At 62.5% G+C, this 45,719-nt stretch carries 41 protein-coding genes and 1 pseudogene; 14 read left to right on the top strand and 28 right to left on the bottom strand.

Annotation, left to right across the window (positions count from 1 at the left end; all coding sequences use genetic code 11):
- Positions 1 to 83, top strand: a pseudogene (locus H0W47_RS08025) (IS1595 family transposase); the annotation flags it as partial.
- A gap of 89 nt (positions 84 to 172) precedes the next feature.
- On the opposite strand, the gene queF reads toward H0W47_RS08025, so the two are convergent.
- The 4 genes from queF to yaaA all read right to left on the bottom strand — a co-directional run bounded on the left by queF (position 173) and on the right by yaaA (position 3,697).
- The gene (queF, locus tag H0W47_RS08020) at positions 173 to 1,000 is read right to left on the bottom strand and encodes an NADPH-dependent 7-cyano-7-deazaguanine reductase QueF (RefSeq protein WP_296922832.1); all 828 of its coding nucleotides are present in this window, start codon (positions 998 to 1,000) and stop codon (positions 173 to 175) included.
- Positions 997 to 1,896: an alpha/beta fold hydrolase gene (locus tag H0W47_RS08015; protein ID WP_296922828.1), complete on the bottom strand. Its 900-nt coding sequence runs from the start codon at positions 1,894 to 1,896 to the stop codon at positions 997 to 999. The genes queF and H0W47_RS08015 overlap by 4 nt, the downstream gene beginning before the upstream one ends.
- 166 nt (positions 1,897 to 2,062) lie before the next feature.
- Positions 2,063 to 2,896 (bottom strand): 2OG-Fe(II) oxygenase, encoded by an 834-nt coding sequence (locus tag H0W47_RS08010; protein ID WP_296922825.1) that lies wholly within the window; start codon positions 2,894 to 2,896, stop codon positions 2,063 to 2,065.
- 24 nt (positions 2,897 to 2,920) lie between these two features.
- A complete protein-coding gene (gene yaaA, locus H0W47_RS08005; protein ID WP_296922822.1) occupies positions 2,921 to 3,697 on the bottom strand; it encodes a peroxide stress protein YaaA in 777 nt (258 codons plus the stop codon).
- Between the two features lie 195 nt (positions 3,698 to 3,892).
- Between yaaA and H0W47_RS08000 the strand changes: the two genes are divergently transcribed.
- From H0W47_RS08000 to H0W47_RS07985, 4 genes are all read left to right on the top strand, one after another.
- Positions 3,893 to 4,537: a VOC family protein gene (locus H0W47_RS08000; protein ID WP_296922819.1), complete on the top strand. Its 645-nt coding sequence runs from the start codon at positions 3,893 to 3,895 to the stop codon at positions 4,535 to 4,537.
- Positions 4,538 to 4,634: 97 nt separating this feature from the next.
- Positions 4,635 to 6,401 (top strand): FAD-dependent oxidoreductase, encoded by a 1,767-nt coding sequence (locus H0W47_RS07995; RefSeq protein ID WP_296922815.1) that lies wholly within the window; start codon positions 4,635 to 4,637, stop codon positions 6,399 to 6,401.
- Complete coding sequence (locus H0W47_RS07990; protein ID WP_296922811.1) at positions 6,398 to 6,589, top strand: DUF2783 domain-containing protein; 192 nt, start codon at positions 6,398 to 6,400, stop codon at positions 6,587 to 6,589. The genes H0W47_RS07995 and H0W47_RS07990 overlap by 4 nt, the downstream gene beginning before the upstream one ends.
- Before the next feature lie 59 nt (positions 6,590 to 6,648).
- The gene (locus H0W47_RS07985; protein ID WP_296922808.1) at positions 6,649 to 9,555 is read left to right on the top strand and encodes a valine--tRNA ligase; all 2,907 of its coding nucleotides are present in this window, start codon (positions 6,649 to 6,651) and stop codon (positions 9,553 to 9,555) included.
- Positions 9,556 to 9,689: 134 nt separating this feature from the next.
- Here H0W47_RS07985 and H0W47_RS07980 read toward each other — a convergent pair whose 3' ends face one another.
- Positions 9,690 to 10,706, bottom strand: coding sequence for an NAD(P)-dependent oxidoreductase (locus H0W47_RS07980; RefSeq protein WP_296922805.1), 1,017 nt, complete (start codon positions 10,704 to 10,706; stop codon positions 9,690 to 9,692).
- 124 nt (positions 10,707 to 10,830) lie between these two features.
- Here H0W47_RS07980 and galU point away from each other — a divergent pair, with 124 nt between their 5' ends.
- Positions 10,831 to 11,709, top strand: coding sequence for a UTP--glucose-1-phosphate uridylyltransferase GalU (gene galU / locus H0W47_RS07975; protein WP_296922802.1), 879 nt, complete (start codon positions 10,831 to 10,833; stop codon positions 11,707 to 11,709).
- 139 nt (positions 11,710 to 11,848) lie between these two features.
- Here galU and H0W47_RS07970 read toward each other — a convergent pair whose 3' ends face one another.
- The 4 genes from H0W47_RS07970 to H0W47_RS07955 form a co-directional block, all read right to left on the bottom strand.
- Complete coding sequence (locus H0W47_RS07970) at positions 11,849 to 12,076, bottom strand: sulfurtransferase TusA family protein (RefSeq protein WP_296922800.1); 228 nt, start codon at positions 12,074 to 12,076, stop codon at positions 11,849 to 11,851.
- 233 nt (positions 12,077 to 12,309) lie between these two features.
- Positions 12,310 to 12,882, bottom strand: a complete 573-nt coding sequence (locus H0W47_RS07965; RefSeq protein WP_296922797.1) for a hypothetical protein — start codon at positions 12,880 to 12,882, stop codon at positions 12,310 to 12,312.
- A gap of 79 nt (positions 12,883 to 12,961) precedes the next feature.
- The gene (locus tag H0W47_RS07960) at positions 12,962 to 13,183 is read right to left on the bottom strand and encodes a CsbD family protein (protein WP_296922792.1); all 222 of its coding nucleotides are present in this window, start codon (positions 13,181 to 13,183) and stop codon (positions 12,962 to 12,964) included.
- A gap of 145 nt (positions 13,184 to 13,328) precedes the next feature.
- Entirely contained in the window at positions 13,329 to 14,939 is a 1,611-nt protein-coding gene (locus H0W47_RS07955) for an iron ABC transporter permease (protein ID WP_296922788.1), read from the bottom strand.
- Between the two features lie 111 nt (positions 14,940 to 15,050).
- Between H0W47_RS07955 and H0W47_RS07950 the strand changes: the two genes are divergently transcribed.
- Positions 15,051 to 16,118 (top strand): ABC transporter ATP-binding protein, encoded by a 1,068-nt coding sequence (locus H0W47_RS07950; protein ID WP_296922785.1) that lies wholly within the window; start codon positions 15,051 to 15,053, stop codon positions 16,116 to 16,118.
- 6 nt (positions 16,119 to 16,124) lie between these two features.
- Here H0W47_RS07950 and H0W47_RS07945 read toward each other — a convergent pair whose 3' ends face one another.
- The 6 genes from H0W47_RS07945 to H0W47_RS07920 form a co-directional block, all read right to left on the bottom strand.
- Complete coding sequence (locus H0W47_RS07945) at positions 16,125 to 16,817, bottom strand: 1-acyl-sn-glycerol-3-phosphate acyltransferase (protein WP_296922840.1); 693 nt, start codon at positions 16,815 to 16,817, stop codon at positions 16,125 to 16,127.
- Between the two features lie 64 nt (positions 16,818 to 16,881).
- The gene (locus H0W47_RS07940; protein ID WP_296922782.1) at positions 16,882 to 18,174 is read right to left on the bottom strand and encodes a dihydroorotase; all 1,293 of its coding nucleotides are present in this window, start codon (positions 18,172 to 18,174) and stop codon (positions 16,882 to 16,884) included.
- 148 nt (positions 18,175 to 18,322) lie between these two features.
- The gene (locus tag H0W47_RS07935; RefSeq protein ID WP_296922778.1) at positions 18,323 to 19,285 is read right to left on the bottom strand and encodes an aspartate carbamoyltransferase catalytic subunit; all 963 of its coding nucleotides are present in this window, start codon (positions 19,283 to 19,285) and stop codon (positions 18,323 to 18,325) included.
- A gap of 40 nt (positions 19,286 to 19,325) precedes the next feature.
- Complete coding sequence (pyrR, locus tag H0W47_RS07930; RefSeq protein WP_296922774.1) at positions 19,326 to 19,838, bottom strand: bifunctional pyr operon transcriptional regulator/uracil phosphoribosyltransferase PyrR; 513 nt, start codon at positions 19,836 to 19,838, stop codon at positions 19,326 to 19,328.
- A gap of 58 nt (positions 19,839 to 19,896) precedes the next feature.
- The gene (gene ruvX / locus H0W47_RS07925) at positions 19,897 to 20,313 is read right to left on the bottom strand and encodes a Holliday junction resolvase RuvX (RefSeq protein ID WP_296922771.1); all 417 of its coding nucleotides are present in this window, start codon (positions 20,311 to 20,313) and stop codon (positions 19,897 to 19,899) included.
- A complete protein-coding gene (locus tag H0W47_RS07920; RefSeq protein WP_296922768.1) occupies positions 20,310 to 20,897 on the bottom strand; it encodes a YqgE/AlgH family protein in 588 nt (195 codons plus the stop codon). The genes ruvX and H0W47_RS07920 overlap by 4 nt, the downstream gene beginning before the upstream one ends.
- An 83-nt stretch (positions 20,898 to 20,980) precedes the next feature.
- Between H0W47_RS07920 and H0W47_RS07915 the strand changes: the two genes are divergently transcribed.
- Entirely contained in the window at positions 20,981 to 22,474 is a 1,494-nt protein-coding gene (locus H0W47_RS07915; protein ID WP_296922765.1) for a deoxyribodipyrimidine photo-lyase, read from the top strand.
- A gap of 51 nt (positions 22,475 to 22,525) precedes the next feature.
- Here H0W47_RS07915 and H0W47_RS07910 read toward each other — a convergent pair whose 3' ends face one another.
- The 6 genes from H0W47_RS07910 to H0W47_RS07885 form a co-directional block, all read right to left on the bottom strand.
- On the bottom strand, positions 22,526 to 28,615 hold the full coding sequence (locus H0W47_RS07910; RefSeq protein WP_296922762.1) for an Hpt domain-containing protein: 6,090 nt from the start codon (positions 28,613 to 28,615) through the stop codon (positions 22,526 to 22,528).
- 54 nt (positions 28,616 to 28,669) lie between these two features.
- Entirely contained in the window at positions 28,670 to 30,946 is a 2,277-nt protein-coding gene (locus H0W47_RS07905; RefSeq protein WP_296922758.1) for a methyl-accepting chemotaxis protein, read from the bottom strand.
- A gap of 31 nt (positions 30,947 to 30,977) precedes the next feature.
- On the bottom strand, positions 30,978 to 31,508 hold the full coding sequence (locus H0W47_RS07900; protein WP_296922755.1) for a chemotaxis protein CheW: 531 nt from the start codon (positions 31,506 to 31,508) through the stop codon (positions 30,978 to 30,980).
- A gap of 23 nt (positions 31,509 to 31,531) precedes the next feature.
- Complete coding sequence (locus H0W47_RS07895) at positions 31,532 to 31,897, bottom strand: response regulator (protein ID WP_296922753.1); 366 nt, start codon at positions 31,895 to 31,897, stop codon at positions 31,532 to 31,534.
- A complete protein-coding gene (locus tag H0W47_RS07890; RefSeq protein WP_188705700.1) occupies positions 31,897 to 32,295 on the bottom strand; it encodes a response regulator in 399 nt (132 codons plus the stop codon). The genes H0W47_RS07895 and H0W47_RS07890 overlap by 1 nt, the downstream gene beginning before the upstream one ends.
- A gap of 78 nt (positions 32,296 to 32,373) precedes the next feature.
- Complete coding sequence (locus tag H0W47_RS07885) at positions 32,374 to 32,547, bottom strand: rubredoxin (RefSeq protein ID WP_296922745.1); 174 nt, start codon at positions 32,545 to 32,547, stop codon at positions 32,374 to 32,376.
- Positions 32,548 to 32,628: 81 nt separating this feature from the next.
- On the opposite strand from H0W47_RS07885, the gene H0W47_RS07880 reads away from it, so the two are divergent.
- The gene (locus tag H0W47_RS07880) at positions 32,629 to 33,576 is read left to right on the top strand and encodes a hydroxymethylpyrimidine/phosphomethylpyrimidine kinase (protein WP_367265128.1); all 948 of its coding nucleotides are present in this window, start codon (positions 32,629 to 32,631) and stop codon (positions 33,574 to 33,576) included.
- Positions 33,560 to 34,879 (top strand): glutamate-1-semialdehyde 2,1-aminomutase, encoded by a 1,320-nt coding sequence (gene hemL, locus H0W47_RS07875; RefSeq protein ID WP_296922741.1) that lies wholly within the window; start codon positions 33,560 to 33,562, stop codon positions 34,877 to 34,879. Before H0W47_RS07880 ends, hemL begins: the two co-directional genes overlap by 17 nt.
- Positions 34,880 to 34,969: 90 nt before the next feature.
- On the opposite strand, the gene H0W47_RS07870 is transcribed toward hemL, so the two are convergent.
- From H0W47_RS07870 to H0W47_RS07845, 6 genes are all read right to left on the bottom strand, one after another.
- On the bottom strand, positions 34,970 to 36,187 hold the full coding sequence (locus tag H0W47_RS07870) for a hypothetical protein (protein ID WP_296922739.1): 1,218 nt from the start codon (positions 36,185 to 36,187) through the stop codon (positions 34,970 to 34,972).
- Positions 36,188 to 36,201: 14 nt separating this feature from the next.
- Entirely contained in the window at positions 36,202 to 36,954 is a 753-nt protein-coding gene (locus H0W47_RS07865; protein WP_296922736.1) for a hypothetical protein, read from the bottom strand.
- A gap of 30 nt (positions 36,955 to 36,984) precedes the next feature.
- The gene (locus H0W47_RS07860) at positions 36,985 to 37,557 is read right to left on the bottom strand and encodes a hypothetical protein (protein WP_296922734.1); all 573 of its coding nucleotides are present in this window, start codon (positions 37,555 to 37,557) and stop codon (positions 36,985 to 36,987) included.
- A gap of 8 nt (positions 37,558 to 37,565) precedes the next feature.
- Positions 37,566 to 37,853 (bottom strand): J domain-containing protein, encoded by a 288-nt coding sequence (locus tag H0W47_RS07855; RefSeq protein WP_296922732.1) that lies wholly within the window; start codon positions 37,851 to 37,853, stop codon positions 37,566 to 37,568.
- Between the two features lie 164 nt (positions 37,854 to 38,017).
- On the bottom strand, positions 38,018 to 38,701 hold the full coding sequence (gene lolD, locus H0W47_RS07850; protein WP_296922731.1) for a lipoprotein-releasing ABC transporter ATP-binding protein LolD: 684 nt from the start codon (positions 38,699 to 38,701) through the stop codon (positions 38,018 to 38,020).
- Positions 38,694 to 39,947, bottom strand: coding sequence for a lipoprotein-releasing ABC transporter permease subunit (locus H0W47_RS07845; RefSeq protein ID WP_296922728.1), 1,254 nt, complete (start codon positions 39,945 to 39,947; stop codon positions 38,694 to 38,696). The genes lolD and H0W47_RS07845 overlap by 8 nt, the downstream gene beginning before the upstream one ends.
- 67 nt (positions 39,948 to 40,014) lie before the next feature.
- On the opposite strand from H0W47_RS07845, the gene H0W47_RS07840 reads away from it, so the two are divergent.
- Together H0W47_RS07840 and recJ are read left to right on the top strand one after the other, a co-directional pair.
- Positions 40,015 to 40,962, top strand: a complete 948-nt coding sequence (locus H0W47_RS07840) for a phosphoglycerate mutase (protein WP_296922725.1) — start codon at positions 40,015 to 40,017, stop codon at positions 40,960 to 40,962.
- Entirely contained in the window at positions 40,959 to 42,683 is a 1,725-nt protein-coding gene (gene recJ / locus H0W47_RS07835; protein WP_296922722.1) for a single-stranded-DNA-specific exonuclease RecJ, read from the top strand. The genes H0W47_RS07840 and recJ overlap by 4 nt, the downstream gene beginning before the upstream one ends.
- A gap of 436 nt (positions 42,684 to 43,119) precedes the next feature.
- On the opposite strand, the gene H0W47_RS07830 is transcribed toward recJ, so the two are convergent.
- Positions 43,120 to 43,791 carry a glutathione S-transferase gene (locus tag H0W47_RS07830; RefSeq protein ID WP_296922719.1) on the bottom strand — a complete coding sequence of 224 codons (672 nt, stop codon included), beginning with the start codon at positions 43,789 to 43,791 and terminating at the stop codon, positions 43,120 to 43,122.
- A 173-nt stretch (positions 43,792 to 43,964) separates the two neighbouring features.
- Between H0W47_RS07830 and H0W47_RS07825 the strand changes: the two genes are divergently transcribed.
- Entirely contained in the window at positions 43,965 to 44,762 is a 798-nt protein-coding gene (locus H0W47_RS07825; protein ID WP_296922837.1) for a PHP domain-containing protein, read from the top strand.
- Entirely contained in the window at positions 44,759 to 45,664 is a 906-nt protein-coding gene (locus H0W47_RS07820; protein ID WP_296922716.1) for a DMT family transporter, read from the top strand. Before H0W47_RS07825 ends, H0W47_RS07820 begins: the two co-directional genes overlap by 4 nt.
- Positions 45,665 to 45,719: the final 55 nt, after the last annotated feature.

Genomic DNA, 45,719 nt, shown 5'->3' with positions numbered 1-45,719 from the left:
AAGAAACTGAGTTCCGGTTCAATCACCGGCACATAAGCCTCTACAAAGCGCTGCTATCCTTGCTACGCAGCAATCCTCTTTAACGGGCTTTGCTTCCTAAGCCCCTAATTTAATAGCAATCAAACTGCATGCTGTCATGCGGGTCAAAGCCCGCAATGACGCAAGTGATCAGCTACTGCCGCGCCGTACGCACATTGCCCGGCAGCGCCTGGGGATGGCTGGTGCGAAACGGGTTGATGTCCAGGCCGCCGCGGCGCGTGTAACGCGCGTACACCGACAGGCGCTGCGGCCGGCAGCGCGTCCACAGGTCCATGAAGATGCGCTCAACACATTGCTCGTGAAACTCGTTGTGGTTGCGAAAGCTCACGAGGTACTGCAGCAGCCCTTCCTGGTCAATGGGCGCGCCTGAATAACTGATCTGCACACTGCCCCAGTCAGGCTGGCCGGTGACCAGGCAATTGCTTTTGAGCAGGTTGGACGTGAGCGTTTCGGTCACAGGCGCTTCTTCGTGATCGGCAAACAGCAGTTCGGGCGCCGGTGTGTAGTGAATACATTCGACATCCAGCCGGTCCAGGTTCAAGCCGTCGAGTTCATGCACCGGCTCCTGGTCAAACAGCTCGGGGCCCAGCGTCTTCACACCCACGCCGGCACCCACGGCTGCGTTCAGGTCGGCACGTACGCGCTCACGCACCTCGCGCGCATCCGCGAAACGTGTGTTGTTGAAGCTGTTCAGGTAAAGCTTGAAAGACTTGCTCTCGACAATGTTCGGCGACTCGCAGGGTACGGTGATGTGGACCAGCGCCACCTGCGGCTTGCCGCGCAGGTTGAGCCAGCTTAGCTCGTAAGCCGTCCACATGTCGGCGCCCATGAACGGCAGTGTGTCGCCGAGCCCGATTTCTGCACGCTTGACGACGCGCGGAATCGGGAACAACAGCGACGCGTCGTACTGGTCAATGTAGGCCGAGCTCTTGCCCAGCTGCGATTCTTCGGGTCTGTTCATTGCGCAGTGCTTGTATGGAGGTGGGGAATCAGGGGTTCAAGAATACGCTGAACCACGCCGGACGGCAGATCGTGGCCCATGCCTTCAATACCCACGAGTCTGGCGCCCGGGATGCGTCGCGCCGTGTCTTCGCCGCAGGCATAAGGCACCAACGGGTCGGCCTTGCCGTGGATCACCAGCGTCGGCACACGCAGCGTGCCCAAGGCGTGGGCACGTTTGCCGTCGGCGGCGATGGCGGCCATCTGGCGCACCGTGCCGGCCGGGTAGAAGCTGCGCTGCGCCGCCGCGGCAATCCGTCCACGCAATTCGGCATCGTCCATCGGAAACCCGGGGCTGCCGATGGCCTTGAACAGCTTCACGTAATGGTTGAGCACCGATTCCCGGTCCTTGCCGGCAGGGCGGCTCATCAGCACCCGCATGACCTGCGGCTTGGCCTGTGGCAGCCCACGCGCGCCACTGGAGCTCATGATGCTGGTCAGGCTGAGCACACGCTCCGGCGCGGCAATCGCCACACGCTGCGCGATCATGCCGCCCATGCTGACGCCGACCAGGTGCGCCTTCGCGACACCCAGCGCGTCCAGCACGGCCAGGGTGTCGGCCGCCATGTCGGCGAGCGAATACGGTGACTTCACCGGCAGGCCGAGTTTGTATTTGAGCCCTTCCCACAGCAGATTGGGCATGCCGAGATGGTCGAATTTTTGCGACAGGCCGATGTCGCGGTTATCCAGCCGGAGCACGCGGTAACCGGCGTCCACCAGCGACTGCACCAGCGCCGGCGGCCAGGCCACCAGCTGCATGCCCAGGCCCATGATGAGAAGGACCACGGGACGGACTGTCGTGTCACCCGCGTGGGTATCTTCGATTTCGATGTCGATGCCGTTGGCTAGTAATTTCATAAAGGCATTATGAACACCCCGCCCCTCACGGGATCCGCGGACTTGTCAGCGGGGGCCGCGGAACTGGCTTTGCCAGGCAGGCGCCCGTCCCCTGCAAGGGGAGAAGGCGCTACACGCAGTGAGCGTCCGACAGGGGGGTGGTGAACCCTGAGACTCAAAGGGGGTGTCAAACAAATTCACGCTCGCGGAGCCACTTGGTCGCGATCCATTTTTCGCCGGCCAGCACCGGCATGCCGCCGTGCAGACTCTGGCTGCTGGGATGCGCCTGGCTGTAGCTGAAAAACACCGCGCTGCCGCGCCGGGGTACCACCTGCAGCCGCAAATCGGGAAACACCGTGGCGCCACCCTCAACCGGCTCCTGCAGGTACATGATCAATGTGGCGACGCGCTGGCCACCGCGCGCAAGAATGGTGGCGCTGCCCGCTTCGGCCGGGTCGAAATAATCGTAGTGCGGCTTGTATTCGGCGCCGGGGCCGTAACGCAGCACCTGCAGGCCCTCGCCGTTTTCGACCGGCCAGTCCAGCAGCTTCGCGATACGTGCCTCGATGGTCGCCACCAGCCCGCTTTCACCCCGCGTGAAAAACATGCCGTCGCTGGTGCGGTCGTCATGCATCTCTTCACCGCCGGTTTCCACTGCCACCGTCAGCGAGCGCCGCAGCCGCGGGCGGGCCGCTGCTATCAGGGCCAGGCATTCGTCGGCATCGAGCAGGTTTTCCAGCACCAGCAGATCGGGTGTGCGCATGACGGTGCTGATTGCCACCTGCCTGTCGCCCGCATCCAGGCGCAGGCTGGACGCCGCAGCCTCTGGCCAGGGCACACGCACGGCGGCTGAAGGCGTTTCTGTCAGGGCTTCGGTAGCCAGCTGGTGACTCCAGCCGGCCGCCAGCATGGCCTGCAGCACCGCGTCACGCCCGTGGCCCTCGGCCGTTTGCGAGGCAATCCACTGCCGCAACTCGCGAGTAATGGACTGGTGCTGACCGGTGGTTGCAGGTGATGTCACGTTGTCTCCTTGAAATAGGGGGGGTCAGGGCGTCTGCCTGCGGCGAAACACCAGCCGGTCCGGCGCGGAGACAGCAGGCTCGAAGCCGTAGCCTTCGGCATCAAAGCCTTGGAGCTTCTTCACCGTGGCAATTTTCCTGTCGACCGCATAACGCACCATCAGTCCGCGTGCACGTTTGGCATTGAAGCTGATGATCTTGTACTTGCCGCCCTTGTACTCTTCAAACACGCAGTTGACAACGCGTGGCTTCAGGGCACGCAGGTCCACTGCCTTGAAGTACTCCTCGCTGGCGAGATTGACAACCACAGGCGAGGTGTCTGCGGCGGCGCGTTCATTGACGTAGGCCGCAATCTGCGCACCCCAGAACTGGTAGAGGTTGCTGCCTTTGGCCGTGGCCAGGCGTGTGCCCATCTCCAGACGGTAGGGCTGCATCAGGTCAAGCGGGCGCAGCACGCCGTACAGGCCGCTCAGGATGCACACATGCGCCTGCGCCCAGTCCAACTGCGCCGGCGTGAGGGTTTTTGCGTCCAGCCCGCCGTAGACGTCACCGTCAAAGGCCAGCGCGGCCTGCTTGGCGTTTTTGGTGGTGAATTTTGTGGACCAAGCCTGGTAACGCGCCACGTTCAGGCCGGACAAGGTGTCCGACAGCGACATCAGCTCGGCCACCTGCTGCGGTGACTTTTCCCGCAGCACCTTGATCAGTTGGCTGGCCTGCCGGATGAACAGCGGCTGGGTATGGGTGGCGACCTGCGGCGGGGTGACGTAGTCCAGCGATTTGGCGGGGGAAAGGAGAAACAGCATCGGACAGGAAGAGGAAAGGTGAAGATGGGGACGGCGACACCCCGACTTTACGACAGCCACCCTGGCTGCCACCCGGACGCGACTTGGCACCCCCGATAAATTACGTTATAGTAAATGCGTTATGCATAGTTGAATTTCAACCGGTGCCGGCCAGCCCTGTTTGCTAGCCCTCGCCACCCCCGTCTGGAGATTGCCATGGCCGCCGTAATGACCGAAAAGACTCCCGCCCCCGCCCTGTCGCAGTTGCCGGCGCCTGCCCGCATCGAGCAGTTGCATCACTACGCCTACCGCGCCAAAGATGCCGAGGAAACGCGGCACTTTTACGAAGACATCCTGGGCCTGCCGCTGTACCACATCATCCAGAGCGACCACGTGCCCAGCACCGGCGAGTACTGCCCCTACACCCACTTTTTCTTCCGCCTGCAGGACGGCTCCTTCATCGCGTTTTTCGACCTTGGCAACGACGAGGCGGCCCTGCCCTCGCCCAACACGCCGCTGTGGGTCAACCACATCTCGTTTCGGGTCAACACCGTGGCCGACCTGGAAGCCATGAAGGCGCGGCTGGAAGCGGACGGCATTGAGGTGCTGGGCGTCACTGACCACCACATCTTCAAGAGCATTTATTTCTTCGACCCCAATGGCGTGCGGCTGGAACTGACGGCGCAACTGGCCGACGAGTTTGAAATGCTGCAGGAAAGTAAAACCGCCCATGCGCGCCTGGCCGAATGGACGGCACGCAAACAGCAGTGGCGCCAGGAAAGAGCTGCTGGGCGCGCTGCCGACGCGCTCAAGCCGCAGCAGAACGACCGCCCCGAAGTCACCGGCAAACCCGGGTCCTGAATCAAACTGCTACATTTTTGATAGCTGCTTGCGCCCGCCCGTTGTGGGCTGGAGCCCAAAAACGCCTGTAAACACCACCGCCTGAAGGCACCACGCCATGCTGCAGACCCGCCCTGTCCCCCCCGCCCGCGCTGCGTATGCCGAGGCGGCCTTCAGCAACGGTTATGAATTCACCGAAGGCACGGGCTACACCTTGCCGGAGTACCCGTTTGTGGCGCCGCCCGAGTTGGCCACGGGCGAGGTCAGGCGCTACCCAGTCGTCATCGTCGGCGGCGGCATCACCGGCCTGACCCTGGCCTGCGCACTGGCGCAATATGGTGTCGAAGCCGTGCTGCTGGACGAGGACAACACGGTGGGCGTCAAAGGCGCCTCCTCGCGCGGCATCTGCTACGCGCAGAAAACGCTGGAGATCTTCAAGCGCCTGGGTGTGTATGAGCGCATCGCCCGCAAGGGGGTGCAGTGGAGCGTGGGCCGCACCTTTGCCGGGGAAGACGAGGTGTATTCTTTTGATCTCCGCCAGCAGCAGACCCACTCGCTGAGCCAGCAGCCGCCCTTCATCAATCTCCAGCAGTTCTACGTCGAGGGTTTTCTGGTTGAGCAGATCCAGGCGCTCAATGCCGAACGCCCGCGCATTGACCTGCGCTGGAACAACCGCATCACCGCCTTCGCACAGACCAGCGACTTCGCCACACTGTCGATCACCACCCCCGCCGGCGACTACACGCTGCAGGCCGCCCATGTGATCGACTGCACCGGCTCGCGCAGTCCGTTTCGGGCCTGGTGCGGCGCCTCGGTCACCGCCAAAAAGGGCGACGACCGCTGGTGCATTGCCGATGTGCGCTTCAAGGACGCGCCGCCGGTCGAGCGCCACACCTGGATCGAGGCGCCCTTCAACAACAACCGCGCGGTCTGGCAACACCTGATGGCAGACGGCGTCTGGCGCATCGACTACCAGATGGCACCCAACTGCAACCCCGCAGAGGTCAGCCGCGAAGACGTGGTGCGGGCGCGGCTCAACGCGCAGTTCAAGCGGGAACTTGGCGAAGGCGAATGCGACATCGTCTGGGTCGGCCCCTACGCCTATCGCAGCGAGTGCCTGGACCAGTTGCGCCATGGCCGGGTGTTTTTTGCCGGGGATTCGGCCCATGTGGTCAGCCCCTTCGGCGCGCGCGGCGGCAATTCCGGCGTGCAGGACGCCGACAACCTGGCCTGGAAGCTGGCGGCGGCGCTGCAGGGCCGCGCCAGCCCGCATCTGCTGGACAGCTACCACCAGGAGCGCCATGAGGCGGCGCAGCAGAATGTGCAAGTCACCAATCGCACCGCGCGTTTCCTGCGGCCCGCCGACGGCGCCGAGCGGCTATTCCGCAGCGCAGCGGTGGGCCTGGCCCGACAGCACCTGTTTGCCCGGCAACTGGTCAACACCGGCCGCATGTCGGTGCCAAATACCTACTCACGCAGCCCGATGTGCGACAAATCTGGCGGGGTAGCGACACAAAACGTCAGTTTTCAGTGGGCCGACGGCAAGCCCGGCGAGTTCACCAACCTTCTGCAGTGGGCCGGCAGCCGGCTGCTGTTGCTGGTGTTTGGCGAATTGACGCCGACCGCCGCCAAACGCCTGCAGTCGCTGAGCCCTCACGCCAGCACCGTCTGCGTGCAGGTGCTTGCGGGCGGCCAGCACGCTGTCGCGGTGGAACATGTCATCGACCACGGCGGCCAGTTAATGGCCACCTGCCGTGTACCCGGCCATAGCGGCTGGGCCCTGCTCCGGCCGGACGGGTATGTGGCCGCCTGCGGCGCACACATCGACGCGATGCTGGTGCGCGCCATCAGCAATGCACTTGGCCTGCAGGGAGAGCGCGCATGAAAACCAGCCCCAACTTTCAGGACGCCGATGCGTTTTACGAGTGCCTGCTTGACGCCCACCAGGGCCTGAGCCGTGAAGAATCCGAACTGCTGAACGCCCGGCTGATCCTGATTCTGGCCAACCAGCTCGGTGACACCGCCTTGCTCAAGTCCTGCATAGCAGCGGCCAGGCCGGCGCCAGTCGAATAAAATCGGGGCATTGATCCACCCAGCGGCATCTCACCAGATGCCGTTTTTCATTGCTGCCCATGACCGACTCTGCCAAGCCCCTGCCTACCCCACCCGCCGCCGGTGCTGCGCCCGAGCGGGTTTCCGTGCCCACACCGGGACTGGACAGCCTGGCCAAGTCTTTCGAGCCGGCAGCCATCGAGAGCCAGTGGGGCCCGCGCTGGGAAGCGAGCGGCATGTACGAGCCGACGCTGGACGCCGCTAAACCCTCGTTTTCCATCCAGCTGCCGCCGCCCAATGTGACCGGCACGCTGCACATGGGCCACGCCTTCAACCAGACCATCATGGACTCGCTCACGCGTTACCACCGCATGCGCGGCCACAACACGCTGTGGGTGCCGGGTACTGACCACGCCGGCATCGCCACGCAAATTGTTGTCGAGCGCAAGTTGCAAGGCGAAGGCAAAAGCCGCCACGACTTGGGCCGCGAAAAGTTTGCAGAGAAGGTGTGGGAGTGGAAGGAAGAGTCCGGCACCACCATCACGCGCCAGATGCGCCGCATGGGCGACTCGGTAGCCTGGAAGCATGAGTACTTCACCATGGACCCGAAGATGTCCAAAGTGGTCACCTCGACCTTTGTGCAGCTTTACGAGCAGGGCCTGATCTACCGCGGCAAGCGCCTGGTCAACTGGGACCCGATCCTCAAGTCCGCGGTGTCTGACCTGGAAGTTGAAAGCGAAGAGGAAGACGGTTTCCTGTGGCACATTCGTTACCCGCTGGCCGATGGCTCCGGCTCGCTGACGGTGGCCACCACACGTCCCGAAACCATGCTGGGCGATGTGGCGGTGATGGTTCATCCCGAAGATGAACGCTACAAACATCTCATCGGCAAACTCGTGAAACTACCGCTGTGCGACCGCGACATCCCGGTCATTGCGGACGACTACGTGGACAAGGCATTCGGCACCGGCGTGGTCAAGGTCACGCCGGCACATGACAGCAACGACTATGCGGTCGGCCAGCGCCATCAGCTGCCCATGATCGGCGTGCTCACGCTGGACGCGGCCATCAACGACAACGCGCCCGAAAAATACCGGGGCATGGACCGCTTCGTGGCGCGCAAGGCCGTCGTCGCCGACCTCGAAGTCCAAGGCTTTCTGGTGGAAGTCAAAAAACACAAACTCATGGTGCCGCGCTGCGCGCGCACCGGCCAGGTGATCGAGCCCATGCTGACCGACCAGTGGTTCGTCGCCATGACCAAGGTCAGCGACGAGGATCCGACCGGCAAGTCCATCGCGCAAAAAGCCATTGATGCGGTCGAAAGCGGCGATGTGAAGTTTGTGCCCGAACAATGGGTCAACACCTACAACCAGTGGATGGGCAACATCCAGGACTGGTGCATCTCGCGCCAGCTCTGGTGGGGCCACCAGATCCCGGCCTGGTACGACGAAGACGGCAAGGTATATGTGGCCGAGAACGAAGCCGCGGCCCAAGCCCAAGCGCCCGGCAAAACCCTGACGCGCGACCCCGACGTGCTGGACACCTGGTATTCCTCGGCGCTGGTGCCTTTTTCGTCGCTGGGCTGGCCCGAAAAAACCAAAGAGCTGGATCTATTCCTGCCATCGAGTGTCTTGGTCACCGGTTACGACATCATCTTCTTCTGGGTCGCCCGGATGATCATGATGACCAAGCATTTCACCGGCCAGGTGCCCTTTCACCACGTCTACATCCATGGCCTGGTGAAGGACGCGCAGGGCAAGAAGATGAGCAAGTCCGAAGGCAATGTGCTGGACCCGGTGGATCTGATTGACGGCATCGAACTCGCGCCGCTGCTGGACAAACGCTCGCAAGGCCTGCGCAAGCCGGAGACCGCGCCGCAGGTGCGCAAGAACACCGAGAAAGAGTTTCCAGCGGGCATTCCGGCTTACGGCGCCGACGCGTTGCGTTTCACCTTTGCATCGCTGGCCAGCCTGGGCCGCAGTATCAACTTCGACAGCAAGCGCTGCGAGGGTTATCGCAACTTCTGCAACAAGCTCTGGAACGCCACCCGTTTCACCCTGATGAATTGCGAAGGCCAGGACTGCGGGCTCGCAGAACACACGAAAGAGCAGTGCGCGCCGGGCGCCGAGTTTCATAACTATCTGACGTTCTCGCAGGCTGATCGCTGGATTGCCTCGACTTTGCAACGCGTCGAAGCCGACGTGGCCAAAGGTTTTGCCGACTACCGTCTCGACAACGTCGCGGGCAGCATCTACCAGTTCGTCTGGGACGAGTTCTGCGACTGGTACCTGGAAATCGCCAAGGTGCAGATCCAGACCGGCACGCCGGCCCAGCAGCGTGCGACGCGCCGCACGCTGATCCGCACGCTGGAAGCCATCCTGCGGCTGGCGCATCCGGTGCTGCCTTTCATCACCGAGGAACTCTGGCAAATCGTGGCGCCCGTCGCCGGCCTGAAAAAAGGCGAGTACATCGGCCAGACCGCGTATCCGCAAAGCCAGCCCGGCAAGATCGACACCCAGGCCGAGGCGCATGTGGCCAAGCTCAAAACGCTGGTCGATGCCTGCCGCAACCTGCGCGGCGAGATGAAGGTCTCACCGGCCACCCGCCTGCCGCTGTTTGTGGTCGGCGACCAGGCCTTCATGGCGCAATCTGCGCCTGTCATCAAGGCGCTGGCCAAGCTCAGCGAGGTCAAGGTGTTTGATAACGAAGCCGACTGGGCCAAAGCGGCCGAGGCCGCGCCGGTCGCCGTGGTCGGCGATGCCAAAGTCTGTCTGCATATGGAAGTGGACGTCGCCGCCGAAAAGGCCCGCCTGGGCAAGGAAGCCACAAGGCTGGAGGGCGAACTCGTCAAGGTCCAGGCCAAGCTGGCCAACGAGGCCTTCGTGGCCAAAGTCCCGCCAGCGGTGCTGGAGCAGGAGCGCAAGCGCCTGACGGACTTCACCGCGACGCTCGAGAAAATTCGCGCCCAACTCACGCGATTGGATTGACAGCCTGCGGCGCAGCCGCTCAGAGCCACGTCTTAATCAAGCAGGGGCCGCGGATCTGGCTCTGCCAGTTCGCAGGCGCAGCGGCCCCCCAGGGGGGCAGGGAACGACAGGCAGTGCGCGACCGTGGGGGCCAACTACCTAATCGAGTATTCCTGCTCACCCCACTGCGAAGGCGACACAGCCCCTGGCAGTTCCATGTTCATGGGTTCACTGGGGATGTAGCCGGCGCCCCCCTGATCGGCGGCAATCGCCTCGTGCATGCGGTGCGCCACATACCAGCTCGAACGCAGGCGCGCTTCCCGCGTGTGTGAACCCAGGCGCGGTGTGATGAACAGGTTTTTCAGGCCATTGACTGGCGAATTTTCGGCGGTGAAGTTGTCCTCGGCGCCGTCCAGGATACAGGCCTCGATACGGCCGTCACACAGTGCCGCCGCCAGGGCGTTCTCGTCAAACAGCGCACTGCGGCTGATGCCGACCCACAGCTGGTCGCGCTTGCAGGCTGCCAGCAGTTTTTCATTCACAAAACCGCGAAAGCGCGTGGCATACAGCATTTGCACCGACACCGCATCGGACTGGCTGACCAACTCGGTCAGGGTGACAGGCTGAATGCGCAAGCGCTCCCAGATCGGCGCTGTATGGTGGACCGCCGGGTCGTAACCAATCAAGCGCACGCCCAGGCTGGTCAGCATGCCCGCCAGGGTATGCGCCGTGGGGGCCAGCCCCAGAATGCCGACGGTACTGCCATGCAGTTCACGCCCCATTTGTGTCGTCGGGTGGCGCCTGCCCATCAATGCCGCCACCACGCCGCGCCGGTACAGCAGCAGCAGGCTGCTCAGCAGGTATTCGGCATTGGAGCGTACATTCGCGCTGCTCGCATGGATCACCTTGATACCGCGTTCCTTGCAGGCTTCGAGGTCGGTATTGTCAGTGCCGACATGCAGACGGCCGACGGCCTTGAGTTTGGGTACAAAGTCGAGGAATTCCCGCGTGACCACGGTCTGGCGAGGAAAAACGATGCCCCGGGTCTTGTAGGCCATTTTGCGCAAGGCGACCAGATCGTCCGCGAGTTCGGGGCGGTATTCCACACCGTGGCGCGACTCCAGCCAGGTCATGGCCTCAGGCACCAATGCATCAAGAAGTAAGATGTCCACCCGGTTATCCTTTTTCTTTTCCGTCGCACAGGTCGTGCGGTTTCCCACCCAGGCTCGGGCGGCTGTCCGACGCCGTCGCTGTATTAACCACGCAACACTCTAGCCCTTTAAGCTTTAAAAGTCGATGCATAAAGTCACACTAAAGAAGGCCGTATTCCCCGTCGCGGGTTTGGGAACCCGGTTTCTACCGGCCACCAAGGCCCAGCCCAAGGAAATGTTGCCTGTGGTGGACAAACCGCTGATCCAGTACGCCGTTGAAGAGGCCTATGCGGCAGGCATACGTCACATGATTTTTGTCACTGGACGCAATAAGCGGGCCATCGAGGATCACTTCGACACCGCCTACGAGCTGGAAACCGAGCTGGAAGCCGCCGGCAAGCAAGAACTGCTGGAGCTGGTGCGCTCGATGAACCCCGGTGACATGGATTTTTCCTATGTCCGCCAGCCGCGCTCCCTGGGCCTGGGTCATGCTGTGTTGTGTGCGGAACACCTGGTCGGCAGCGAACCCTTTGCGGTGCTGCTGGCCGATGACCTGATGGTGGGATCGCCGCCTGTGCTGGCCCAGATGGCAGTGCGATTCGCTGAACTGCAGCAATCGGTGCTGGCGGTTCAGGAAGTGCCCGCAGAACACACACGTCGCTATGGCATCGTGGCCGGTGAAAGTATCAACCCGCAATTGATCAGAGTGACCACCATCGTTGAAAAGCCGGCGGCTGAAGTGGCCCCTTCCAGAATGGGTGTAGCTGGGCGCTACATCCTCACACCCGCCGTTTTCCGGCATATCCGCAAGCAGCCCACCGGCGTGGGTGGTGAGATCCAGCTGACCGATGGCATCGCCGGCCTGATGGCCGAAGAAAGCGTTTACGCGTATCGGTACGAAGGCAAGCGTTACGACTGCGGCAGCAAGGAAGGCTTTCTGGAAGCCACAGTGGAACTCGCTTTGCAGCACGCCGAAGTTGGTGAGCACTTCCGCAATTATCTGAAAAACTTGCAGGTAGTCTGAAAGCGCATGCTGCCACGCAGCGCGGAGTAGCTCCCGTTCAAGCAGGGGCCGCGGAACCGGCTTCGCCGGGCCGCAGGCGCAGCAGCGCCCCCTCGGGGGGGCAGAGAGCTACACGCAGTGAGCGAACGTGGGGGCTATATCACCGCCGCCGAAGCACGTGGACGAAGTCGCTGCCTTCGGTCTGCTGCTCCACCAGTTCGTTACCGGTTTGTTTGGCAAAAGCCATGAAATCACGGGTCGAGCCTGAATCCGTGGAGACCACACGCAGCAACTGCCCGCTGTTCATCTCGGCCAGCGCCTTCTTGGCTTTGAGAATGGGCAGGGGGCAATTGAGGCCCCGGGTGTCGAGTTCTTTGTCGATGTGCATGGTTGAATCCTTGATTGCCACCATTTTAAGCAAATCCGGCAAGCGCTTCAGCACCCCGCGACTATGTCAGCCCGGCTCTCCGGTCACTGTCCATTCAGCACCTGTTTGCTATCAATTTAGTAGCAGTCTGCGCTTATTGGACGGGGGCTGACGGCCTATTTGATGCAAAAAAAATCCCGGGGATGCAGTGCAAACCCGGGATGGTCTGTCCGGCGCCGAAGCGCTGGTAACGGTTACTTCATGCCGAATTTAGCCTTGGCATCGCTCTGGCAGCTGTCTTTCGCAGCGCCTGACATTGCGTCGCAGCGCTCCTTGGCCGCCTTGTACTGGGCTTCGTTCTTCTCGGCCTTGGCGTCCTTGCGGGCTTCAGCCACATTTTCAGCCTTGTCCTTGCCGCCGTCGGCAGCCGCCTTGCTGACCTTGGCATTCGCCTTTGCGGTGGTGCGGGCAGCTTTGGCGTCTTTCACGCAGACGTCCTTGGCATTGCCGGACAAGTCATCACATTTTTCCTTGGCGACGTCATAGGCGGCGTCAGCCTTGGCGTCCCGGACCTTTTTGTCATGGCGGGGGCTGGGCTTGTACTGGGCTTCCAGTTCAGCCTTGGCAACTTTTTCTGCGCCCTTGGCTTCGGCCTGGCAGATGTCCTTCGCATTGGCGCTCAGTGTCGAACATTTGTCCTTGCCAGCCTTGTAGTCGGCTTCAACACGGTCCTTCTGTAGCTTGTACTCTTCCTTGGTCAAGGCCATGGCATTACCGGCGAAGGCGCAAGAAACTGCGAGGGTGAGCATGGCGAGTTGGGTTTTCATTTGAATTTCCTCTGCGTGAATGAATGGCGGGGTGAGCTAGTTTTAAGAAAGAGCTGCCGTGGCAGTTTCGATGCGTCGATCAATAACGCTCGAAAAAGCCGGTCGGATTGCGCTCCTGAAAATCATCAAGCTGCTTTTCCGCCTCGTCCTTGGCCAAGCCGTGGCGGGCCTGTATCCGGCCCAGTAACTGGTCGCGCTTGCCAGCGATGATGTCGAGGTCGTCGTCGGTGAGCTTGCCCCACTGCTCCTTGACCTTGCCTTTGAACTGCATCCAGTTCCCTTCGATTTGATCTTGGTTCATGGTGATCTCCTAATGAGTGAATCGCGTGCTTTCAGCGTTGCGACAGGAACTTCACCTTAGTCAGGCCCTAACAGTGTTGGGGTAGGCACGCGCTAGAGATGGCCGTAGGTGGGTGCCTACACCGGGCCCGCAGGTTCCGCAGCGCCTAGTTTCTGCGCCAAGTGCGGCCCAGCAGAAGCACCGGCAACAGGCCCACCAGCACCAGTGCCAGCGCAGGCAAGGCGGCCTCCCCCAGCCGTTCGTCGCGCGCGAGCTGGTAGGTCACGACCGCCAGCGTATCGCTGTTGAAGGGGCGCAACACCAAGGTGGCTGGCAACTCTTTCATCACGTCAACAAACACCAGCAGCGCAGCCGTGCCCACCGAGCGCTGTAACAACGGCCAGTGCACCTTCAACAGCAGCGCTGGGCCTGTGCTTCCCAGCATGCGGGCGCTGTCGTCGAAACTGGCGGGAATGCGCGTATAGCCACTTTGCACCGACTGGAGCGCCACAGCCGTGAACCGTACCAGGTAGGCCCAGACAATGCCGAGCACGGTTCCCGTGATCCAGTAGCCGGCCGCAGTTTGCGGTGCCGCCGCCTGCAGCCACCCCACCGGCAGCAGCAAACCCACAACAATCACGGCGCCCGGCACGGCATAACCCAGGCCGGCCAGTTGCACGGCGGCTCGGGTCGGCCAGTCGGGCCGTCGGCGCAGTGCAAAGGCAAGTCCGATCGCGATGCCCGTGGCCAGTGCGGCACTGAGGCCTGCCAGGCCCACACTGTTGAGCGACCAACGCACAAACTGCGTCCAGGGCAGTTCGCCCCAGCCCGCAAAGAGCGGTCGCAGCATAAACAGCACAGGCAGCACAAAACCGAGCAGGACGGGCAGCGCACACACCAGTACGGCCGCGCCGGCGGTCAGCCCGTGCAGTGGCGTGGGTGCGGCGTCAGCCGCGCCGGCGCGCCCACCCCGGCTGGTGGAGAAACGCATGCGTTTTTGCGCGTGATGCTCGATCTTCAGCAGTACCGCCACCACCAGCAGCAGCACGCTGGCAAGCTGCGCGGCGGCCAGACGGTTGTCCATGGCCAACCAGGCCTTGTAAATGCCGGACGTGAAAGTCTGGATGCCGAAATAGCTGGACACGCCGAAGTCGGCCAGCGTCTCCATCAGCGCCAGCGCCACCCCGGCGGCAACCGCTGGGCGGGCCAGTGGCAGCGCCACTTCGCGGATGCGGCGCGAAAGGGGGGCGCCCAGCAGCCGAGCGGCCTCCATCAGGTGCACTGCCCGTTCTGACAGGGCGGTTCGCGCCAACAGGTAGACATAGGGATACAGCGACACCGTGAACACCAGCACCGCGCCGCCCAGGCTGCGGACCTCAGGCAGCAATCTGCCTTGAAGGCCAAAACTGCCCCGCATCCAGGTTTGCAGCGGCCCGGCGTACTGCAAGAAATCGGTGTAGGCATAAGCCACCACATAAGCCGGCATGGCCAGCGGCAACAGCAGCGCCCAGGAAAAAAAGCGCCGCCCCGGAAAGTCAAACAGGGTCACCACACTGGCGGTGGCCATGCCGACCACCGCCACCCCGAGTGCGACAGACAGACACAGCAGCAGCGAGGTGAACGCGTATTCTGGCAGCACCGTTTGCAGCATTTGGGTCAGGATGGGCAGGGAATCGGCGTCCAGCTCCAGCCACGACAGCATCACCGTCAGCACAGGCAAGGTGAGCACGGCCATCAGCGCGAACAACAAGGCAGATGGAATAAAACGGCGGAGCATGAGGTCCAGGGTTGGGAGGATTGATGCCGGTCAGACGCCTGTCCCCACGAGGTTTTACAGGTCAGCACCCATGAAGTGTGAATGAGAATTGTAAGCATCTACAATTCATCCATGTTTTTAGACCTTTCCAGGCTGGTGGTTCACTACGACGGCCAGCCCCGGCCTGCGGTCAACGGCGTGTCGCTGGGCTTGCAGATCGGAGAGATTGGGGTGCTGATCGGGCCTTCTGGCTGCGGAAAGACCACCTTGCTGCGCGCTGTGGCAGGCCTGGAGCGTGCGCAGGCCGGCAGTATCTTGCTGGGCAGCGAAACCGTCAGCGGCAGTGGCGTCCACATCCCGGCAGAACAACGCCGTATTGGCATGGTGTTCCAGGACTACGCGCTGTTTCCGCATCTGGACGTGGGCCAGAACGTGGCTTTCGGACTGCCCCACCTGCGACCAGCAGAGCGCGAGCTACGCATCTCAGAAGTGCTGGACATGGTCGGCCTTGGCCAGTCGCAACGGCGATACCCGCACGAGCTGTCAGGAGGCCAGCAACAGCGCGTGGCGTTGGCGCGCGCGCTGGCACCCTGGCCGCGGCTTCTGCTGCTCGACGAGCCTTTCTCCAACCTGGACGTCGATCTGCGTGAACGTCTGGCCCACGAGGTGCGTGCCATCCTGAAACAGGCCGGCGCCACCGCGCTGCTGGTGACCCACGACCAGCTTGAAGCCTTCGCCATCGGCGATCGCATCGGCGTGATGCACGAAGGCGAGCTGCACCAATGGGACGACGCTTATGAGCTCTACCATCGACCGGCGACGCGTTTTGTGGCCGACTTTATTGGCCACGGGGTGTTCACCCGCGCGCAAATCACGCAGCAGGGCGACGATGTGGTGGTGCGCACGGCTCTAGGTGACCTCAGCGACGTGCTGGAGTGCCCCCTGCCCGGCGCCTACCCGGACGGGGTGTGCGACGTGTTGCTGCGCGCGGACGACATCGTGCACGATGATGCGGCGCCCGTTAAGGCGCAGATCGTACGCAAGGCCTTTCGGGGTTCGGAGTTCCTGTACACCCTCCAGCTGCGCAGCGGCGAGACGGTGATGGCCCATGTGCCCTCGCACCACGACCACGCCTTGGGGGAATGGATTGGCATTCGCGCCGAAGTCGATCACGTGGTGACCTTTCCAACAGCCACCTGAATCTGTTCACCGACGCTGAGCCGACGCGCTGAGCAGGCGGGCGACTTCCGTTTGCAGGTCGGCGGCCCAGGCCCTGCGGTCTCGGCCATCGGCGCGCTGGGGCTCGCCCACCGTCACCTCGGCGCGCAGGTGGGTGACACACAGGGTCTCCCAGATCGATACAAAAATAGAATCATCGTCAATGTAGCGCGGTGCAAAACTCGTCTGTCCCGTGTCCGCATCGACAAAACGCAGAGCCAGCGGCTGCACCGGCGCATCGGCAGAAATGGCAGCCTGCAACAAATTGGCATGAAACGGCTTCATAGAAGTTCCGTCACCAGTGGTGCCCTCCGGGAAAACCGCCAACACCTCGCCCAGTTGCAGCCGCTCGACCATGTGATGCACCACACGGTGGGCGTCGCGCCGCGACTCGCGCTCGATGTACAGGGTGCCTGCGCCGCTGGCCAGGGTGCCGACCAGCGGCCAGTGCTTGATGTCAGCCTTGGAGACGAAGCGGCAATACCGCGAGGCATGCAAAACCACGATGTCCAGCCAGGACAGATGGTTGGCCACCAGCAGCGCCGGGCCCTCGGGCACCGGCCGGCCTTGAAGCGCCAGCTCAATGCCGACGCCGCGCAGCATGGCCTGCGCCCAGGCGTGCACCCGCGCTTCCTTCTCAAGCTGGGTCAACCGGGGAAAGCGGAAAACAATGGTCCACATGCCGCCCGCGATATGCGACAGCGCCCACAGCAGCCGCCAGACAGCCCGGGCCTGACGCACGCGTTCAGGCCCCGTACGCGAGCTGGCCGCCCACCAGCGTCCAGCGCACGCGGGCCGGCAATTGGTAGCCGGAGAACGGTGTGTGTTTGCCCTGGCTGCGCAGTGCGTCCGGCTGAACCGTCCAGTCGGACTGGGCATCAAATACACAGATGTCGGCGACGCCGCCTGCAGCGAGTTGACCCGCGCTGACCTGCAAGGTACCGAGCGCACTGCCAAGGACGCGGGCCGGCTCGCTGGTAAGCACCGCCAACGCGCGCTGAAGACCCGCGCCACTGTCCTGGCCCCACTTGCAGGCCAGACCCAGCAGCAGTTCCAGCCCGGTCGCGCCCGGCTCGGCCTCGGCAAAAGGCAGGGTCTTGGCATCGGCTTCGACCGGCGTGTGGTCCGACACCAGCGCGTCAATGGTGCCGTCCAGCAAGCCTTGGCGCAGGGCGTCGCGGTCGCGCTGCTGGCGCAGCGGCGGGTTCAGGCGCATGCGGCTGTCAAAGTAGCCGATGTCGGTATCGGTCAGGTGCAGGCTGTTGATGCTGACATCGGCAGTCACCGCCAATCCGTCAGCCTTGGCACGCGCCAGCAGGGCGACGCCCGCAGCGCTGCTGATGCGGCAGATGTGCACCCGCGCACCCGTTGCGCGCATCAGTTCAAACAGGGTGTGCAGCGCAATCGTTTCAGCCGCGACCGGCACGCCGCTCAGGCCCAGTCGCGTGGCCAGGGCGCCGCTGGCGGCAACACCGCCCCCCAGCCAGCTGTCCTGTGGCCGCAGCCAGACCGTGTACCCAAAGCTGGCGGCATACTGCAGCGCACGCAGTAGCACCTGCGTGTTGGCCAGCGGAACATCCGCCTGGCTGAAGCCGACACAACCGGCCTCGGTCAGCTCCACCATTTCCGTCAATGCCTCACCCTTGAGCGCACGCGTCAAGGCCCCCAGCGGAAACACGCGCGACTGGTGCAGTTTTTCGGCGCGAAACTTGAGCATCTCGACCAGACCGGGTTCGTCGAGCACCGGATCGGTGTCCGGCGGGCAAACCAGGCTGGTCACGCCACCGGCCACAGCTGCGGCCAGTTCGCTTTCCAGCATGCCTTCGTGTTCGTAGCCGGGTTCGCGCAGGCGCGCCGACAAATCGATCAGACCCGGCGCGACGATGCAGCCGGTGGCGTCGATGGTCTTGTTCGGCGTGAAGTCAGCCGGCGCGCCCTGAAGCGAGACGATGCGACCGGCAGCAATGGCGACATCCCCCACCGCCTCATGACCGGATGCTGGATCCATCACCCGTCCGTTTTTAATCAACATCTTCATCTTGTGTCTCCACAGCGCGCAAGCTGACAAGCGTTGGGGGATCTTCCAGACCAGCAGGGGCCGCGGAACCGGCTTTGCCGGGCCGCAGGCGCAGCGCCCCCCCGGGGGGCAGCGAAGCACACGAAGTGGCGAGCGTGGGGGCACAGGTTCACGCTTCGTTCCCCGCAACAATGCTCATCACCGCCATACGCACCGCGATGCCGAAGGTGACCTGCGGCAGGATCACGCTTTGCGCACCATCCACCACGGCCGAGTCGATCTCGACACCGCGGTTGATGGGGCCCGGGTGCATCACGATGGCGTCTGGTTTTGCCAGTTTCAACTTGTCGGGGGTCAGTCCGAAACTCTTAAAGAACTCCTGACTGCTGGGAAGCAAAGCGCCGGACATGCGCTCGTTCTGCAACCTCAGCATGATGATGACGTCGGCGTCCCGTATGCCTTCTTCGAGGGTGTGGCAGACTCGCACACCCATCTGCGCCATGTCGGCGGGGACCAGGGTCTTGGGGCCCACCACGCGCACCTCGGGGCAGCCCAGCGTGGTTAGCGCGTGGATGTCAGAGCGCGCGACGCGGGAATGCAGCACGTCGCCGACGATGGCCACCGTCAGCTGGCTGAAGTCCTTCTTGTAATGGCGGATGGTATACATGTCCAGCAACCCCTGCGTCGGGTGGGCATGGCGACCGTCGCCAGCATTGATCACGTGAACATGGGGCGCGACGTGCTGCGCGATCAGGTAGGGCGCACCCGACTCACTGTGGCGCACCACAAACAGGTCGGCCGCCATCGCGCTCAGGTTGGAAATGGTGTCGAGCAGGGACTCGCCCTTTGATGCCGATGAACGCGCGATGTCGAGGTTGATGACGTCGGCCGACAGCCGCGTGGCTGCGATCTCGAAGGTGGTGCGGGTACGCGTGGAGTTCTCAAAGAAGAGGTTGAACACGCTTTTACCGCGCAGCAGCGGGACTTTCTTGACCTCGCGGTCGCTGACGCTGACAAAGCTGGCGGCGGTGTCCAGGATCTGCGTCAGGGTGGCCTTGGGCAAACCTTCGATCGACAGCAAGTGGATCAGGTCGCCGTTTTTGTTGAGCTGCGGATTTCGTCGGTACAGCATGGTCAAGCCTTGCGCACGGCCCGGCCGTCGGTAACGGGGTTCATGGGGTCGCTCCTTGCACCTGAAAACTGAAATGGCCGTCGTCGCCACGCGCCAGCGCGAGAGACTGCGAGGCAGGCAACGCTACCCGAGCGGCTGCGAAGTCAGCCTGGATGGGCAATTCGCGCCCACCGCGGTCCACCAGCACCACCAGCTTGACGCTGGCCGGTCGGCCGTAGTCAAACAACTCGTTGAGCACGGCGCGTATGGTGCGCCCGGTGTACAAAACGTCATCAAGCACGATCAGGTCGGCGCCGTTGACGTCGAAAGGCAGCACGGTCTGGCCACTGGACGACAGGCCGCGCTGCGCAAAATCATCGCGGTGCATCGCTGACGACAGGGTGCCAGCCTCTTCCGTCAGTCCCAGGTCGGCCCGCAGGCGTTCGGCCAGCCAGACACCGCCGGAAGCGACACCCACCAGGCGCGGCTTTTGCTCCCCGGTCGCGAGCATTTGTGGCATGGCGCGCAGAACCTCGCGGTACAGGGCTTCGGCGTCCAGGGTCAGGCTGCTCATGCCGCTCCCCGCCCCTGCGCCAGAGCGCGGGTAGCCGCGTCACGCTGTTCTGCACTGCTCATGGAAGACTCCTTAAAAATTGCTCAAGGATTATGCAGGCAGATGCTGCATCGGCATCGGGCGCGCCTTGTGCCAGGGCTTCAGTGGTGCTGTAGCGCTCATCAACTTCAAAGACCTGCAGGCCGAACCGTCCGCGCAGCTGGCGCGCGAACTTCAGGGTACGCGCGGTGTTTTCGTGGCTGGCGCCGTCGGGGTGATAGGGAATGCCGACCACCAGCGCATCGGGTTGCCACTCCCGGATCTTCAGCTCAATGGCGGCGAAGCGCGCATCGCCTTCGGCGGCAATGCTGCCCTGCGGTGTCGAGGTGCGCGTGAGCCGGTTGCCGGTAGCCACCCCGGTGCGCTTGAGGCCGAAATCGAAAGCAAGAAATGTCTGGAAACTGGCAGCCACGGCAGGCGGAGCCAATGTACTCATGCGTGGCCGGCCTCGGGTGACAGCATCCAGCTCTGAAGGCCCAGCAGCAGCAAGGCCTTGTCATAACGCTGCTCAACCGGCGTGTCGAAAATCAGCGACAGGTCGGCTTCCACAGTCAACCAGCTGTTTTCGGAAATCTCGGATTCCAGCTGGCCCTCGCCCCAGGATGAATATCCCAGCGAGACAAACACCTTGCGGGGTCCGGCGCCGGTGGACAGCGCCTCCAGCACATCGCGGGACGTCGTCATCTCCAGTCCACCGGGGATGGTCATGGTCGCGGCGTAAACGGACTCGCTGCCCGCCAGCATGCACTCGTGTAGCACAAAGCCCCGCTCGGTTTGCACCGGGCCGCCCTGGAAAACCGGTGACCCGGTCAAGTCGTCGCGCCGCAAGGGCAAGGAAACCTTGTCAAACAGGTTTTGCAGGTTGATGTCGCTGGGCTTGTTGATCACCAGCCCAAGCGCGCCACGGTTGCTGTGCTCGCACATGTACACCACACTTCGGGCGAAAGCCTCGTCATCCAGGCCGGGCATGGCAATCAGAAAGTGGTGGGTAAGGTTGATCGGTGCAGAATCCATGGCCATGGCGCGATTTTACGCGCAGGCTGCTTGCACAGGTGGAAAAACCTATCGGCATGCTTCATCACCCGCCAGGAAATTCTCCGAACATGAGCAAGCAATATGACAAGGGTCTGATGTGGTTCCGGCGTGATCTGCGCTGCGATGACAACGCGGCGCTGCACCATGCCCTCAAGGCATGCTGCCAGGTGTTTTGCTTGTTTGTGCTGGACCGTGACATCCTGGACCAGCTGCCGCGCGCCGACCGCCGGGTTGAATTCATCCGCGAATCCCTGCTGGACCTCGACGGGCAGTTGCGGCAACTGGCCAGCCAGCACGGCATCGATGGCGCAGGCCTGGTCACCTTGCATGGCTGGGCGACCGAGGCTGTGCCGCGACTGGCACGGGCCCTGGGCGTCAGCGCCGTGTTCGCCAATCACGATGACGAGCCTCAGTCGCTCAGGCGGGATCGGCAAGTTGCCGACGCTCTGGCTGCGTCCACTGTGGCCTTTCATACCTTCAAGGACCATGTGATTTTTGAGCGCCAGGAGCTGCTGACACAAACCGGCAAGCCCTACAGTGTGTTCACGCCGTATAAAAACGCCTGGCTCAAAAAGGTCGATGCGTTTTTCCTGCGCCCTTACGCCATTGAAAACCATGCTGCGACACTGGCGCCGCGTCCAGCAGCATGGCGCGCGGCCGTGCCGGAGCTGACAGCTTTAAACTTCGAACCGACCAACCTCGTTGCACTCAAAATCCCGACAGGAAGTGCGGGGGGAGCGCAACTGCTCGATCAGTTCATCGGGCGCATCGACCAGTACCATGCCACCCGCGACTTCCCCGCCGTGAAGGGGCCCAGCTACCTCGGCGTGCACCTGCGCTTCGGCACGGTGTCCATACGCCGCTTGGCGGCCGCAGCACTGCAGAGGCAGCAGCAGGGCAGCCAGGGTGCCGCCGTATGGCTCAGCGAACTGGTCTGGCGCGATTTTTACGCGCAGATCCTGAGCAACTTCCCGCACGTTGCCACGGCATCATTCAAGCTGGAATACGACGCCATCCAGTGGGAGCAAGGACCCCGCGCGCAGGCACTGTTCTTGGCCTGGTGCGAGGGTCGCACCGGCTACCCGCTGGTCGACGCCGCGATGGCGCAGATCAACCAGACCGGCTACATGCACAACCGGCTGCGTATGGTGACTGCGAGTTTTCTGGTGAAGGATCTGGGCATCGACTGGCGGTGGGGCGAGGCCTACTTCGCCACACATTTGAATGATTTCGATTTGTCATCCAACAACGGCGGATGGCAGTGGGCATCGAGCAGCGGTTGCGATGCCCAGCCCTACTTCCGGATATTCAACCCGATCACGCAGAGCGAGAAGTTTGATGCCGACGGCAAGTTCATCCGCAGATACCTGCCCCAGTTCACCAGGCTCAGTGGGCACGCGATACACAGCCCTTGGCTGGCAAACCCGGTTGAACTGGCGGCTGCAGGTATTGAACTGGGCCGCGACTATCCGCTTCCGGTGGTGAAGCACGACGAGGCCAGGGCCCTGACGCTGCTGCGCTATGCGCCGGTTAAAAAGCCGGCCGAGCCCGAATTGCTATAGTTTTTCTAGCTGCTCGCGCTTGCGGGCTATGGGCTGGCGGCCATTTTTACTTCAAACTGCAAGCTCGACGCTGCAGTAGTGTCGAATCAGGCTGAGCAATTCGTCCTCGGCATAGGGTTTGCCGAGGTAATGATCAACACCCAGATCCTTGGCATGTTCGCGATGCTTCTCGGCGATCCGCGACGTGATCATGATGATAGGCAGGCTGCTCAGGCGAGCGTCCCCGCGGATATTACGCGCCAGATCGAAGCCGTCCATGCGCGGCATCTCGATGTCCGACAGCACCACCGTGGGCCGCTCATCCTGCAGCCTTTCGAGCGCCTGCAGGCCGTCGGCCGCCATGGATACGCGGTAGCCCTCTCGCTGCAGCAGGCGCTGCGTCACTCGCCGCACCGTGATGGAATCGTCCACCACCAGGATCAGCGGAATCTGCGGCACCGCCGGCATAACGGGTGCCACCGCGACCTTGGAGCCACCGGAGTCACTACCAGCCGACTGCTCCAACATGTGCGGCTCGGCGCTGTCAGAACTCCAGCCGCGAGCCTGTTGCCCATAAACCGTGGCGAGCGCGACCGGGTTGTAAATCAGCACCACCGCGCCGGAAGCCAGCACCGACATGCCCGCCAGGCCCGGCAGGCGCGACAACTGGGGCCCGAGGTTTTTAACCACTACCTCCTGAGTGCCCAGGACTTCATCAACGTGCAGGGCGATACGCTGGGCAGCACTCCGGAAAATCACCACCGGTGCAGTTTTGCCCTGGGGTTCGTTGCTGCGTCGAGAGGCCTGTAGCAAGGCGCCCGACCAGAAGAAGGGAACACTTTCGCCGGCCACGTCGACCACGCCGCTGTTGTAGGCCTGCTGCAGGTCCTTGGCGGAGATACGGCGCACGGTCTCGACCACGTTGGCAGGCACACCCACCGAGGAGCTGCCCGCGCGCAGCATGACCACCTGCGTCACCGCCGTAGTGAGCGGCAGCACCAGCTTGAAGTTGGTCCCCTTGCCCGGGGCGGTACTGGTTTCGATCCTGCCACCCAGCGCATTGACCTCGGAGCGGACCACATCCATGCCGATGCCGCGGCCCGCGAGTTCCGTCACATGCGATGCCGTGGAAAAACCAGGCATGAAAATCAGGTTGGCAGCCTCATCGTCACCGATCTGCTGGCCAGGAGAGATCAACCCTGACGACTCGGCCTTCTCGCGTATGCGCTGCAGATTCAGTCCGGCGCCGTCATCGCGGAACTCGACCGCCACGTCATTGCCCGATTGCTGCACACTGACAGTGATCAGGCCGCTGGCATCCTTGCCGGCGCCCATGCGCGTATCAGGGTCCTCGATGCCGTGCGCCACGCAATTGCGCAGCAGGTGTTCGAATGCCGGCGTCATGCGGTCCAGCATGCCGCGGTCCATCTCAATGGTACCGCCCTGCAGGTCCAGCCGCACCTGTTTGCCGGTTTCTTTAGAGGCCTGCCGCACCACGCGATACAGACGCTCCGAAATGCCCTCGAACTCCACCATGCGGGTACGCAGCAGATCGCGCTGCAACTCTCGCGTCTGGCGGGCCTGGGCGATCAAATCGTCCTCGGTCGCTTCCACGGTGCGCTGCAGGGTACGCTGCACGGTTGCCACGTCATTGACCGACTCGGCCATCATTCGCGTCAGCTCCTGCACCCGGGTAAAGCGGTCGAATTCCAGCGGGTCAAACCCGAGTTGGGCTTCCTTGGCCTGCTGCAAGCGCGACTGCATCTGGGTTTCCGAGTGCAGTTCCACGTCGCGCAATTGCGAGCGCAAGCGGTTCAAGTTGCCACTCAAGTCGTTGAGCGAGCCGCGCAACTGGTTCAACTCGGCTTCCAAACGGGAACGCGTGATCATCACCTCACCGGCCTGGTTGACCATGCGGTCCAGCAACTGCGAACGGACACGGATCGATCCGGAAGCCACGGTGCGCAGGGGCTGCAAGGCCGTGGCCTGGGCCATGGACATCACCACTTTTCGCCCACTGGCGGGCGACACGGCTGTGCCCGTCGCGCTTTCGGGTTCATCCGTTCCAGACTCCGCTGCCGGCTCAGGCAGGGGCTGCAGGGACTCCAGTGTTTCCGGAGTGCCAGGGTGTCGCAAGGCCTCGAAATTCGCCTGCATGCCGTCAAAGGTCGCCAGCAGGGCATCGAAGTCCTGCGAAGCGGCAGCAGCGGATCCTATGCGCTCAATATCGGACTCAATGCGGTGAGCCATCTCCCCCAGCCGCATCGCACCTGCCAGCCGGGCACTGCCCTTGAGGGTGTGCAGCGCGCGCAAGACTTCATTGCGCGCGCCGAGGTTATCCGGTCGCGCCGCCCATTGCCTCAAGGCAGCGCTCAGTTGCGGCATCAGCTCAGCGCCTTCCTCTTCGAAAATCGGGAACAGGTCGGGATCGATAACATCAACCGCGTCGAACTCGTCGTCGATGTCCTCGTTAAAGATCAATGGCTGGGAGGCTGCAGCTGCTGCGGTCACGGGTTGCGTCGCAGCGTGCGGTACAGGCGCAGGGGCCACAGGCGCGGGGGCCGCTGGCGAGACTGGTGCGGCCACGTTCGGGGGTGGCGCAGAAACCCGAACCGGCGCACTAGTCACCGCCTTGATGATGAATCTGGTGGCAGGGGCGGGCGCTGGCGGCGGGACTGCCGCAGCAACCGGGACTGGAACCTCTACGTCCCCGGCACCGGAGGCCGGATCGCTGGCGGGTTCGGAGAAGTCGATGTTGCGCAAAGCCTGGAGGATCTTGGGGTCGGGCTGCTTGAGGAAACCTGCTGCAAACTGGTGCAACAAACGCCGGATGTCTTCAGCCGCATCGATAAAAAGCTGGCTGTGCCCGCCCGCATCGCTTCCGGGCTGGACCTGCGACTGATGCAAGGCATGCTCAAGCGCTCGGGCCATCTCGGAAAGTGCATCAAACCCGACCGTCGATGAGCTACCCGCCAGGGAATGGGTCAACGCGAGGGTCGAGTCGCCAATCGGCTTCCCGTGCTCCATGGTCCATTCCGTGACCTCCGTCACCAGCCGACGGGACCACTCATCGGCCTCGTTCAAATAGACGTTGTACAGCGGAATGCCTATGCGCAGGGAACCGATCACCTTGACCTGTTCGTCTCCGGCAGACTCCAGGGTCCCTGATTCGCTGAAGTCCTCAAAAGTGACCGGCAAGTCAATCTCTGGCACTGGTACCGCCTCACCCGGGGAATCTGCAGCAAACTCAAGCACGGCGTCCGCCGCAGCTGGCGTAGCCTCACCAGTTTGAGCGAGTACCGCTTCTTCAGGAGCCTCTGGAGCCTCTGGAGCTTCTGGGGCTTCGGGAGTCAGGAAATGGGCATCAAAATCAATGTCGGACAACTCAAGCGGACTGGCTTGCGCCGCCTCGGGCGCAGGATCTTCGAGGTCCAGTTCAAACGCTGCGATGGGGGCAGGGGCAGCCTGAACCGCCACCACTGCGTCGCTGGACAAGGCCGACAAGCTGTCAAAGTCTATGCCCTGGATCTCGCCGATCAGCGGCTCCGGCGCCTGTGGCGCCGGCTCGCCTGCCGGCGCTATGCCGGTTGCGAAGTCAAAGTCAAAATCCGTGGCCGTATCCGTCACCTCCGAGGGTGCAGGCGGCGACTCGACCGCTTGCTCAACAGGCAGCGGCGCGGATGCCGCAGCTGGTAACGCGACGGCGAGAAAAAGACCTTCGGTTCGCATCGCCTCGGCGCTGCTTCTAAATGGTGCGGCTTTCCAAGCCGCGTCCCGGTTGGCTGCAATGTCGTCAATCCAGGCAGCGAACCCCTCCATGGCCTGCACGCACAAGGCGCGGAAGCTGTCATTCGACGACTTTTGCTCAGCCAGCCAGCCGTTGAGCAGTTGCTCCATGGACCACGCCGCTTCGCCAAATTCGTTGAGCCCCACCATGCGTGAGCTGCCCTTGAGCGTATGAAAGGCACGGCGCAGGATGGTGAGTTCGCCAACATCGCCCGGTTCGATGGCAAGCGCTGCAACGGCGGCTTGAGCCTGCCCGGCCACCTCGCGCGCCTCCTCGAGGAAAATGTCGCGCAGGTCGTCTTCTTCAAATTCCTCGCCGATCGGAGCCACCACCACGGGCGCAGGTGCAGGCGCTGCGGCCGCGACCAGATCGGTCAGCGAACTGGAATCCGCCTGCGTGTTGCCGGCCACGGCCACCGCAGCGTTGCGGGCGGTTTGTGCCAGCGCGGGCTGATCGGCCAGCGCAGCATGCGTCGCCAGCACGTCAAGTTTGACACTCAGAGTGGCTGCGGATAAACCGGCTTCCGCTTCGTGAACAACGGCCAGGACTTCCTGCGACAGCTCACCATGCACCGTCACAGAGGCGGCAGCATCAGGCGCCGCCAGGCTTCGACCCATCACGGGTTTGAGTTCCCCCGTAGCTTCATCGTAAACAAACAGCTTCTTGGCCAGCGCCGGCTGGTAATTGAGCATGTCAATCAGGAAGCTCAAGGCGCCCAGATTGTTGCCCAGGAGGTCAAATGTGCCGGCAGCACGGGCCTGTTGCTCATCCACTTCTGTGACCAGCATCTGCTCCACACTGTCACGCATCCGCAGGACCGCGTGCGATGCCTGGTCCAGGCCGAGCACCGACAAGACACCCCGCATCTGCGACAACTGCCCCGGCACAGCGGCAAGCACCGCTTTCTCCAGGGGATTACGGAAAAACAGGTCCAGGGATTTTTCAAGTTCGCTGAGCGAAATGCGCAACTCGCCAACCACACTGCCCATGGTTTGCTTGTCGCTGACATGCCGGTACAGCTCTTCCATCCAGGCTTCCAGCGGCTGGGCTTCACCACCGCTGCGCACACCTTCGAGGCGCTCAGCCAGCCGGACCGTCCTGGCCGCCAGCTGCGGATCGTTCGGATCAAGGTCGTCAAAGGCAGCTTCCAGATACAACACGGCGGTCGCCACTTCGAGGGCCAGTTCAATCGGCGGCGCCTGTCCGGAACGAACCGTCGTATCGATCACCCGCGACAAGGACTGGGCGAGCGGTTCACTCGGGGGATGCAGTTTGACCAGTGAATCGGTGACCAGGCTGAACTGGTCGGCAACAGTCTTGAATTTGCCAACATCGCCAGCGGTCAGTGACGACCATGTTTCCTTGGCAGAAACAATTCGCTTTCGGGCCTGCGCCAGCAAGGCCGGGTCAAAACGGCCAAACTGCACCGCTTCGTAGTCCACCGGTTTGAAGCGGGTCAGGCCATAACTTGCGCGAACCGCTGAAAGCACGGGCGCATCGGTGGCACGAGCGGCTACGGCTTGCGAGCAAAAGAACAACAAATCCAAGGCGAGACGGTCCGACGCATTGGTGCTTCCCTTAGCGAAAGCGGCATACTGCAGGAGGATGCGCGAAGCCGCCCGCTTGACATGAATATCGACTTTCAGGAGGCCGTGCGACATCGCCTCGAAATAAGCCGCCGCAATCTTCCAGAAAACGCGAGGTTCGCCGCCCGACTGCGCCTTTGCAAAGCCCAGACACATGTCCTTGAAGCCTTGCGCAGCCTGCGCGTCACCAGTGCGCATGACTTGCAGGACAAGTTGGTCCAAAGTCTGTCGCGATGCATCGTCGTAGGGCCGGCCTTCTGCCGGCAGATCCGTGACTGGCTCGATCCAGCGCAATTCGAAGACCCAGAGGTCTGCCGGATGAATGCGGTCAGCACCCACCAGGCCTTGGACATCGCGGTACTGTGGAAACAGGGAAACGGCGGATACCGGCTTGTCGGCCAGTACACCCTCCAGATACTCCGTCAGGGCAAAACTCGCCCGCTCGACCTTGGCCGCAGCATCCTGGTTGCATAACTCAGGTCGCTGAATGAATTTCTGCACCGCCGCTTCCATGGCCCGCAGCAGCAGGGCCGGCGCGCCCAGACCCACCATCTCCAGCGCACCTACCGCCTGATGCAACTGCTGACGCGCAATACGCAGCTGGCTCGCATCCAGGGCAGCGAGGTCCGAACCTCGCGCGAGTTCGGCATCTCGGACAAAGCGTTTCAAGGCCTTGGCAGATCCATCCAGCGATTTACGCAGTTCGTCCAGCACCCAAGCCAACGGGCCCAGGTCATTGACAGCCACATCCACTTCAGCGGCTGTTGAATTCAGGTCGTTCGATTGCATAGATGGCGGGCCGGTTCATAAATCGGATTTCACGGACAAGATGGCAGGTCCGCCTCAGGCAATCTTGAATCGCGACACGGACTGACGGAGTTCTTCCGCCATCCGTGACAGGTCACGTACCTGCTGTGCTGTTGAACGGGTGCCTTCTCCGGTCTGTTCCGTCACCGCGAAAATGTGCTGAATGTTGCCGGCCACCACGTTGGCGGATTCGGCTTCGCGGGACGCGGAATTGGAAATTTGCTCAATCAGGTCGGCCAGCCGACGCGACACCTGGTCAATCTCAGTCAGTGCGGTACCGGCGCTGTCTGACAGCTTGGCCCCTTCGACCACACCTTGTGTCGAGCGTTCCATGGCGGCGACCGCATCCTGGGTGTCTGTTTGAATCGCTTTCACCAGCGCGGAAATCTGGCGCGTCGCATCTGCTGAACGTTCAGCCAGTCGCTGCACCTCCTCGGCCACCACGGAGAAGCCTCGTCCGGCTTCACCGGCAGACGCCGCCTGAATAGCCGCATTGAGCGCCAGGACGTTGGTCTGTTCGGTAATGTCGGAAATCAGTTCGGTAATTTCGCCAATCTCCTGTGAAGACTCACCGAGTCGCTTGATCCGTTTGGAGGTTTCCTGAATCTGGTCGCGAATCGAGTTCATGCCGCCGATCGCGTTCTGCACGGCCTGCAATCCAGACTCCGCAGCGGTCAGCGATTGGCGCGCCACCTGGGAAGATTCCTGCGCCTGGCTGGACACCTGGTTAATTCGGGTCGCCATGTCGAGCACCGACTGGCCAGTCTCGCGAATCTCGCGGAGCTGCTCTGTCGAAGCCGCAAGCAGTTCGGTCGATGTACTTTCCACCTGTGCCGTCGTCTGAGCAACCCGGGTCGCCGTGTTCTGTACGTTGCCCACCAGCTGACGCAACTCCTCCACCGTGTAGTTCACCGAGTCGGCAATGGCGCCAGTGATGTCTTCAGTCACCGTGGCTTCCTGGGTCAGATCACCCTCGGCCACCGTCTGCAACTCGTTCATCAGTCGCAAAATGGCCGCCTGGTTGGCGTCATTCACGCGCTTGGCGTCCTGCTCCTGGCCCTTGGCCTCCAGCCGCTGGCTTTCAGCAACCCCCTGGCGCTGGCGGCTGTCCAACACCTGCAAACGCGCCAGACCTGCCGCGCACAGCAGCGCAAACGCTGCGGCAACTGCCAGGGTAGTCAAGGCACCGACCCCCAGGCCGGTTTGGGACGAGAGCTTGCCCTGGATGTCTTCAAGCCCGCGGCGCAGGGGCTCACTGTCCGAAATAATCGAGGCCTGCGCCTCGCGCGCTGACACCAGACCCTGCAAGTTTCCGAGAATCGCGCCGGCCTGAACGCGTGTCTGCTCATACAGTGCCATCAGGGCGTCCAGTCGCTCCCGGGTCTGCGGATCTTTGGAGCCAACCAGGCGCAGCTCCGGGCTCCCTTCCTGCAGACCCTGGGCGATTTCCTTGAACGAATTCAAGTCCTTGCCAAGCAAAAACACGGCCTCGGGGCTCACGCCCTCCATGGTCAGGAACTCGTTGGCAGACTTACCAATACGCTGCGTCAGCATCACGAGCTGGCCCGCCGCCGAAATTTCGGCAGGGGCCGCGTTCTGCTGAAGCTTGAGCGACGACACGGTTTCGGCGATTTCCAGCAGGTCAGACGATTGGCGATTAATGGTACGCAAGGCGTTACCCACCTGAGTCAAAATGGCCTGCTGTGCCATCACGGTGGACGCATTCTTTTCGGCGCGCTCCATGAGCGGCGTCACGGTATTGACATCCGGTTGCAATTCTGCGGCGACGGGCGCCAGCCGCAGGGAATCATCGCCGGACTTCAGACCACGGACGGTTTTGGCCAGAACGTCGGAACTTTCTCTCACGTCCGGAAAGGCCTGAGCGCTACCCACCAGCGCCTGAGACACCGATTTCGCCAGTCGTTGCGACTGCATCAGCGACTGACCGGTAGCAGCCACCTGCTGCGCCACCCGATCCGCCTGAGTCAGCGCCACAAACGTCACGGAAGCCAACACCACGACAGCGAAGCCAAGCAGCACCACCAAGATCTGCTGATGGGCACCCATGCGTCGGCGCCCCAGCACCGGGAGCGACAACAATTCGGCAACTTCCGACCTGTCCTCCTCATTCTGGCTTTCAGGACCCTCACCGGCATCTTGCATAGAGGTGGTCACAGTCATGCTGCCCGGTGAATTCAAGGCAGCGGTCGCGAGCGGATCGACCGACATATCAAGTGAAACATCATCCATGCTGTCCTGGGGCGCAGCGGGCTTTGGTTTGAATAGCTTCTGGATCGTTTCAATGACAGACATGATGAGCCTTCCGGGGAAAAACGTGAACGCGCTAGGCGCTGATGGTCAAAAAATGGGCTTGCTGCGCGAGCGACTGCAGGTTGATCTCCTGCCAGGTGGCGCCGTTGGCGTCAACATAACTGTGTCCAAAAAACTCCGGCGATTCGGGCGACTTTTCGGCAAAGTCGGTAAAAGCCTCGGGATTGCGCAACCCCGACAGCTTGTCAATCTGCAAGGCACAGTTGATTTCCAGTGCGCTATTGAGCGCCACCAGCCGGGATTCAGTTCGCGCCATTTCAGTGCGCGGGGGCGGCATTTTTCCGGTCACAAAACTCGCCAGATCCACAATGCCATACAAGCCGCCACGCAAATTGGCCACACCGGCAAACCATGCCTGCGTGTAAGGCACATTCTGGGCGCTAACCCAGGGGAAAATTTCTCCGGACTGATTCAGGGGAAAGAGGTATTTGTCGCCTCCCGCCTCCACCGCGAGCCAAGAGGCCGATACACCCTGCGTCTTGGCGGCTTGCAGCCTCTCGGCCAGGCGGCTTTGCAATTCTCTAAGTGCTTGTCGGTTGGCCATGCTCTAGTGATGTCGGTGAAGAATCAGCCCAGTGCCTTGATTTTGGCCATCAAGTCGTCTGCATCCACCGGTTTGGTGATGTAGTCTTTGGCGCCCTGGCGCATCCCCCAGACACGATCAGTCTCCTGGTTCTTGCTGGTGCACATGATGATGGGGACATCGGCGTACAGGGGATCTCGTGTGATGGCGCGCGTGAGCTGAAAGCCATTCTGCCCCGGCATCACCACATCCATCAGGATGAGGTCGGGCTTCTCCTCGGCAAGCCGACGAAAGGCGTCTTCAGCGTTCTCAGCGGTTTTCACCGAAAATCCGTTCTTGCCGAGCAAGTCGGTCATGAACATCAGTTCAGTTTTTGAATCGTCAACGATCAGAATTTTTTTAATTGCCATTACGCTACTCCTTGTTTTGCGCTGCCCAGTTCCTGCACGGTTTGCAACAACTGGTCTTTTGTGAAAGGCTTGGTCAGGTAATCCTGGGATCCGACCATCCTGCCTCTTGCCTTGTCGAAAACGCCGTCTTTTGAAGACAACATCACAATTGGTACGGTTGAAAATTTCGGGTTGCGCTTGATGATTGCGCAGGTCTGGTAACCATCCAGACGCGGCATCAGAATGTCGCAAAAAATCAGGTCAGGCAAGTAGTCGTTGACTTTGGAGAGGGCGTCGAAGCCGTCTTCAGCCAGCAGAACCTCGTGTCCGCCCTGTTTCAGAAATATCTCTGCACTGCGCCGTATGGTATTGCTGTCATCGATCACCAACACCTTGAGCCCTGAACTGGGAATACTCACTGACTGTGCTCCTTATGACATGCAGCCTGCAGAAAAAGACGTCTGCTTCGCGCTTGTTTAGACAACCGACCCGGCCGTTCAGATTTGCACCATTTCAAAGTCTTCTTTTCGCGCCCCACACTCGGGGCATGTCCAGTTCATGGGAACTTGGGACCACGGCGTGCCTGCCGCAATGCCGTGGTCCGGCGCACCCGTCGTTTCGTCATAAATCCATCCACAGATTAAACACATCCACGTCATTGTTTGAGTCACAGCTTAAGTTGCCTTCGAATAGAATGCAACAATTGTATCGAGGCGGCGTTGCTTATTCGCGTACAGGTCAAAATCGATTCTATGGCAAACCCCAACCTCCCTCCTCTGGAAGTCCAGCCAACCGAAGCAGAAGATTGCGAAATGGCTCCCGCGTGCGTGATGACATTCAATGCCAACGACCCCAGCGGAGCCGGCGGACTGACGGCCGACGTTACTGCCATCACCTCGGCGGGCGCGCACGCGCTGGCAGTTGTCACCGGCGCCTATGTGCGCGATACCGCAGAAATTTTCGATCACATTTCCTTTGACGAAGAAGCGGTCACGGAGCAGGCACGCACCGCGCTCGAGGACATGCCAGTCAGTGCCATCAAGGTCGGCTTTATTGGCAATCCGGAAAACATCAGCGCCGTCGCCGAGATCGCCTCGGACTATGCCGATGTGCCGCTGATTGCCTACATGCCCAACCTGTCGTGGTGGAACGAGGAGGCGATTGACAGCTACCTCGATGCGTTTCGCGAACTGTTGCTGCCGCAAACCACGGTGCTGGTGGGCAACCACAGCAGCCTGTGGCGATGGCTGTTGCCGGACTGGACCGGCGACAAAAGCCCGTCGGCTCGTGACATTGCCAAGGCGGCGGCCGAATTCGGCGTCCCCTATACGCTGGTCACCGGCATCCCCCTGCCCGAACAGTTCATCGACAATGTGCTGGCTACGCCCCAGGCTGTTCTTTACAGCGAAAAATTCGAACGCTTCGAGGCGGTATTCGCCGGCGCTGGCGACACACTGACAGCCGCCATCACGGCCTTGCTGGCCAACGGGCACAACCTGCAGGCCGCTACAAGCGAAGCCCTGACCTATCTCGACCACAGCCTGGACGCCGGTTTTCATCCAGGCATGGGGAACATCGTGCCGGACCGGCTGTTCTGGGCTCAGACCGACACCGACGATGAGGAGGATGAAGCCGCGAGCACTGATCCAGTCCCCTCCCCTTCCTCCTTTGACCTCCCCACCAATGGCACCAAGCACTAGCTCCGAAAAATCCCGCAATGTCCTTCTCTTCGAGCGCGCCCGGGCCCTGATTCCCGGCGGTGTGAACTCCCCGGTACGCGCCTTCAAAGCGGTCGGCGGCACACCGCGCTTCGTGCAACGCGCGCAGGGGGCCTATTTCTGGGACGCCGATGACCGGCGCTACATCGACTACATCGGTTCCTGGGGTCCGATGATCCTGGGCCACGGCCACCCTGCCGTCGTCGAGGCCGTGCAAAAAGCCGTGCTTGAAGGCTTTTCCTACGGCGCACCCACCGAGCGCGAAATCGAGCTGGCCGAGGAAATCGTGAAACTGGTGCCATCCGTCGAAATGCTGCGACTTGTCAGTTCCGGAACCGAGGCCACCATGAGCGTGATCCGGCTGGCGCGTGGCGCCACCGGACGCAGCAAGATCATCAAGTTCGAGGGCTGCTACCACGGGCACTCCGACGCGCTGCTGGTGAAAGCCGGCTCCGGCTTGGCCACTTTTGGCAGTCCGACCAGCGCCGGGGTGCCACCTGAAGTCGTCCAGCACACACTGGTGCTCGAGTACAACCACATCGCCCAGCTCGAGGACGCCTTTTCGTTGCACGGCAAGGACATTGCCTGCCTGATGATCGAGCCGATCGCGGGCAACATGAACTTTGTGCGCGCCAGTGTGCCCTTCATGAAACGCTGCCGGGAACTGTGTACACAATATGGTGCACTGCTGGTGTTGGACGAAGTGATGACCGGTTTTCGCGTCGCCCTCGGTGGTGCGCAAAGCCTCTATGCCCAAAGCATTCCGGGATTCAAGCCTGACATGACAGCCATGGGCAAGGTCATCGGTGGCGGGATGCCGCTGGCCGCCTTTGGCGGTACGCGTGCGGTCATGGAGCAACTGGCGCCGCTGGGCTCCGTCTACCAGGCCGGCACGCTGTCGGGCAACCCGGTCGCCACGGCTTGCGGCCTGGCCACCCTGCGTGAACTGCAAAAACCGGGCTTTTATGAGTCCCTGGGCGAACGCACCCGCAGTCTGACCACTGGCCTGTCGCGAGCGGCCGCACAGGCCGGCGTCAGCTTTTGCGCGGATAGCGCAGGTGGCATGTTCGGCTTTTTCCTGATGACCAAGTTGCCGCAGAATTACGCCACGGTGATGACCACCGACAGCCCGGCCTTCAACCGCTTTTTCCACGCGATGCTGGATAAGGGCGTGTACTATGCGCCGGCTCTTTATGAAGCTGGCTTCGTCAGTGCGGCACACACGGCGGAAGACGTCGAAACCACTGTTGAGGCTGCTGCCCAGTTTTTTGCTGGGCGACGGTGAGATCAGCAGTGGCCACCCACTTGAGGCGCGGCCGCGCCAAGTAGATATCGGCCAGCCCCAGCACCGCGAACAAATTCGTGGCGTTCTTGGTCAGACCTGCCGCACATGGCACTCCCGCCGCAACAACGCCAGCGCGTCGCCCAGCGAATGCACCGCATCGCTTTCCAGCGTGGCCTGCGCTTCATCCACAAAGGCTTCCCACAAGCTGAGGTACGCGTCCTGGTGCTGACCCGGCGCGTTGTCTGCAATGTGTTGCCGGGCCAGCGCCGGATGGAAACCGGACTTCCGGATCTTGCGCAGCAGCGCCGTGGCGCTTTTCTCGCTCAGCATGGTTTTGGGCGCAGTGCCTGCAGCCAGACACAGGAACAGGGTCAGCAGGGATCCGTCGTCGCTGTTGCCGCCGGTGAGCTTGTGCCAGGCCACGGAAGCTGAGCGCGCATGGTGGTCGACCTCGACCAGAGCGTCTTCAATCCAGAAATAGCGGCCCATGAAGGTTGGGCTGCGGTCGAACAGGGCACGCGCCGGCAGGGCAGCGTCGAGGATTTTTGGCGCGTCGGCCAGCACCGATTGCCGCACCGCTTCCACCGCCGGGTGCACGTGGGCCGGCAGCTTTTTCGGAAGCGCCACCGGCAGAGCCGCCGGCGCTGCCCCATGCTTTTTGCGCAGCGCCGCGATCACCTTTTCAAAGGCGGGCCAGTCAGGCATCTCGGTACGACCCGCTGCCAGCACCAGCAGGGCGCTGCGGATCACGGCTTCGGCATCCTTGCCGGCTTCTTCGAGTTCGTCAGCATCCATGCCGAGCTCGTCGGCCAGCCACAGCGCAGCATCCACCACGGCAGCCACCTGGCTGCGCCTGGCGAGTTCGGCCTGGTAGTCGGCCAGGCTGCGCAGCGACCATTTGGCCAGCAGGGGAATGTGTTCGTCGCGGAAGCCGCCGCGCTCGTTCATGCCGAAGTGGCTGTTCTTCGGCATGGCAATCAGGGCTTTGAGCATGTCGGAGCCGCCCTTGGAGCGCGACAGCAGTGAAAAATCGCGCAGCGACTCGGCCGCCCGCTGGACATCGCCGCCGCAACTGCTTTCCAGGTACAGGCTGACGGGGTTAACCATGCGGTCGCGGGCTTTTTCGAGCTCCGGGCGCAGGAACTCGTTGCCGAAGTACCGCGCAATCTGCACCATGCCCTTGGGCCCCTCGACGCGCATGGCCTCAATTTTTTCGGGGCCTATGACACCGTGCTGGATACCGTGCTGCAGCGCCTTTTCGAAAAAGGGGCGCGCGTCATAAAGCGAAACAGCGGAAGGCGAAGACATGAGCGTGTGCAAATTTAGATCGCCGATTCCTCGTCGGACTCGCGTGCCGTCGGCGTGGCCTTGCCGCGATCGGTGTCTCCGGTCTCGACCTTGCCGTCGTCCAGCGTGTCTTCTTCGTCCTCGTCATCGGGGGCAGCGTGGTGCGCGCTGCCCTTGGCGCGCAGCACCATCAGCATCTCGATGAACAGGTCGGGCAGTTCGTAACGCAGGATCCAGGCGAGCTGCATCCAGTCGCGGTCGGCGATTTCGTCCTGCAACACACGCGGCCGCTCGTAGGCCGAAGCCAGCAGCGCGGACTGCGACAACATCTTGCCGTATTCGTCGGCCGGATCAAAACTGCCGCTGCGCGCAAAACCCTCGACCCGGCTCCACTGGTCGGAAAAGTAGTCGGCCAGGGCCTCGGCGCCGCCGTCGAGGTCGCCGATGGCCGTGAGGAATTCCACCGGGTCCGCATCTTCCCTGAAGATGACGGCATTGACCATGCCGCGTAGATGGGTACGGGTCAGGTCCTTGTAAAGTTTTTCGATCACCACGGCGCGGGCGAACTGCGCGGGGGACACCAGCAGACCCACCACCGATTCACGCGAGTTGTCGTATTCGCGGATCACGGCCAGCACATCTTTGGGCGGCAACTGCTCCAACACCACCATCAACGCGGCGTCCCCTTCGGCGTCCGCCAGTTCGACCAGTGCCGACTCGGCACCAACGATGTCACCGGCCGCAATCAGGCTTTGGGTTTTTTCAATCAGGGCAAGGTATTGGCTCATAGCGGTCTCACTTTCGGGCTCATGTTTGCTTCAGTCCTTCTGGTCGAAGCCCTGCTGGACCAGCCAGTCGGCGCCCGCATCCTGACGTGTCCGGGCATCGCTAGCCTGGCCGCCCTCACCGTCATCCGCAAAAATCACCAGTTCGTCGTCGCCGTCCTGCTCGCTCTCTTCGTCCTCGTCTGTCTCGTCATCGCTGACGATGATGCCGGCGGGGACCGGCAGGCTGGCCATGTATTCGAGGCCGGCCGTCAGAGTCAGGAATTTATCTCCCGCCGGCGCCTGCAGAACGATATCGGCCAGATCGCTGGCCCAGGGCGCCAGTGAAAACCCACCAGCCAGACTATTCCAGGACGGGAGGCCGGCTTCGTCATGCGTCAGCAGTTGTTCCATCAAGGCCTTGTCCGTGAAGGCAAACCCCTGGTGAAAAACCACCGCCACCATCTCGGGGCTGATGTCCATCATCTGAACCAGAAAGGCGATCTGCTGACGTTTGCCGGTCAGGCGCTGCTGCAACACGTCGCGGCCCTCGGAGTCGAAACGCAGGTCATCCATTTCGGATTGGTAGGCCGAGCGCAGGTCGAGAAAGTAGGGGGAGATGCTCAAGGAATCTTTCAGTCAGCAGCGCTTGCCAAGGGGTTGAAATAATCGGCCCAGATGACACGCGCCGTGTCTATCGGGCTGTCAAGCAGGTTGCGGCGGCGGTTGTCGTCATAGGCCTCGCGTTTGCCCGCATCCGACAGCACTTCATAGGCCTGCTGCACCGCCCGGAAGCGCTCAGCAGCCTGGGGATGGTCATTCCTGTCCGGGTGCCAGAACGAAGCTTGCTGGCGAAAGGCCTTCTTGACGTCGGCCAGCGTTGCTGCGCTGTTCAGGCCGAGGGCGGTGTAATGGTCGGTCATGCGAGTGAGGCTGGTCCTGGACCGCAGGCAGCAAGCGGCACGGCATGTTGAAAACGGAGGTGCCAGGGACCGCGGATGCGTCCCAAGGGGCTGAAGGATTATGCACTTGCGAGCGTTTTGGCGGTCGGCAGCCGCAAATTGACCTTGCGGCGGACCGCCCCGGCTTACTCCCAGGCCGACAGGCGCCCCGACACCAGGCGGAAGCGCCGGGCGCAACGCGCCGCCAGCGTTTCGTCGTGTGTGACCATCACAAAAGCCGTGCCGTGTTCACGTGCCAGTTGCAGCATCAGCTCGAACACACCATCGGCGGTGGAGCGATCCAGGTTACCGGTCGGCTCGTCGGCCAGCACGCAGGCCGGCCGCGTGACCAGCGCGCGGGCAATCGCCACACGCTGGCGCTCGCCGCCCGACAGTTCGGCGGGCCTGTGGTGGCTGCGGTCCTTCAGGCCCACGCTGGCAAGCATGGCCAGGGCGGTTGCCGCCGCCTTGTCGCGGTCCTGACGCCGTATCCACAGCGGCATGGCGACGTTGTCGAGCGCGCTGAACTCCGGCAGCAAATGGTGAAACTGGTAAACAAACCCCAGGTGCTGGTTGCGCAAGTCGCCCTGTTCGGCCGGCGACAGCGCCGACATCTGCTGCCCCTTGAGCTCGACATTGCCGCTGGTGGGCGCATCCAGCCCGCCCATCAGGTGCAGCAGGGTGGATTTGCCCGAACCGGAGGCGCCAACAATGGCCAGGGTTTCGCCGGCAAAAACCTGCAGATCGACCCCGTGCAGCACGGTCAGGTCGATAGGCCCTTCGTGGAAGCGTTTGGTCAGGCCCTGGGCTTTAAGAACAACTTCACTCATATCTCAGGGCCTCGGCAGGATTGACGCGGCTGGCGCGCCAGCTCGGATAAATGGTGGCCAGAAAAGACAGCACCAGCGCGATCACGGCAATCGGCATGATGTCGGCGTACTGTGGATCGCTGGGCATGCGGCTGATCAAATAGATGTCCTTGGGCAGGAAACTGGCGTTGAGCGCGCGCTCCAGCGCCGGAACCAGCACATCGATATTGAGCGCGATGCCCAGCCCCAGCAGCAGGCCCGAAAGCGTGCCGATGACCCCGACCATGGCCCCCTGCACCATGAACACGCCCATGATGCTTTTCGGGCTGGCGCCGAGGGTGCGCAGGATGGCGATGTCGGCGCGTTTGTCGGTCACCGTCATTACCAGCGTGCTGACCAGGTTAAAGGCGGCCACCGCAACAATCAAGGTCAGGATGATGAACATCATGCGTTTTTCGAGCTGCACTGCGGCAAACCAGGTGCGGTTTTGGCGCGTCCAGTCGCGGATCAGCAAATCGCCGCTGAGGCTGCGCGACAACTCGGCGGCCACCTCGCGCGCCTGATGCAGGTCCTTGAGCTTGACGCGGACGCCGGTTGGGCCCTCCAGACGGAAAATTTTGGCCGCATCGTCCTGGTGCAGCATCACCAGCGCCGAATCGTATTCAAAGTGGCCGGAGTCGAAAGTGCCGACCACCGTCATCTGCTTCAGACGGGGCACCACACCGGCCGGGGTCACCTGGCCACTGGGCGCAATCAGGGTGACGTTGTCGCCCTCTCGCACACCCAGCGACTGCGCCAGCTCACCACCCAGCACCACGCCAAATTGTCCGGGGACCAGCTTGGCCAGCGTGCTGACCGAGGCTGCAGCGAGGTCCGTGACCTCGCCTTCCAGCGCCGGATTGATGCCGCGCACCAGCGTGCCTTTCATGTCTTCACCACGTGCGAGCAGGGCCTGGGCAGTGATGAAGCTGGCGGCACCCACCACGTTCGGGTTCTGTTTGACCTCTGCCAGCGTCGTCGCCACGTTGCCGAGCGCGGCACCGTTGGGCGCAAACACCTCGATGTGGGAGATCACGCCCAGCATGCGGTCGCGCACTTCCTTCTGGAAGCCGTTCATCACACTCAGCACAATGATCAGCGCCGCCACACCAAGCGCGATGCCCAGCATGGAGACACCCGAGATGAAGGAAATAAACCCGTTGCGCCGCGTGGCGCGGCCTGCGCGGGTGTAACGCCAGCCCAGAATCAGTTCGTAGGGGATTTGCATGGGGGCAATTGTGGCATCAGGCCCAGTCACCTTCATTACCGTCCCGTCAATCCCGGACAATAGGCCCATGCCGGACAAACTTCATCTGATCATTGCCGGGGTCGTGCTGCCCCAGATGGCCGGCGAATCTGCGCCGCCCTTTCAGCCAATGACGAAAAACCTGCGCGACTTGCTGGCGGCCATGGTGCCGCACGGCCGCATCGAATGCGGCGAGGACGACCCTTCCACACCTTTTGAGCTGGCACTTGCACAAGCCAACGGGCTGCCAGACGCACCTGGCCACATCCCCTGGGCAGCCTTCGAAACGGGCACCACAGGCACCCCCTGCGCCTTCATCCAACTGTGTCACTGGCAGGTTGGCGCCGACCATGTGCGGCTCTCACCACCGGACGATCTGGCGCTCGACGAAGCAAGCGCCAGCACACTGCTGGCCGCGATGGCGCCGTATTTCCGGGAAGACGGCATCACATTGGCGCCGCACAGCAAGCTGCCCGGCACCTGGCTGGCCACCGGCGAAGTCTTTCGTGGCCTGCATAGCGTCTCCATGGGCACGCTGATGGGCCGGCACCTGACAAGGTCGCTGCTGGACGGCGCCGGCACACCCGCCGCTACCCTGCGCCGCCTGCAAAACGAGATGCAGATGCTGCTGTACACCCACCCCGCCAACGAAACACGCCAGCAGCAGGGGCTGGCGCCGGTCAACTCTTTCTGGGTCAGCGGGGCTGGGGTGCTGGAGCAACTGCTGCCCGCCGTGCAGGGCGTGCGTGTGGAAGCACGCCTGCAGGCGCCGGCGCTGCGCGGTGATGCGGAGGCCCATGCGCAAGCCTGGCAGGCGGTGGACGCCGACAGCTGCGCCGCCTTGCTGGCCGTTTTGCGTGCAGGCGGCCAGGCGAACCTGACCCTGTGTGGCGCCCGCGCGGCGCAGAGCTTTGGCCCTGCCCCAGCTGGCGTATGGTCCCGGGTTAAGCATATTTTAGGTCTCCAGCCCTTATGGGACGGGCGGGAGCAGCTATGAAAATCATAGTACGTGAAGCACCGCCGCGCAGTGTCTGGGCGCTGGAGCAGGCCGGTGTTCACCCCCTGCTGGCGCAGCTCTACGCCGCGCGTGGCGTGCGCAACGCCGACGAACTCGACGATGGCCTGGCCCGTCTGCTGCTGCCCTCGGCCATGAAAGGCACGCAGCAATCGGCCGTGCTGCTGGCCGATGCCATCGCCGCGAACAAAAAAATCTGTGTGGTCGCTGATTACGACTGCGATGGCGCCACCGCCTGTGCCGTCGCGCTGCGCGGCCTGCGCCTGCTGGGCGCTGCCCAGGTCAGCTACATCGTGCCGGACCGCGTGGTCGACGGGTACGGACTGACCGCGACGATTGCCGACCGCGTCAAGGCCACGGGCGCCGACCTGCTGGTGACGGTGGACAACGGCATCGCCAGCATGGACGGTGTGGCGCGGGCGCGGGCGCTCGGCATGCAGGTGCTGGTGACCGATCACCATCTGCCGGCGCTCAGGGACGGGGCCATCGTGCTGCCCGACGCCGATGTGATCGTGAACCCCAACCAGCCCGGCTGCAACTTCGACAGCAAATCGATAGCCGGCGTGGGCGTGATGTTTTACGTGCTGCTGGCTTTGCGTGCTGAATTGCGTACACGTAGCGTGTTTGACGCTGCCAGCCAACCGAAACTCGACACCTTGCTGCCCCTGGTTGCCCTCGGCACTGTTGCCGACGTGGTCAAGCTAGACGCCAACAACCGCCGCCTGGTCGCGCAAGGTCTCAAGCGCATACGCAGTGGCACCATGCCAGCTGGTGTGGCGGCGCTGTTCACAGCCGCCGGGCGCGTCGCCGCCGTGGCGACCACCTTCGACTTCGGTTTTGCGCTGGGTCCGCGCATCAACGCTGCCGGCCGGCTTAGCGACATGACCCTGGGCATCGAGTGCCTGCTGACCGACGACGCGGGCCGCGCCGACGAACTGGCAAAAACCCTGGACGGCATCAACCGCGAGCGGCGAGACATCGAGGCCGGCATGCGCGAGCAGGCGCAGTACGCGGCCGACGCGATGATTGACGAGGATGAGGTGCCGCCGCCCGCCATCGCGATTTTTGACCCCGACTTTCATGAGGGCGTGGTTGGCATCGTGGCCTCGCGCATCAAGGACAAGCTGCACCGGCCGACCTTTGTATTTGCCGCCAGCCAGGCACCGGGCAGGGAGCACGAGCTCAAGGGCTCGGGCCGCTCAATTGCCGGTTTTCACCTGCGCGATGCGCTGGATCTGGTCGCCAAGCGCCACCCGGGGGTGTTGCTGCGTTTCGGCGGCCACGCGATGGCCGCCGGCTGCACCATCAACGAGGAGCAGTTCGAGCAGTTCGAGCAGGCACTCCAGCAGGTTGCGCACGAATGGCTGGACGCCGCGACCCTGACGCGCCGGCTCGATACCGACGGCCCGCTTGCGCCGCAGTACCGCCGCGCCGACCTGGTCGACACCCTGCACCGCGAAGTCTGGGGCCAGGGCTTTGCGGCGCCGACTTTCAGCGAGGAAGTGGAAGTCGTGTCGCAGCGCCTGGTGGGTGAAAAACACCTGGCGCTCAAGCTGAAACACCAAGGCCAGCCGGTCGACGGTATCTGGTTCGGCCACACCGAGTCGCTGCCGTCCCGCGTCAAGCTGGCCTTTCGGCTGGATGCCGACGAGTGGCAGGGCATCAAGCGGGTGCGCTTTCTCGTGGAAGCCGCCGAAATCTGAATGTTTTAGGCCTCCAGCCCAACCAGGACGAGCGCAAGCAGCTATTGATTTGATAGCATTGCTTGGGTCCCAGCCTGCCCCTCACCCCAGAAAGTGAGTGCCCCCCGATGAACGGGGGTGAGCACATGGAGGCTGGCGCGGGGGCGGTACCAGCGCTGTAGCGCTTGTCCGACGGCGCATGGCAGGCGAGGCCTACAACCGTGGATCGAGCAATGGGCCAAGATACGTCCCAGAAGGCAAGCCAGTCGGCATGTCAACAAAAACATAGAGCACACCATGAACACCATCATTTGGGTCGTCGGCCTTATCGTCATCATCGGCTTCATCCTGTCCTACTTCGGCTTTCGCTGAAAGTTAAGCACTTCAGTGCTGAAGCCCCCGACTGGCGGGCTTGAGCAGCTACTGAATTTGTAGCACACCAAAAATCCAGGCGGCCTCAGGTCAGTATCGAATATTGACCCCCGCGCTCAATGGCGCGTTGATAGGCTGGCCGCGCATGAATGCGCTTGAGAAAGTCCATCAACCGTGGCCGGCTGGCATTCAGCCCGCCGCGCGCTGCTGCCGCCTCCAGCGGAAAACTCAACTGAATGTCGGCGCCGCTGAACTCGCTGCCGGCGAACCATTGGTTGTTTCCCAACTCCGCTTCGAGATAATCGAGGTGCTGCGCTATCTGCGGCTCAATGAAACTGCTTTTTGCCTTGCCGCTGATGGCTTTGGCAATAGGTTTGGCAAAAAACGGCATGGGTGCGGTTTCAATCTTGTCAAACACCAGCTTGAGTAGCAGCGGCGACATCGCCGAGCCTTCCGCATAGTGCAACCAGTAGGTGTAGCGCAAGCGGTCGGGCGTTCCGGCGGGCGGTGCCAGCCGCCCCGCCCCGTAATGTTCGATCAAATAGTCCACGATGGCGCCCGACTCGGCGATGGTCAGCTCGCCGTCTGTGATGACTGGCGATTTTCCCAGCGGATGCACCGCGCGCAGCGACGCTGGCGCCAGCATGGTTTTCGGGTCGCGTTCGTAACGCTTGATGTCGTATTTCAGCGCCAACTCCTCCAGCAGCCAGAGAATCCGTTGCGAGCGGGAATGGTTCAGGTGGTGCACGGTGATCATGAAATTTCCAGTCAGGGTTGGCGGCAAACGGACTGACATGGTAGGTCATCGCGCCCCGACCGGTCCAGCCCGGTTCAGCAGCAAAAAGAAGCAGCGCCTAAAATGGGTCAGTGATTTCCAAAAACATCCTGAACGCCGACCTGCATTGCCATTCTGTCGTATCCGACGGCACCATGACACCCGAGGCACTGGCTGAACGAGCGAAAACCAACGGCGTCGAGCTCTGGGCCCTGACCGACCACGACGAGATTGGCGGCCAGCATCGCGCCGCCGCCGCCGCCAGAGCCCAGGGCCTGCACTACCTGACCGGCACCGAAATATCCGTCACTTTTGCCGACCAAACCGTACACATCGTCGGCCTGGGTTTTGATCCCGACGACGCAGCCATCAAACAGGGCCTGTACACAACCCGCAGCGGACGCAGCGAACGCGCCATGGAAATGTCGGACGGGCTGGTCAAAGTCGGCATCAAGGGCGCTTATGAAGGCGCGCTGAAGTTTGTCGGCAACCCGGAGCTGATCTCGCGCACCCACTTTGCCCGCTTCCTGGTCGAGTCCGGCGTCTGCAAGGAAACCTCCGAGGTGTTTCGCAAATACCTGACTGAAGGCAAGCCCGGTTATGTGCCGCACCGCTGGGCCAGCCTGCGTGACGCAGTGCAATGGATCACCAGCGCCAAGGGCGTGGCAGTGATTGCGCACCCGGGCCGCTACAAGTTCACGCCAAACGAGGAATACGCACTGTTCACCGAGTTCAAATCCCACGGTGGCCAGGGCGTCGAGGTGGTCACCGGCAGCCACACCACGCAGGAGTATGTGAAATACGCCGAAACTGCGAAGGAGTTCGGCTTGGCCGCTTCACGCGGCAGCGACTTCCACAGCCCCGATGAAAGCCACACCGACCTGGGCACCCTGCCCTTACTGCCGGGTGACCTGACGCCTGTCTGGGCGCTGCTGGAAGACCGCATCCAGTGAGCCGCGCGTCCTCGGCCCTGGCGGGCATTGCGCTGGTCATCGCCGCCGTCGCCTGTTTTGCAACGCTGGACACCACCACCAAGTTTGTCAGCGCCAGCGTGCCGCTGCTGATGGCGCTGTGGTTTCGCTACTTTTTTCAGGCGGTCGCCACCACCGCCGTGGTGCTGCCATTGCGCGGCCTGAGTGTGCTGCGCACGGCGCACCCGAAGTTCCAGTGCCTGCGCGGCCTGCTGCTGCTGTTGAGCAGCCTGTTCGCCTTCCTGAGCCTCAAATACCTGCCAGTGGCCGAGTTCACCGCCATTGGCGCCATCGTGCCCTTGCTCATCACCCTGCTGGCAGCCACCGCACTCGGAGAGAAAGTCTCTGCGCTGCGCTGGTCGCTGGTGCTGGGCGCTTTTGCCGGCACCTTGATCATCATCAGGCCGGGCGGCGAAGACTTCAGCTGGACGCTGCTGCTGCCGCTGTGCATGGTGGCCACCAACACCGGCTTTCAAGTGCTCACCAGCAAGCTGGCCAAAACAGAAGACCCAATCACCATGCACCTGTACACCGGTTGGGTCGGCACGCTGCTGGCCTCGCTGGCCCTGCCTTTTGTCTGGATCTCCTTGCCTTCGTGGTCGCTGTGGGGCTGGCTGCTGCTGATGGGCGTGGCCGCCACCGTGGGGCACTTCATGCTGATCCTGGGCTATATGCGCGCGCCGGCTGCCACCCTGACGCCTTACCTCTACGCCCAGATCGCCTTCGCGATGGTCGGGGGCTGGATTGTTTTTTCGCATGTGCCTGACAGCTGGTCCATGATCGGCATGTTGATGATCGCCGTCTGCGGCGCGCTGGGTGCCTGGCTGACGGCGCGCGAAAGCCGCGCGCTCAAAGACTTCCGCATGCTGTCCGCCCAAACCTGACACCGCAACACCACCATGGCCCAGTTTTTCGACATCCATCCCGACAATCCGCAGG

This window comes from Polaromonas sp., assembly GCF_013817205.1.
Classification (GTDB): Bacteria; Pseudomonadota; Gammaproteobacteria; order Burkholderiales; family Burkholderiaceae_C; genus Polaromonas.
The sequence above is the reverse complement of the archived record's forward strand: the minus strand, read 5'-3'. Positions and strand labels throughout refer to the sequence as shown.

What these genes read in the sequence shown, in the direction of transcription:
- queF (WP_296922832.1), bottom strand. Translation starts at nt 1,000, where the DNA reads ATGAACAGACCCGAAGAATCGCAGCTGGGCAAGAGCTCGGCCTACATT.
- H0W47_RS08015 (WP_296922828.1), bottom strand. Translation starts at nt 1,896, where the DNA reads ATGAAATTACTAGCCAACGGCATCGACATCGAAATCGAAGATACCCAC.
- yaaA (WP_296922822.1), bottom strand. Translation starts at nt 3,697, where the DNA reads ATGCTGTTTCTCCTTTCCCCCGCCAAATCGCTGGACTACGTCACCCCG.
- H0W47_RS08000 (WP_296922819.1), top strand. Translation starts at nt 3,893, where the DNA reads ATGGCCGCCGTAATGACCGAAAAGACTCCCGCCCCCGCCCTGTCGCAG.
- H0W47_RS07995 (WP_296922815.1), top strand. Translation starts at nt 4,635, where the DNA reads ATGCTGCAGACCCGCCCTGTCCCCCCCGCCCGCGCTGCGTATGCCGAG.
- H0W47_RS07990 (WP_296922811.1), top strand. Translation starts at nt 6,398, where the DNA reads ATGAAAACCAGCCCCAACTTTCAGGACGCCGATGCGTTTTACGAGTGC.
- H0W47_RS07985 (WP_296922808.1), top strand. Translation starts at nt 6,649, where the DNA reads ATGACCGACTCTGCCAAGCCCCTGCCTACCCCACCCGCCGCCGGTGCT.
- galU (WP_296922802.1), top strand. Translation starts at nt 10,831, where the DNA reads ATGCATAAAGTCACACTAAAGAAGGCCGTATTCCCCGTCGCGGGTTTG.
- H0W47_RS07970 (WP_296922800.1), bottom strand. Translation starts at nt 12,076, where the DNA reads ATGCACATCGACAAAGAACTCGACACCCGGGGCCTCAATTGCCCCCTG.
- H0W47_RS07965 (WP_296922797.1), bottom strand. Translation starts at nt 12,882, where the DNA reads ATGAAAACCCAACTCGCCATGCTCACCCTCGCAGTTTCTTGCGCCTTC.
- H0W47_RS07960 (WP_296922792.1), bottom strand. Translation starts at nt 13,183, where the DNA reads ATGAACCAAGATCAAATCGAAGGGAACTGGATGCAGTTCAAAGGCAAG.
- H0W47_RS07955 (WP_296922788.1), bottom strand. Translation starts at nt 14,939, where the DNA reads ATGCTCCGCCGTTTTATTCCATCTGCCTTGTTGTTCGCGCTGATGGCC.
- H0W47_RS07950 (WP_296922785.1), top strand. Translation starts at nt 15,051, where the DNA reads ATGTTTTTAGACCTTTCCAGGCTGGTGGTTCACTACGACGGCCAGCCC.
- H0W47_RS07945 (WP_296922840.1), bottom strand. Translation starts at nt 16,817, where the DNA reads ATGTGGACCATTGTTTTCCGCTTTCCCCGGTTGACCCAGCTTGAGAAG.
- H0W47_RS07940 (WP_296922782.1), bottom strand. Translation starts at nt 18,174, where the DNA reads ATGAAGATGTTGATTAAAAACGGACGGGTGATGGATCCAGCATCCGGT.
- H0W47_RS07935 (WP_296922778.1), bottom strand. Translation starts at nt 19,285, where the DNA reads ATGCTGTACCGACGAAATCCGCAGCTCAACAAAAACGGCGACCTGATC.
- pyrR (WP_296922774.1), bottom strand. Translation starts at nt 19,838, where the DNA reads ATGAGCAGCCTGACCCTGGACGCCGAAGCCCTGTACCGCGAGGTTCTG.
- ruvX (WP_296922771.1), bottom strand. Translation starts at nt 20,313, where the DNA reads ATGAGTACATTGGCTCCGCCTGCCGTGGCTGCCAGTTTCCAGACATTT.
- H0W47_RS07920 (WP_296922768.1), bottom strand. Translation starts at nt 20,897, where the DNA reads ATGGCCATGGATTCTGCACCGATCAACCTTACCCACCACTTTCTGATT.
- H0W47_RS07915 (WP_296922765.1), top strand. Translation starts at nt 20,981, where the DNA reads ATGAGCAAGCAATATGACAAGGGTCTGATGTGGTTCCGGCGTGATCTG.
- H0W47_RS07910 (WP_296922762.1), bottom strand. Translation starts at nt 28,615, where the DNA reads ATGCAATCGAACGACCTGAATTCAACAGCCGCTGAAGTGGATGTGGCT.
- H0W47_RS07905 (WP_296922758.1), bottom strand. Translation starts at nt 30,946, where the DNA reads ATGTCTGTCATTGAAACGATCCAGAAGCTATTCAAACCAAAGCCCGCT.
- H0W47_RS07900 (WP_296922755.1), bottom strand. Translation starts at nt 31,508, where the DNA reads ATGGCCAACCGACAAGCACTTAGAGAATTGCAAAGCCGCCTGGCCGAG.
- H0W47_RS07895 (WP_296922753.1), bottom strand. Translation starts at nt 31,897, where the DNA reads ATGGCAATTAAAAAAATTCTGATCGTTGACGATTCAAAAACTGAACTG.
- H0W47_RS07880 (WP_367265128.1), top strand. Translation starts at nt 32,629, where the DNA reads ATGGCAAACCCCAACCTCCCTCCTCTGGAAGTCCAGCCAACCGAAGCA.
- hemL (WP_296922741.1), top strand. Translation starts at nt 33,560, where the DNA reads ATGGCACCAAGCACTAGCTCCGAAAAATCCCGCAATGTCCTTCTCTTC.
- H0W47_RS07870 (WP_296922739.1), bottom strand. Translation starts at nt 36,187, where the DNA reads ATGTCTTCGCCTTCCGCTGTTTCGCTTTATGACGCGCGCCCCTTTTTC.
- H0W47_RS07865 (WP_296922736.1), bottom strand. Translation starts at nt 36,954, where the DNA reads ATGAGCCAATACCTTGCCCTGATTGAAAAAACCCAAAGCCTGATTGCG.
- H0W47_RS07855 (WP_296922732.1), bottom strand. Translation starts at nt 37,853, where the DNA reads ATGACCGACCATTACACCGCCCTCGGCCTGAACAGCGCAGCAACGCTG.
- lolD (WP_296922731.1), bottom strand. Translation starts at nt 38,701, where the DNA reads ATGAGTGAAGTTGTTCTTAAAGCCCAGGGCCTGACCAAACGCTTCCAC.
- H0W47_RS07845 (WP_296922728.1), bottom strand. Translation starts at nt 39,947, where the DNA reads ATGCAAATCCCCTACGAACTGATTCTGGGCTGGCGTTACACCCGCGCA.
- H0W47_RS07840 (WP_296922725.1), top strand. Translation starts at nt 40,015, where the DNA reads ATGCCGGACAAACTTCATCTGATCATTGCCGGGGTCGTGCTGCCCCAG.
- recJ (WP_296922722.1), top strand. Translation starts at nt 40,959, where the DNA reads ATGAAAATCATAGTACGTGAAGCACCGCCGCGCAGTGTCTGGGCGCTG.
- H0W47_RS07830 (WP_296922719.1), bottom strand. Translation starts at nt 43,791, where the DNA reads ATGATCACCGTGCACCACCTGAACCATTCCCGCTCGCAACGGATTCTC.
- H0W47_RS07825 (WP_296922837.1), top strand. Translation starts at nt 43,965, where the DNA reads ATGACACCCGAGGCACTGGCTGAACGAGCGAAAACCAACGGCGTCGAG.